The sequence below is a fragment of the Streptomyces sp. NPDC028991 genome (assembly GCF_055564775.1).
In genome coordinates, this window is the sequence record NZ_JBVHVP010000002.1 from 279064 (window position 1) to 331399 (window position 52336).

65 protein-coding genes and 1 pseudogene (2 of these 66 running past the window's edge) are annotated in these 52336 nt (G+C 70.1%); 51 read left to right on the forward strand and 15 right to left on the reverse strand.

Going from position 1 to position 52336, the window contains the following annotated elements; genetic code table 11:
* Positions 1-434 carry the 3' end of a hypothetical protein gene (locus tag ACZ4V1_RS05355; RefSeq protein ID WP_468329653.1) on the forward strand. 802 nt of this gene lie to the left of the window's left edge, so only the last 434 of its 1236 coding nucleotides appear in the window; its start codon lies beyond the left edge, outside the window; the stop codon is at positions 432-434.
* 224 nt (positions 435-658) lie between these two features.
* On the opposite strand, the gene ACZ4V1_RS05360 is transcribed toward ACZ4V1_RS05355, so the two are convergent.
* The 4 genes from ACZ4V1_RS05360 to ACZ4V1_RS05375 all read right to left on the reverse strand — a co-directional run bounded on the left by ACZ4V1_RS05360 (position 659) and on the right by ACZ4V1_RS05375 (position 5119).
* Positions 659-2038 carry a carbohydrate-binding protein gene (locus ACZ4V1_RS05360; protein ID WP_468329656.1) on the reverse strand — a complete coding sequence of 460 codons (1380 nt, stop codon included), beginning with the start codon at positions 2036-2038 and terminating at the stop codon, positions 659-661.
* 161 nt (positions 2039-2199) lie between these two features.
* Positions 2200-3147, reverse strand: coding sequence for a LysR family transcriptional regulator (locus tag ACZ4V1_RS05365; protein ID WP_468329659.1), 948 nt, complete (start codon positions 3145-3147; stop codon positions 2200-2202).
* Between the two features lie 389 nt (positions 3148-3536).
* Positions 3537-4445 (reverse strand): helix-turn-helix domain-containing protein, encoded by a 909-nt coding sequence (locus ACZ4V1_RS05370; protein ID WP_468329662.1) that lies wholly within the window; start codon positions 4443-4445, stop codon positions 3537-3539.
* 242 nt (positions 4446-4687) lie between these two features.
* Positions 4688-5119: an ATP-binding protein gene (locus tag ACZ4V1_RS05375; RefSeq protein ID WP_468329665.1), complete on the reverse strand. Its 432-nt coding sequence runs from the start codon at positions 5117-5119 to the stop codon at positions 4688-4690.
* Between the two features lie 158 nt (positions 5120-5277).
* On the opposite strand from ACZ4V1_RS05375, the gene ACZ4V1_RS05380 reads away from it, so the two are divergent.
* Positions 5278-6153, forward strand: coding sequence for a helix-turn-helix domain-containing protein (locus ACZ4V1_RS05380; RefSeq protein WP_468329668.1), 876 nt, complete (start codon positions 5278-5280; stop codon positions 6151-6153).
* Entirely contained in the window at positions 6150-6362 is a 213-nt protein-coding gene (locus tag ACZ4V1_RS05385) for a DUF397 domain-containing protein (RefSeq protein WP_468329671.1), read from the forward strand. The genes ACZ4V1_RS05380 and ACZ4V1_RS05385 overlap by 4 nt, the downstream gene beginning before the upstream one ends.
* On the opposite strand, the gene ACZ4V1_RS05390 is transcribed toward ACZ4V1_RS05385, so the two are convergent.
* Entirely contained in the window at positions 6313-7215 is a 903-nt protein-coding gene (locus ACZ4V1_RS05390; protein ID WP_468329674.1) for a helix-turn-helix transcriptional regulator, read from the reverse strand. The genes ACZ4V1_RS05385 and ACZ4V1_RS05390 overlap by 50 nt on opposite strands.
* A gap of 77 nt (positions 7216-7292) precedes the next feature.
* On the opposite strand from ACZ4V1_RS05390, the gene ACZ4V1_RS05395 reads away from it, so the two are divergent.
* From ACZ4V1_RS05395 to gdhA, 3 genes are all read left to right on the forward strand, one after another.
* On the forward strand, positions 7293-8063 hold the full coding sequence (locus ACZ4V1_RS05395) for an SDR family oxidoreductase (protein WP_468329677.1): 771 nt from the start codon (positions 7293-7295) through the stop codon (positions 8061-8063).
* 1 nt (position 8064) lies between these two features.
* Positions 8065-8274 carry a 4-oxalocrotonate tautomerase family protein gene (locus ACZ4V1_RS05400; protein ID WP_468329680.1) on the forward strand — a complete coding sequence of 70 codons (210 nt, stop codon included), beginning with the start codon at positions 8065-8067 and terminating at the stop codon, positions 8272-8274.
* A gap of 274 nt (positions 8275-8548) precedes the next feature.
* On the forward strand, positions 8549-9907 hold the full coding sequence (gdhA, locus tag ACZ4V1_RS05405; protein WP_468329682.1) for an NADP-specific glutamate dehydrogenase: 1359 nt from the start codon (positions 8549-8551) through the stop codon (positions 9905-9907).
* A gap of 184 nt (positions 9908-10091) precedes the next feature.
* Here the strand turns inward: gdhA and ACZ4V1_RS05410 are convergent, their stop codons facing one another.
* Entirely contained in the window at positions 10092-10511 is a 420-nt protein-coding gene (locus ACZ4V1_RS05410) for a MerR family transcriptional regulator (RefSeq protein ID WP_468329685.1), read from the reverse strand.
* Positions 10512-10915: 404 nt separating this feature from the next.
* Here ACZ4V1_RS05410 and ACZ4V1_RS05415 point away from each other — a divergent pair, with 404 nt between their 5' ends.
* A complete protein-coding gene (locus ACZ4V1_RS05415; RefSeq protein ID WP_468329688.1) occupies positions 10916-12421 on the forward strand; it encodes a SulP family inorganic anion transporter in 1506 nt (501 codons plus the stop codon).
* Positions 12422-12614: 193 nt separating this feature from the next.
* Here the strand turns inward: ACZ4V1_RS05415 and ACZ4V1_RS05420 are convergent, their stop codons facing one another.
* On the reverse strand, positions 12615-12992 hold the full coding sequence (locus ACZ4V1_RS05420; RefSeq protein WP_468329691.1) for a hypothetical protein: 378 nt from the start codon (positions 12990-12992) through the stop codon (positions 12615-12617).
* Positions 12993-13450: 458 nt separating this feature from the next.
* Here ACZ4V1_RS05420 and rpsJ point away from each other — a divergent pair, with 458 nt between their 5' ends.
* The 31 genes from rpsJ to truA all read left to right on the forward strand — a co-directional run bounded on the left by rpsJ (position 13451) and on the right by truA (position 30867).
* Positions 13451-13759 (forward strand): 30S ribosomal protein S10, encoded by a 309-nt coding sequence (gene rpsJ / locus ACZ4V1_RS05425; RefSeq protein ID WP_003948644.1) that lies wholly within the window; start codon positions 13451-13453, stop codon positions 13757-13759.
* A 17-nt stretch (positions 13760-13776) separates the two neighbouring features.
* Positions 13777-14421, forward strand: a complete 645-nt coding sequence (gene rplC, locus ACZ4V1_RS05430) for a 50S ribosomal protein L3 (RefSeq protein WP_055418369.1) — start codon at positions 13777-13779, stop codon at positions 14419-14421.
* Positions 14422-14429: 8 nt separating this feature from the next.
* Positions 14430-15089 (forward strand): 50S ribosomal protein L4, encoded by a 660-nt coding sequence (gene rplD / locus ACZ4V1_RS05435; RefSeq protein WP_310871732.1) that lies wholly within the window; start codon positions 14430-14432, stop codon positions 15087-15089.
* Positions 15089-15508: a 50S ribosomal protein L23 gene (rplW, locus tag ACZ4V1_RS05440; protein ID WP_003974265.1), complete on the forward strand. Its 420-nt coding sequence runs from the start codon at positions 15089-15091 to the stop codon at positions 15506-15508. Before rplD ends, rplW begins: the two co-directional genes overlap by 1 nt.
* A 40-nt stretch (positions 15509-15548) precedes the next feature.
* The gene (rplB, locus tag ACZ4V1_RS05445; RefSeq protein ID WP_019329639.1) at positions 15549-16385 is read left to right on the forward strand and encodes a 50S ribosomal protein L2; all 837 of its coding nucleotides are present in this window, start codon (positions 15549-15551) and stop codon (positions 16383-16385) included.
* 12 nt (positions 16386-16397) lie between these two features.
* Positions 16398-16679 (forward strand): 30S ribosomal protein S19, encoded by a 282-nt coding sequence (rpsS, locus tag ACZ4V1_RS05450; protein ID WP_055418366.1) that lies wholly within the window; start codon positions 16398-16400, stop codon positions 16677-16679.
* A 42-nt stretch (positions 16680-16721) separates the two neighbouring features.
* A complete protein-coding gene (gene rplV / locus ACZ4V1_RS05455; protein ID WP_003974262.1) occupies positions 16722-17069 on the forward strand; it encodes a 50S ribosomal protein L22 in 348 nt (115 codons plus the stop codon).
* Positions 17069-17908: a 30S ribosomal protein S3 gene (gene rpsC / locus ACZ4V1_RS05460; RefSeq protein ID WP_055418365.1), complete on the forward strand. Its 840-nt coding sequence runs from the start codon at positions 17069-17071 to the stop codon at positions 17906-17908. Before rplV ends, rpsC begins: the two co-directional genes overlap by 1 nt.
* 5 nt (positions 17909-17913) lie before the next feature.
* Positions 17914-18333 (forward strand): 50S ribosomal protein L16, encoded by a 420-nt coding sequence (gene rplP / locus ACZ4V1_RS05465; RefSeq protein WP_004927269.1) that lies wholly within the window; start codon positions 17914-17916, stop codon positions 18331-18333.
* Positions 18333-18557, forward strand: a complete 225-nt coding sequence (rpmC, locus tag ACZ4V1_RS05470) for a 50S ribosomal protein L29 (RefSeq protein WP_003998824.1) — start codon at positions 18333-18335, stop codon at positions 18555-18557. The genes rplP and rpmC overlap by 1 nt, the downstream gene beginning before the upstream one ends.
* Positions 18557-18844, forward strand: coding sequence for a 30S ribosomal protein S17 (gene rpsQ, locus ACZ4V1_RS05475; protein ID WP_055418364.1), 288 nt, complete (start codon positions 18557-18559; stop codon positions 18842-18844). Before rpmC ends, rpsQ begins: the two co-directional genes overlap by 1 nt.
* A gap of 105 nt (positions 18845-18949) precedes the next feature.
* Positions 18950-19318: a 50S ribosomal protein L14 gene (rplN, locus tag ACZ4V1_RS05480; protein WP_030831680.1), complete on the forward strand. Its 369-nt coding sequence runs from the start codon at positions 18950-18952 to the stop codon at positions 19316-19318.
* Positions 19319-19320: 2 nt separating this feature from the next.
* Positions 19321-19644 carry a 50S ribosomal protein L24 gene (gene rplX, locus ACZ4V1_RS05485; RefSeq protein ID WP_003974256.1) on the forward strand — a complete coding sequence of 108 codons (324 nt, stop codon included), beginning with the start codon at positions 19321-19323 and terminating at the stop codon, positions 19642-19644.
* Positions 19644-20201 (forward strand): 50S ribosomal protein L5, encoded by a 558-nt coding sequence (gene rplE / locus ACZ4V1_RS05490; protein ID WP_003974255.1) that lies wholly within the window; start codon positions 19644-19646, stop codon positions 20199-20201. Before rplX ends, rplE begins: the two co-directional genes overlap by 1 nt.
* A 5-nt stretch (positions 20202-20206) precedes the next feature.
* On the forward strand, positions 20207-20392 hold the full coding sequence (locus tag ACZ4V1_RS05495) for a type Z 30S ribosomal protein S14 (protein WP_003948630.1): 186 nt from the start codon (positions 20207-20209) through the stop codon (positions 20390-20392).
* Positions 20393-20601: 209 nt separating this feature from the next.
* On the forward strand, positions 20602-21000 hold the full coding sequence (gene rpsH / locus ACZ4V1_RS05500) for a 30S ribosomal protein S8 (protein WP_026248232.1): 399 nt from the start codon (positions 20602-20604) through the stop codon (positions 20998-21000).
* Positions 21001-21024: 24 nt separating this feature from the next.
* The gene (gene rplF, locus ACZ4V1_RS05505; protein ID WP_055418362.1) at positions 21025-21564 is read left to right on the forward strand and encodes a 50S ribosomal protein L6; all 540 of its coding nucleotides are present in this window, start codon (positions 21025-21027) and stop codon (positions 21562-21564) included.
* Between the two features lie 3 nt (positions 21565-21567).
* Positions 21568-21951 carry a 50S ribosomal protein L18 gene (gene rplR / locus ACZ4V1_RS05510; protein WP_055418361.1) on the forward strand — a complete coding sequence of 128 codons (384 nt, stop codon included), beginning with the start codon at positions 21568-21570 and terminating at the stop codon, positions 21949-21951.
* Positions 21952-21992: 41 nt separating this feature from the next.
* Positions 21993-22598 carry a 30S ribosomal protein S5 gene (rpsE, locus tag ACZ4V1_RS05515; RefSeq protein WP_055418360.1) on the forward strand — a complete coding sequence of 202 codons (606 nt, stop codon included), beginning with the start codon at positions 21993-21995 and terminating at the stop codon, positions 22596-22598.
* A 2-nt stretch (positions 22599-22600) separates the two neighbouring features.
* Complete coding sequence (rpmD, locus tag ACZ4V1_RS05520) at positions 22601-22783, forward strand: 50S ribosomal protein L30 (protein WP_055418359.1); 183 nt, start codon at positions 22601-22603, stop codon at positions 22781-22783.
* A gap of 2 nt (positions 22784-22785) precedes the next feature.
* Positions 22786-23241 carry a 50S ribosomal protein L15 gene (gene rplO / locus ACZ4V1_RS05525; RefSeq protein WP_003974249.1) on the forward strand — a complete coding sequence of 152 codons (456 nt, stop codon included), beginning with the start codon at positions 22786-22788 and terminating at the stop codon, positions 23239-23241.
* 242 nt (positions 23242-23483) lie between these two features.
* The gene (gene secY / locus ACZ4V1_RS05530) at positions 23484-24797 is read left to right on the forward strand and encodes a preprotein translocase subunit SecY (protein WP_468329702.1); all 1314 of its coding nucleotides are present in this window, start codon (positions 23484-23486) and stop codon (positions 24795-24797) included.
* Positions 24797-25450: an adenylate kinase gene (locus ACZ4V1_RS05535; protein WP_468329705.1), complete on the forward strand. Its 654-nt coding sequence runs from the start codon at positions 24797-24799 to the stop codon at positions 25448-25450. Before secY ends, ACZ4V1_RS05535 begins: the two co-directional genes overlap by 1 nt.
* Before the next feature lie 130 nt (positions 25451-25580).
* The gene (map, locus tag ACZ4V1_RS05540; protein ID WP_468329708.1) at positions 25581-26417 is read left to right on the forward strand and encodes a type I methionyl aminopeptidase; all 837 of its coding nucleotides are present in this window, start codon (positions 25581-25583) and stop codon (positions 26415-26417) included.
* Between the two features lie 182 nt (positions 26418-26599).
* Positions 26600-26821: a translation initiation factor IF-1 gene (gene infA / locus ACZ4V1_RS05545; protein WP_004927214.1), complete on the forward strand. Its 222-nt coding sequence runs from the start codon at positions 26600-26602 to the stop codon at positions 26819-26821.
* Positions 26822-26888: 67 nt separating this feature from the next.
* Positions 26889-27002, forward strand: a complete 114-nt coding sequence (gene rpmJ / locus ACZ4V1_RS05550) for a 50S ribosomal protein L36 (protein WP_003974245.1) — start codon at positions 26889-26891, stop codon at positions 27000-27002.
* Between the two features lie 188 nt (positions 27003-27190).
* Positions 27191-27571 (forward strand): 30S ribosomal protein S13, encoded by a 381-nt coding sequence (rpsM, locus tag ACZ4V1_RS05555; RefSeq protein ID WP_003974244.1) that lies wholly within the window; start codon positions 27191-27193, stop codon positions 27569-27571.
* Between the two features lie 66 nt (positions 27572-27637).
* Entirely contained in the window at positions 27638-28042 is a 405-nt protein-coding gene (gene rpsK, locus ACZ4V1_RS05560) for a 30S ribosomal protein S11 (protein ID WP_003948617.1), read from the forward strand.
* Between the two features lie 143 nt (positions 28043-28185).
* Positions 28186-29208 (forward strand): DNA-directed RNA polymerase subunit alpha, encoded by a 1023-nt coding sequence (locus tag ACZ4V1_RS05565; protein ID WP_003966937.1) that lies wholly within the window; start codon positions 28186-28188, stop codon positions 29206-29208.
* Positions 29209-29369: 161 nt separating this feature from the next.
* Positions 29370-29870: a 50S ribosomal protein L17 gene (rplQ, locus tag ACZ4V1_RS05570; protein ID WP_468329712.1), complete on the forward strand. Its 501-nt coding sequence runs from the start codon at positions 29370-29372 to the stop codon at positions 29868-29870.
* Between the two features lie 142 nt (positions 29871-30012).
* Complete coding sequence (gene truA, locus ACZ4V1_RS05575) at positions 30013-30867, forward strand: tRNA pseudouridine(38-40) synthase TruA (protein ID WP_468329715.1); 855 nt, start codon at positions 30013-30015, stop codon at positions 30865-30867.
* Positions 30868-30892: 25 nt separating this feature from the next.
* On the opposite strand, the gene ACZ4V1_RS05580 is transcribed toward truA, so the two are convergent.
* On the reverse strand, positions 30893-31876 hold the full coding sequence (locus ACZ4V1_RS05580) for a hypothetical protein (protein ID WP_468329718.1): 984 nt from the start codon (positions 31874-31876) through the stop codon (positions 30893-30895).
* 17 nt (positions 31877-31893) lie between these two features.
* On the opposite strand from ACZ4V1_RS05580, the gene ACZ4V1_RS05585 reads away from it, so the two are divergent.
* The 5 genes from ACZ4V1_RS05585 to ACZ4V1_RS05605 all read left to right on the forward strand — a co-directional run bounded on the left by ACZ4V1_RS05585 (position 31894) and on the right by ACZ4V1_RS05605 (position 38716).
* On the forward strand, positions 31894-33075 hold the full coding sequence (locus ACZ4V1_RS05585) for a CapA family protein (RefSeq protein ID WP_468330915.1): 1182 nt from the start codon (positions 31894-31896) through the stop codon (positions 33073-33075).
* A gap of 207 nt (positions 33076-33282) precedes the next feature.
* Positions 33283-35538 (forward strand): HAMP domain-containing protein, encoded by a 2256-nt coding sequence (locus ACZ4V1_RS05590; RefSeq protein ID WP_468329721.1) that lies wholly within the window; start codon positions 33283-33285, stop codon positions 35536-35538.
* 6 nt (positions 35539-35544) lie between these two features.
* Entirely contained in the window at positions 35545-37125 is a 1581-nt protein-coding gene (gene pgsB / locus ACZ4V1_RS05595; protein WP_468329724.1) for a poly-gamma-glutamate synthase PgsB, read from the forward strand.
* On the forward strand, positions 37122-37604 hold the full coding sequence (locus tag ACZ4V1_RS05600) for a poly-gamma-glutamate biosynthesis protein PgsC/CapC (RefSeq protein WP_184761006.1): 483 nt from the start codon (positions 37122-37124) through the stop codon (positions 37602-37604). Before pgsB ends, ACZ4V1_RS05600 begins: the two co-directional genes overlap by 4 nt.
* Before the next feature lie 20 nt (positions 37605-37624).
* A complete protein-coding gene (locus ACZ4V1_RS05605) occupies positions 37625-38716 on the forward strand; it encodes a C40 family peptidase (RefSeq protein WP_468329727.1) in 1092 nt (363 codons plus the stop codon).
* Positions 38717-38729: 13 nt separating this feature from the next.
* Here ACZ4V1_RS05605 and ACZ4V1_RS05610 read toward each other — a convergent pair whose 3' ends face one another.
* Positions 38730-39614, reverse strand: coding sequence for a hypothetical protein (locus ACZ4V1_RS05610; RefSeq protein WP_468329730.1), 885 nt, complete (start codon positions 39612-39614; stop codon positions 38730-38732).
* Positions 39615-39688: 74 nt separating this feature from the next.
* Between ACZ4V1_RS05610 and ACZ4V1_RS05615 the strand changes: the two genes are divergently transcribed.
* The 4 genes from ACZ4V1_RS05615 to glmM all read left to right on the forward strand — a co-directional run bounded on the left by ACZ4V1_RS05615 (position 39689) and on the right by glmM (position 43742).
* Positions 39689-40894, forward strand: a complete 1206-nt coding sequence (locus ACZ4V1_RS05615) for a glycosyltransferase 87 family protein (RefSeq protein ID WP_468329733.1) — start codon at positions 39689-39691, stop codon at positions 40892-40894.
* Between the two features lie 207 nt (positions 40895-41101).
* On the forward strand, positions 41102-41545 hold the full coding sequence (gene rplM, locus ACZ4V1_RS05620) for a 50S ribosomal protein L13 (protein WP_003974239.1): 444 nt from the start codon (positions 41102-41104) through the stop codon (positions 41543-41545).
* A 42-nt stretch (positions 41546-41587) separates the two neighbouring features.
* The gene (gene rpsI, locus ACZ4V1_RS05625) at positions 41588-42100 is read left to right on the forward strand and encodes a 30S ribosomal protein S9 (protein ID WP_210957924.1); all 513 of its coding nucleotides are present in this window, start codon (positions 41588-41590) and stop codon (positions 42098-42100) included.
* Positions 42101-42383: 283 nt separating this feature from the next.
* Positions 42384-43742, forward strand: coding sequence for a phosphoglucosamine mutase (gene glmM, locus ACZ4V1_RS05630; protein ID WP_468329738.1), 1359 nt, complete (start codon positions 42384-42386; stop codon positions 43740-43742).
* A gap of 7 nt (positions 43743-43749) precedes the next feature.
* On the opposite strand, the pseudogene ACZ4V1_RS05635 reads toward glmM, so the two are convergent.
* Together ACZ4V1_RS05635 and coaA are read right to left on the reverse strand one after the other, a co-directional pair.
* Positions 43750-43887 (reverse strand): annotated as a pseudogene (locus ACZ4V1_RS05635) (DUF389 domain-containing protein); the annotation flags it as partial.
* Positions 43888-43916: 29 nt separating this feature from the next.
* Positions 43917-44885 carry a type I pantothenate kinase gene (coaA, locus tag ACZ4V1_RS05640; RefSeq protein ID WP_468329741.1) on the reverse strand — a complete coding sequence of 323 codons (969 nt, stop codon included), beginning with the start codon at positions 44883-44885 and terminating at the stop codon, positions 43917-43919.
* Positions 44886-45101: 216 nt separating this feature from the next.
* Here coaA and ACZ4V1_RS05645 point away from each other — a divergent pair, with 216 nt between their 5' ends.
* Both ACZ4V1_RS05645 and glmS read left to right on the forward strand, forming a co-directional pair.
* Positions 45102-45890, forward strand: coding sequence for a hypothetical protein (locus tag ACZ4V1_RS05645; protein ID WP_468329744.1), 789 nt, complete (start codon positions 45102-45104; stop codon positions 45888-45890).
* Positions 45891-46008: 118 nt separating this feature from the next.
* Positions 46009-47856 carry a glutamine--fructose-6-phosphate transaminase (isomerizing) gene (glmS, locus tag ACZ4V1_RS05650; RefSeq protein WP_468329747.1) on the forward strand — a complete coding sequence of 616 codons (1848 nt, stop codon included), beginning with the start codon at positions 46009-46011 and terminating at the stop codon, positions 47854-47856.
* On the opposite strand, the gene ACZ4V1_RS05655 is transcribed toward glmS, so the two are convergent.
* The gene (locus ACZ4V1_RS05655) at positions 47817-48026 is read right to left on the reverse strand and encodes a DUF397 domain-containing protein (protein WP_468329750.1); all 210 of its coding nucleotides are present in this window, start codon (positions 48024-48026) and stop codon (positions 47817-47819) included. The two genes, glmS and ACZ4V1_RS05655, sit on opposite strands and share 40 nt — an antisense overlap.
* An 8-nt stretch (positions 48027-48034) precedes the next feature.
* Complete coding sequence (locus tag ACZ4V1_RS05660; protein WP_468329753.1) at positions 48035-48871, reverse strand: helix-turn-helix domain-containing protein; 837 nt, start codon at positions 48869-48871, stop codon at positions 48035-48037.
* 221 nt (positions 48872-49092) lie between these two features.
* On the opposite strand from ACZ4V1_RS05660, the gene ACZ4V1_RS05665 reads away from it, so the two are divergent.
* Entirely contained in the window at positions 49093-49515 is a 423-nt protein-coding gene (locus ACZ4V1_RS05665; protein ID WP_468329756.1) for an ATP-binding protein, read from the forward strand.
* An 86-nt stretch (positions 49516-49601) separates the two neighbouring features.
* Here ACZ4V1_RS05665 and ACZ4V1_RS05670 read toward each other — a convergent pair whose 3' ends face one another.
* Positions 49602-50063, reverse strand: coding sequence for an ASCH domain-containing protein (locus ACZ4V1_RS05670; RefSeq protein WP_468329759.1), 462 nt, complete (start codon positions 50061-50063; stop codon positions 49602-49604).
* Between the two features lie 41 nt (positions 50064-50104).
* Positions 50105-51592, reverse strand: a complete 1488-nt coding sequence (locus tag ACZ4V1_RS05675) for an NAD(P)H-hydrate dehydratase (protein ID WP_468329762.1) — start codon at positions 51590-51592, stop codon at positions 50105-50107.
* Between the two features lie 168 nt (positions 51593-51760).
* On the opposite strand from ACZ4V1_RS05675, the gene ACZ4V1_RS05680 reads away from it, so the two are divergent.
* Positions 51761-52336, forward strand: the 5' portion of a protein-coding gene (locus ACZ4V1_RS05680) for a hypothetical protein (RefSeq protein ID WP_468329765.1). 597 nt of this gene lie beyond the right edge of the window; 576 of the gene's 1173 nt are visible here — the first part of the coding sequence; it begins with the start codon at positions 51761-51763; its stop codon lies beyond the right edge, outside the window.

Here is a 52336-nt window from a genome sequence, read left to right on the forward strand (position 1 = left end):
GCCTCTTCAGCCGCTTCGCCCCGGATGACGTGCGGCTCGCGGGCGAGGTGGTCAAGGTGCGCGGGCACATGTCGTTCGCCGCCGGGGACCCGGGCGAGGTCGAGGTGCACGCGGATTACACCTTCGTGTACCCCCTCGTGCGGTCCGGCGGGGGCGATCACGTCGAGCGCACCATCGTGCGCCGTGACATCACGACGCTGCTGCTGGACCCCGACCGGTGGGTCGCGACCCGGGGCAAACTCGCCATCAAGACCTACAACGTCGAGACGTACAACAACGCGTGCGAGGTGTACGACGGCTATCTGCACCCCGTCTTCCCCGAAGCACGAGCCACGGGCGCCCCGGCCACGGGGCCGGCCGCCGACCCGTACGACCGCAGTCAGGCCGTGGGGAAGACGCGGCACGAGGGCTGCGGGACGGTCACCCGCACCTGACCGGCGTGACCGGCGTGACCGGCTGACCGATGTGGCCGGGGCGACCGGGGTGAGGGGCGACCGGGGTGGCAGGGGTGGCAGGGGTGCCGAGTCCGTGACCGGGGTGGCCGGTGACGGGCCCGGGTGCCCTCCCACTGCGCACCCGGGCCCGGCACCGTCGTCCCCCGTGGGCCGTCCCCCCGCGGGCCGTCCCCGGAGGCCGTCCCCGTGGGTCACTCAGCCGTTCAGACCCGCTGCCACAGCGCCGGAACGTTCGGCGGCTCCCAGCCCTGGTGGGCCTGGTGGCCCTGGAGACAGCGGTAGGTGGCGCCGCCGTACGTCACCGTGTCACCCGCCTGGTAGACGGTGCCGACCGCCCAGGTGCCGCCGGGCTCCCCGGGCTCGTCCGGGTCCTCGCCGCCGTCACCGTTCGTCTTCAGGGTGAGGCCGTAGTTCTGCAGGAGCGGGTTGATCGGCTGGAAGAACGTCGTGCCGCCGCTGCTGCAGTTGCCCGAGCCGCCCGAGGTGACGCCCTGCGCCTGGCTGCCGGAGATGTACGAGCCGCCCGAGTCGCCGGGCTCGGCGCACACCGTGGTGCGGGTGACGCCGCTGATGGTGCCCTCGGGGTAGGTCACGCTGGTGTTGTGCTGCTGGATCGTGCCGCAGTGCCAGCCGGTGGTGGAACCGGAACGGCACACGGAGGCGCCCACCGGAGCCTGGGTGGACCCGGTCACCTGGACGTTCTGGCCGCCGGCGCCTCTGACGTACGGAGTCGCCGTCCAGCTGGAGTTGGTGGCCACCCAAGCCATGTCACGGCCGGGGAAGACGGACCCCTGGAAGGTGCCCTGGGCCACCCGGTTGGCGCCGCTGGTGCTCGCCCCGGCCCGCCCGCAGTGACCGGCGGTGGCGTAGCCCTGCTGCGTCCCCTTGGTGACGGGGAAGCCGATCGAGCAGCGTCCGCTGTTGTTGATGTAGTACGCCTCGCCGCCGCGCAGGTCGTACAGCGGACGGGGCTTGTCGGCCGACTTCTCGATCCGGGCGAGTCCGGCGTCGACGCCGGCCGCGTCGAGGAGCGTGCGCGCCGCGGACGGGCGCACGGCCTGCACGGTGACGGTGTTCGTCCGGACGTCGACGTACCGGACCGGCGCGTCGGTGGTGTTCCGGTCGGCGGCGGCCCGGTCCAGCCGAGACTTGGCCGCGTCCAGGTCGGCGAGGGAGTGCCGTACGACCTTGGCCACGGCGCCCTGCGCCTCGATCACCGCGACGTCGTGCGCGTCGGTCGTCGCCACGGTCAGCGTGCCGGACTCGGCGCCCCGCACCCACGCGCCCGCGAAGTCGCCGCCGAGCGCGGCGCGCAGCCGGCCCGCGGTGGCGCCCGCCTCGGCCTCGTTGACGAGACGGCGTTCCGCCTGCTGCCGGTCGAGGCCGAGGTCGCGCCGCATGGCGTTGAGCAGGGCGGGAGGCGCGGCGTCGGTGCGGAGGGTCTCGGCCGCGGTGGGGGCGGGGGCGGAGGGTGCCGTCCCGGCGCTCGCGGAGCCGCTGAGCCCGGCCACGAGCAGGGCGGCCGTCGCGGCGACGGCGGCACCCATGGCTCTGGTGTGTCCGTGTCCGTGTCGGTGGGGCATGGGGGATCTCCTCGGTCTCGGTGGGGAGGTGCCGAAACCGTAGGGAGGGACGACCGGCCGCCATAAGACGTCGGTTGACCCCCTCCCCGGTGTTATGGAAGGCGTGCGAGGGAGTCACGGGTGGTCAGGAGACCCGGGGGCGGTCAGGAGACCCGGGGTGGTCAGGGGACCCGGTGCGCCGCCATCCACTCCGTGTAGCTGTCACTGCTCGCCGCCACGCCCGCGTGCGCCATGCGCGCCTGCGCGAGCACGGTCGCGGCGGTGTCCTGGCGCTGCGTCACCGCGTGCCAGCCGAGCAGGTGCCGCCAGGCCAGCGGGGTTCCGGTGAGCGGCCGGGTGACGATGCCGGGAGTGGTCGGGAACGTCGCCCGGCACAGCCCGACCGCCCGCCCCACCTGCACCAGATGCACCAGGGACGCGGTGTCGGTCTCGTACATGCGGCGCGGGGTGAACCCGGCACGGGCGCACGAGGCGGAGAAGCAGTCGCCGAAGCAGCCGTCGCCGGGTACGCAGGCCCACTCCTCGCCCGCCAGCTCGGTCAGGTCCACCTCCGGCCGATGGGCGAGCGGATGCCCGTCGGGCACCATCACGAACACCGGGTCGACGGCCACCTCCCACCAGACCAGGCCCTCGGCACCGGGCGGGGCGGCGGAGCCGCAGGTCCCGGCGAGCGCGAAGTCCAGCCTTCCCTCCGCGAGCTGATCCGCCAGGTCCCTCTCCGACCAGGAGGTGCAGGTCGTCATCCGGGCGTCCGGCGCGACGTCGGCCAGGCGGTCCACGAGGGCGCCCAGCAGGGGCCCGTGGGTGCCGCCCAGCCTGAGGTGCCGCGCGGTGCCCGGCGCCCGCGCGAACCTGGCCGCCTCCTGCTGCAACTCCGTGACCGCGGGCAGCACGATCCGGCTCCGCTCCAGCACCAGTTCGCCGAGCGCGGTGGCCCGTACGCCGTGCCGTCCGCGCACGAACAGCGCCCCGCCGAGCGCCCGCTCGATCCGCTTGAGCTGTGCGCTCAGCGCGGGCTGCGCGAGCCCGAGAGCCGTCGCCGCCCTGGTGAGGCTCCCGGCGTCGGCGATCGCCCGTACCGTCTTGAGATGCCGCAACTCCAGCTCCATGAGGGGAGCTTGCGACGAGGGAGGGGCGGGGGCAAGAGGTTGGTCCGGACCTGTGACGGTGAGGCCCCTTGGCAGGGGGCCTGCTCAACCACGTACTGCCTTCGACGCCTCGTCGCGCGGCCCTGGGCATGCCCCTGCATCTCCGGCAGGCGACCCGGGGCGACGGCGGCGAGCGCGGCCCTCAGAGCGTCCGGGGTCTGCTCGGAACCGCCAGGCGGGCTCACTCCTCTTCGAGGTTCTCTTCGGCCTTCGGCGCGGTGACGGCGCGGGCGAGCCAGTGGCGCAGGACCTCGGGGTCGTCGCAGTCCGTGACGCGCCTGCGGACATCGTCGGAGACGTCGAGGCCCCGCTGCTCCAGGACGAGCTGAGCATGTGGCTTCTTTCCGGGTTCAGGGATGTGTGGCGGCTGGTGCGCGGCAGTCGCGGCAGCGGTCGACGGTCTCAGGGGCGCGGAAGCCGCGGTCGCAGCCCTCGCAGTTCCGGAGCAGGTGCCGGAGTGGTGGGACAGCGGTCGGGGCGCGGAACGGGGCCGGCGGCGGCAGCCGGTCGGTGAGGCGGTGGGCCAGGAGGGCGGCTGGGCGGCGGAGCGGCTCGTCCGGCAGATCGGCGGTCAGGGCTTGGCGCATGGCGGGGGAGTGGATGTCCCGTTCCAGCCAGGCGGCGACGCCGGGGGCCAGGTGAGCGGTGTCGGCGACGGAGAGCAGTAGCCGCGAATCGTGTCGCCGCAGGCCGGCCAGGAGGTCGGTGGCCGTCTGGAGGAGCGAGGGTGCCTTGCTGCTGGGCTGCGGTACGGCGGGGAGTGCCTTGCGGGTGCGCGTGCCGTGCGGCGGTCGGGACTGGGACGTTCGCTCCACTGCCGGGCGGGGCTGCCGGGCCGGCTGGTCGGGACACCCGGGGTCGGCCGCCTCGCGCCGGTGCTTCGGCTGGTTGCAGGAGACGGTGCGGGTGACGATGCGGCCGGTGGGCGTGCGTACGAGTTCGCGGCGCAGGTAGCCGTAGGCCTCCAGCTCGCGCAGGGCGGCGGCGATCCGGGTCGGGCCCTCGGGGAAGCGGGCGGTGAGGGACTTGATGTCGGCGCCCGCGCCCGTGGGCAGCGACTGGAGGTGGCAGCCGAGGCCGATCGCCAGCAGCGACAGCTCCTTGTGCTGGACCAGGTGGTTGCCGATGACCACGAAGCGGGTGGTGTGGCGGGTGTTCTCGTGGATGATGCCGCCGCTGCCGTGCTGACGCGAACGGGTCCGATTGGCGGCAGGGACTGACTGGGCGCGCGAGGGCGCGCTAGGGTTTTGAGTATCCATCGGGAAGGTGCTTCTTCCTTGGTGGTCAGGCCCTCGCACTGGGATTGCCGTCCCGGCGGGGGCCGATGTCTTTCTTCGGTTGTTTGCGCTGAGCGTAGGGGAGTCGGGGGCTCGGAAATCCAGCCGAGCCGGTGATGTTCACCCGCCCGAGTGATGACGCGCCTCGGGCGGAAAGGTGGGGCTTGGTGGGGTTCTTTCTCCCCGAGTTCTTTCCTTGGTAAGGCGCCGACGGCACCGGAACCTCAGAAGGTGGGTTCCGGTGGTGTGCAGCTCAGTTCGGCCCACACGGTCTTGCGCGGGAAGCGGTCCTCGGTCACTCCCCAGCGGTCCGCCAACGCCTCGACGAGCAGCAGGCCACGGCCGGATTCCGCGTCGAGGGCGGGTGTCCGGACATCGGGGAGCCGCTCGCCCCGGGTGTCGGTGACCTCGATGCGGAGGGTGCCGCCGACGACGTAGAGCGTGAGCCGGAAATCGCGGCCGGGGACGCGTCCGTGCGCCGCCGCATTGCTCGCCAGCTCGGCGATGAGCTGGCGTGCCGGGTCCAGGGGCAGGCCCCAGGTGCGGAGCTGCTCGGTCGCGAGCAGTCGGGCGAGGCGGGCGCCGCGTGGCGTGGGGGAGAGCTGCACGCTGAAGTTGCGGACGGGCGTCGTGAGTTCGGCGGATTTCTGGTTCACGTCACTCAGCGTGTCGGTGCGTGCGTACGGTGAGAAGTGACTCAGCGGGTACGTACGGTGACTGTCCGGTTGTTGTCCGGTGTGTCCGGGGCTGTCACGACGGTCGGTACGGGTAGGGCGCTGGTGCATCTGGGGTGAGCACAACGGAGAGGCACGGCATGACAGTCGAGACGGACACGGGTCGGCTCAAGAGCGAGGCGGACGAGCCGGGTTGGGAGGTCGACCCGGACGACGAGTGGGGAATCGCCGTCATCACCACGGTGGGGCGGCAGTTGAAGCTGCGGCGCGAGGCGGCGGGGATGAGGGCCGCCGAGTTCGGGACGGTGGTCGGGTACGGCGAGGACATGGTCTACAAGATCGAGGGCGGCAAGCGGATTCCCCGGCAGGAGTACCTGGACCGGGCCGACGAGGTTCTGGACGCGGGTGGGCTGCTCTCGGCGGCCTGGGAGGACGTGAAGAAGGTCCGGTACCCGAAGAAGGTGCGGGAGCTGGGAAAGCTGGAGGCGAAGGCGGTCGAGATCGGTGTGTACGAGTGCAACATCATCGCTGGGCTGTTGCAGACGCCGGAGCACGCCCGTGTCCTGATGGAAGCCCGGCAGCCGCCGTACTCCCCTGACGACCTGGAACGCATGGTGGCCGCGCGGTTGGCCCGGCAGTCCGTCTTCGAGCGCGACCCGGCGCCCTCCATGCACTTCGTGCTGGAAGAGGCGCCACTGCGTCGGCAGGTTGGGGGCACAATGGTGTGGCGGCGGCAGCTCGAACGCCTGTTGGAGGTGGGGGGGTTGCACAACGTCACACTGCAAGTCATGCCGACGAACACCGATGCCCATCCAGGGCTGGACGGCAGGATCGAGTTGCTGAAGTTTCAGGACGGTACGGCGGTGGGGCGCTCCGATGGGGCGTTCAACGGACGGCCGATCACCGACCCGAAACAGCTGCGCATTGTTGAGCTGCGGTATGGCACGATCCGGGCGCAAGCTCTCTCCCCACGGGAGTCGCTGGCCTTCATCGAGAATCTGCTGGGAGAAACATGATCGCCAAGGTCTCTGATCGGCACGCGTCCGAACTGGCGTGGTTCAAGAGCAGCTACAGCGGTGGCACCGACGGTGAGTCCTGCGTCGAGCTGGCTCTCACCCCCGGCACCATCCACATCCGCGACTCCAAGCACGTAGACGGCGGCCCCCGCCTGGCACTCACCCCGACCGCGTGGACGAAGTTCCTCCCGTACGCCTCGGAGAGCTGACGACCTCCTGTGTCCCGACGACCGCCAGCAGATCCAGCAACCCCGCGCTCTCCGTCCCCACGGCCGGCGTGAACCAGAGCAACCGCTGCCGCCCGTCCTCGCTGAAGAGGTTGAGGCAGTTGACCTCGATGACGCCGAGCGTCGGGTGGACGATCCGCTTGCGGTCGTCCCGCCGGAAGGCCACGTCGTGGTCGGCCCACAGCGCGGCGAACTCGGGGGAGACGCCGAGTAGCGTACGGATCATGGACCCGGCCTCCGGGTCCTTGGCGTCCCTCCTGGCCGCCGCGGCCCGCAGATCCGCGACGAAGGCGCGGGACTGCCTCTCGTGGTCGGCCTCGGGATGCAGGCGCCGGGTATCGGGCTCGGTGAACCACCGGTGCACGAAGCTGGCCCGCGGCCCCCGCAGCCCGGACTGGTCCCCGACCAGTGCCACGGCCAGCGGATTCTGTACGAGGGTGACGTGCAGGTCGGTGATCACCTGCGCCGGGGTCGAGGTCATCCGCCCGAGCAGGTCGAGCATCCCGGGATGCACGTGCGAGGCGGCCCCGCCCTGCACGGGCACCGGCCGGTCCGCGAGCCGGTACAGATAGTCCCGCTCGTCGGCGGAGAGCCGCAGCGCCCTCGCCAGCGCGGCGATCATCTGCTCGGACGGCTGCGACCCGGCCCCGCGCTCCAGCTCGTTGTAGTAGTCCACCGACGCCCCGGCGAGCTGGGCGACCTCCTCGCGGCGCAGCCCCGGCACCCGGCGCCGGGGCCCGGCCGGAAGCCCGACGTCGGCCGGGCGGATCCGCTCCCGCCGCGACCGCAGGAACGCTCCCAGCTCGGCGTACTTCACAGCGCTCATGGCGTCCATTCTGCGCCGGGCCGGGCCGGTGACCCATGGGATGGCATCCCCTGGTTGCGCGGACGGGGCGGGCGCACTGTGGAGCCATGACCACGAACACGAACCATCAGCAAACTCCCGCGCCGGAGGCCGTACGCGTCGCCGTCGTCACCGGCGGATCACGCGGTATCGGCCGGGCGGTGTCCGAGAAGCTCGCCCGGGACGGCCTGGCCGTCGTCGTGAACTACGCCCGCGACGAGGCCTCCGCCATGGAGACGGTGGCGGCGATCACCGAGTCCGGCGGGCGGGCGGTCGCCGTACAGGCGGACGTGGCGGAGGAGAAGGAGATCGCCGCGCTGTTCGACCGCGCGGAGGAGGAGTACGGCGGGGTCGACGTGGTGGTGAACTCGGCCGGCCGGATGACGCTCTCGCCCATCGCCGACCTGGACCTGACCGCCCTGGACGCCATGCACCGCACCAACATCCGCGGCACCTTCGTGGTCGCCCGGGAGGCGGCCCGGCGGCTCCGGGCGGGAGGGAGCTTCGTAGGCTTCTCGACCTCCGTGGTCGGCACGCAGTTCCCGACCTACGGGGCGTACGCGGCGAGCAAGGGCGCCGTGGAGGCGATGACCCTGATCATGGCGCGTGAGCTGCGCGGACGGGACATCACCGTGAACACGGTCGCGCCCGGCCCCACGGCCACGGACCTGTTCCTCACGGGCAAGACCGCCGAGCAGATCGACCGGCTCGCGAAGACCCCGCCCCTGGAGCGGCTGGGCACCCCGGACGACATCGCCGCCGTGGTCGCCTTCCTCGGCAGCCCCGCCGGTCACTGGGTGAACGGCCAGATCCTGCGGGCCAACGGAGGGATGATCTGACATGCCCTTCGCCCACTTCAAGGTCCCCGAGGGCACCCTCACCCCGCAGGACAAGCAGAAGATCATCGAACGCACCACCGACCTCTACGCGGAGATCTACGGCGAGCGGGCCCGACCCACCACCGTCGTACTCGTCGACGAAGTCGCCGACGGCGGGTGGGGCGTCGCCGGGAACGTCCTCACGGCTGCGATGCTGAACGGCGACGCGTGACGCGTGACGCGTGACGCGTGACGGAGCAGCCCGGGCCATCCGGGCGACCTCCGTCTCATACGTCGTGAAAACCGCCGATATACGGAAGCGCGGTCTCACATAGTGGTCGCGCCCGGCGCCGAGTGCTGGCCAGGACGTTTACATGCGCGTAACACTGAAGTGTCCCGCGCGCGGCAACGGCGCCGAGCGCCCACCACCGGACCGATCGGACCGCGGCCTGCCCCCCGGGCCCGGCCCCGCGTCTCCGGTGTCAGCCGTGCCAGAAAGGGCCCCTGTGACGACCCGAACCGAGACCAGGACCGCGCTCGACGACCTGCTCACCGAGATCGAACACCGCAACCCGGCCCAGCCCGAGTTCCACCAGGCCGCGCACGAGGTCCTGGAAACGCTGGCGCCGGTGCTCGCGGCCCGGCCCGAGTACGCCGAGCCGGGTCTGGTCGAGCGGCTGGTCGAGCCGGAGCGGCAGGTCGTCTTCCGGGTGCCGTGGCAGGACGACAAGGGGCGGGTCCACGTCAACCGGGGCTTCCGCGTCGAGTTCAACAGCGCGCTGGGCCCGTACAAGGGCGGCCTGCGCTTCCACCCGTCCGTCAACCTGGGCGTCATCAAGTTCCTGGGCTTCGAGCAGATCTTCAAGAACGCGCTGACCGGCCTCGGCATCGGCGGCGGCAAGGGCGGCAGCGACTTCGACCCGCACGGGCGGAGCGACGCGGAGGTCATGCGGTTCTGCCAGTCGTTCATGACGGAGCTGTACCGGCACATCGGCGAGCACACGGACGTCCCGGCGGGCGACATCGGCGTCGGCGGCCGGGAGATCGGCTACCTCTTCGGCCAGTACCGCCGCATCACCAACCGCTGGGAGGCCGGCGTGCTCACCGGCAAGGGCGCGGGCTGGGGCGGCTCGCTGATCCGCCCCGAGGCGACCGGCTACGGCAACGTCCTCTTCGCGGCGGCGATGCTGCGCGAGCGCGGCGAGGACCTGGAGGGCCAGACGGCGGTCGTGTCCGGCTCCGGAAACGTCGCGATCTACACGATCGAGAAGCTGACCGCCCTGGGCGCGAACCCCGTCACCTGCTCGGACTCCTCCGGTTACGTCGTCGACGAGAAGGGCATCGACCTCGACCTGCTGAAGCAGATCAAGGAGGTCGAGCGCGGCCGCGTCGACACGTACGCCGAGCGCCGCGGCTCCTCGGCCCGCTTCGTGCCCGGCGGCAGCGTCTGGGAGGTCCCGGCCGACCTCGCCCTTCCGTCCGCCACCCAGAACGAGCTGGACGGGAACGCCGCCGCCGCTCTCGTCCGCAACGGCGTGAAGGCCGTCTCCGAGGGCGCGAACATGCCGACGACCCCCGAGGCCGTCCACCTCCTCCAGAAGGCCGGCGTCGCCTTCGGCCCCGGCAAGGCCGCCAACGCGGGCGGCGTCGCGGTCAGCGCCCTGGAGATGGCGCAGAACCACGCCCGTACGTCCTGGACGGCGGCGCGCGTCGAGGAGGAGCTGACCCGCATCATGAACGACATCCACACCACCTGCCACGAGACCGCCGCCCGCTACGACGCCCCCGGCGACTACGTCACCGGCGCGAACATCGCGGGCTTCGAGCGCGTGGCGGACGCGATGCTGGCGCAGGGCGTCATCTGACGGAGCCAGGGGTCCGATGGTCTCGAACGCGGGATGCCGGACGGGCCCGATCACGTCGGCGAGCAGCGTCTGATCAGTCCGGACGGGCTGACGTTCCGCGTCCGGGCCGCTGCCGCGTGAAGCCGCCGGGAAGGCGGCTGCCGGGAGACGGTGCCGGCGAGCGGCGCCGGCTGGTGGCCGGAGGTCAGGCCGAGGCACCCCGCACGGGGCGCGCGGCGTCCAGGCGGGTGCGGAGTGTGGCGGCGAAGTCTTCGGCGCGGGCCAGCTGGACGCGCAGCTCCTCGATCTTGCCGCCGGCGTCCCGTTCGTAGGCCCGCACCCGCTCCAGGAGTGCCTCGCGCTCGGCGTCATCGGCCGTGTCGGCATGGTCGAGGCGGTCGGTGGCGTCGAGGAGGTCGCGCATCTGGTCCAGGGTGAAGCCCAGCGGCTTCATGCGGCGGATGACCATGAGCCGCTGCACGTCGGGCTCCGTGTAGAGGCGGAATCCGCCCTGGGAGCGGGCGGAGGGGATGACCAGGCCGGTCTCCTCGTAGTGCCGGATGGTGCGCAGCGACAGCTCCGTCCGCGCGGCGACCTCGCCGATCTGCATGTGCTTGCCGTCCACGCCTGTGTCCCTGGCCCTTCTCGTCATGGCGGGCCGCGTCCCGTGCCGACCCACCAGTCTCCACTCTAACGTTAGGGTAGAGTTGACGATGGTGAGGGCGGCCCGGCTGCCCCCGCTGCCGCCGTTCCGGGGCCGAAGGCGCCCCCGGCGAAGTTTCGATTGTGGCAGGAGAGAGCGTGCGCGAGCCCATGACGCCGATCGCCGCCGCCTGCCCGCCGTGACCTATCGCCTCCGGATGTGAGCTGCCCGGCCGCCTGCGCGCGCCGCCCTGCCTCGCGTCCCCCTCGACTTCCGGCCCCGTCCAGTGGGTCGTCCGCGGGCTGCCGGTCCGGCCCCGCGGGTCCTTCCCGCACGCCTCCGGCCTGCCGCTGGGGTGTGCCCGAGCACGACAGGTACCCGTCTCCTTGTCTTCTGCTGCTGTGACTCCCGCCGCGCGGCTGCGCGACCTCAAGCCGGACTGGCTCAACAACCCGAAGGTCTGGCGCACCGAGGTCCTCGCCGGCCTGGTCGTCGCCCTGGCACTGATCCCCGAGGCGATCTCCTTCTCGATCATCGCCGGTGTCGACCCCGCGATCGGCCTGTTCGCCTCGTTCACCATGGCCGTGGTCATCTCGATCGTCGGCGGCCGACGCGCGATGATCTCCGCCGCCACCGGCGCCATCGCCCTCGTGATCGCCCCCCTGAACCACGAGTACGGCCTGGGCTACCTGGTCGCCGCCGTCATCCTCGCCGGCGTCATGCAAGTGATTCTGGGCGCGCTCGGGGTGGCGAAGCTGATGCGCTTCGTGCCGCGCTCGGTGATGGTCGGCTTCGTCAACGCCCTGGCGATCCTGATCTTCATGGCCCAGGTGCCCGAGATGCACGACGTGCCCTGGGCCGTCTACCCGCTGATCATCGGCGGCCTCGCCCTCATGGTCTTCTTCCCGAGGGTCACCAAGGTGATCCCGGCCCCGCTCGTCTCCATCGTCATCCTCACCGTCATCACCGTCGCGGCCGGCATTGCGGTACCGGCCGTCGGCGACAAGGGCGCCCTGCCGTCCTCCCTGCCCGTTCCCGGCCTGCCGGACGTGCCGTTCACCCTGGACACCCTGACGACGATCGCCCCGTACGCCTTCGCGATGGCACTGGTCGGCCTGATGGAGTCCCTGATGACCGCCAAGCTGGTCGACGACATCACCGACACCCACTCCTCCAAGACCCGCGAGTCCATCGGCCAGGGCATCGCCAACATCGTCACCGGCTTCTTCGGCGGCATGGGCGGCTGCGCCATGATCGGCCAGACCATGATCAACGTGAAGGTGTCCGGCGCCCGCACCCGCCTGTCCACCTTCCTCGCCGGCAGCCTTCTGATGGTCCTGTGCATCGTCTTCGGCCCGGTCGTCTCCGACATCCCCATGGCCGCCCTGGTCGCCGTCATGATCATGGTGTCCTTCGCGACCTTCGACTGGCACTCCATCGCGCCCAAGACCCTCAAGCGGATGCCCGCCGGGGAGATCGCCGTGATGGTCATCACCGTGACCGCGGTGGTCGCCACCCACAACCTCGCCATCGGCGTCGTCATCGGCACGATCACCGCCATGGTCATCTTCGCCAAGCGCGTCGCCCACCTCGCCCACGTCACCGCCGTCACCGACCCCGACGGCGGCACGGTCGTCTACCGGGTCACCGGCGAGCTGTTCTTCGCCTCTTCCAACGACCTCGTCGGCCAGTTCGACTACGCGAACGACCCCGGGAAGGTCGTCATCGACCTCTCCTCCGCCCACGTCTGGGACGCGTCCTCCGTCGCCGCTCTCGACGCGATCGAGACGAAGTACGAGCAGCGCGGCAAGACGGTGGAGATCACCGGCCTGAACGACCCCAGCGCCGACCTCCACGGCAAGCTCACCGGCGAACTCGCCGGCAGCCACTGACCCCCGCGGCGCACCCGCACAGCAGGGGACCCCGGCCCGGCGGGCCGGGGTCCTCCCGTCTCGTCCCGGCGCTCTGCCCGGGCATGGACTCGGTCCGGCTCCGGGCACCCTTGCCGGACCGGGTCCTGAAGCGCCTCACCGGGAGGATCCGCTGACCGTCCCGGCACGACGGTGATCGAATCGCACCGGTGCCTCAGCGCTCCGTCCCGGGACCGGACGCCTTCGCCAGGCGGGACAGCAGCTTGGCGTAGACCGTCGTCGCCGCCGCGACCACGGTCGCGATGCTCGACAGGGCCAGGATGCCGAGCAGTGCCGGCCACTGGCGCAGTTCGCTGTCACAGAAGTAGCCGTCCCGTTGGAGCGGTGCGATCAGCGGGCCCTCGCAGCGCGGCACACCGTCGTGGGACTCGGGGCCATAAGAGGAGAGCATCAGGAACGCGAACCACATCCACAGCCCGACCGCCACGATGATCCACCCGACCGACCACTTGTCCGCGCGGCCGGCGTCCCGAAGCGCCTGGGGCTCCTCCCCAACGCCGGCCTTCGCCTCGCCCGAGTCGGTTGCCGTCACGTCTTCCCCCAGTTGTTCGACGGTCCCCTGCCGAACGACCCTACCGATCCCTAGTTTGATCTCCGCCGCCTCCGGGGTATTCTCCTCGCCCCGATTCGCCAGCCCCCCGCCCCGTATGGCAGACTAACGGGGTTGCTCGGTCGAGTGCCGATGCTGCGCGCCTCCCGCCGGGGGGACCGGAAGCGAGTCCCACAGTACTCGTCGTCCCTGATCAGGGACGGAAGTACGGGAATCTTCCGGGAAGCGTCAGCGGGGTGCAGGCCAGGCACCCGGTGGGCCTCTCGCCCCCGGCCTGCGGTTCCGGAAGGGCCCGCGACTCCCACTGCAGGGAAGTCCCGTAAGGGACATTCATGTCAGCGAGAGCGCGACACGCCCGACCGCGTGGGTCGGAGGGGGAGCGGAACAGCAAGGGACCACCGGGTCCAGAGCGTTACGAGAGACAGGACTACTGAGTAGCCATGGCGGGACAGAAGATCCGCATCCGGCTCAAGGCCTACGACCACGAGGTCATCGACTCTTCGGCGAAGAAGATCGTCGAGACGGTGACTCGCACTGGTGCGTCGGTCGCGGGCCCGGTGCCGCTGCCCACTGAGAAGAACGTGTACTGCGTCATCAAGTCGCCGCACAAGTACAAGGACTCGCGCGAGCACTTCGAGATGCGCACGCACAAGCGCCTGATCGACATCCTCGACCCGACCCCCAAGACCGTTGACTCTCTGATGCGACTCGACCTCCCGGCCGGTGTCGACATCGAGATCAAGCTCTGAAGGCCGGTGATCTGAGAATGGCTAAGCAGATCAAGGGCATCCTGGGCGAGAAGCTCGGCATGACGCAGGTGTGGGACGAGAACAACCGTGTTGTTCCGGTCACCGTCGTCAAGGCCGGCCCCAATGTCGTCACCCAGGTCCGCACGAACGACGTCGACGGCTACGAGTCCGTCCAGATCGCGTTCGGCGAGATCGACCCGCGCAAGGTGAACAAGCCCCTCAAGGGCCACTTCGCCAAGGCCGACGTCACCCCCCGCCGTCACCTCGTCGAGATCCGTACGGCCGACGCCGCCGAGTACACGCTCGGTCAGGAAGTCACCGCCGAGGTCTTCGAGTCCGGCATCAAGGTCGACGTCACCGGCAAGAGCAAGGGCAAGGGCTTCGCCGGTGTCATGAAGCGTCACAACTTCAAGGGCCTCGGCGCCGGACACGGCACCCAGCGCAAGCACCGCTCGCCCGGTTCCATCGGTGGCTGCGCCACCCCGGGCCGCGTGTTCAAGGGCCTCCGCATGGCCGGCCGCATGGGCAACGAGCGGGTCACCACCCAGAACCTGACCGTCCACGCCGTTGACGCGGAGAAGGGTCTGCTGCTCATCAAGGGCGCGGTTCCCGGTCCGAACGGCGGCCTCGTCCTGGTCCGCACCGCGGCCAAGGGGGCCTGAGGTAACCGATGAGCACTGTTGACATCCTTTCGCCTGCCGGCGAGAAGACCGGAAGCGTCGAGCTCCCCGCGGAGATCTTCGGCGTGGAGAAGATCAGCATCCCGCTGATCCACCAGGTCGTCGTCGCGCAGAACGCCGCTGCCCGCCAGGGCACGCACAAGACCAAGCGTCGCGGCGAGGTCCGTGGTGGCGGCAAGAAGCCGTACCGCCAGAAGGGCACCGGCCGCGCCCGCCAGGGTTCGACCCGTGCGCCGCAGTTCGCCGGCGGTGGCGTCGTCCACGGCCCGCAGCCGCGTGACTACTCGCAGCGGACCCCGAAGAAGATGAAGGCCGCGGCCCTGCGCCACGCCCTCACCGACCGGGCCCGCCACGACCGCATCCACGTCGTCACCGGCGTCATCGAGGGCGACAACCCGTCCACGAAGGCCGCCCGGACGCTGTTCGGCAAGATCTCGGAGCGCAAGAACCTGCTCCTGGTCGTCGACCGCGCCGACGAGGCCGCGTGGCTGTCCGCCCGCAACCTGCCCCAGATCCACATCCTGGAGCCGGGCCAGCTGAACACGTACGACGTTCTCGTCTCGGACGACGTGGTCTTCACCCAGGCCGCTTTCGAGTCCTTCGTGTCTGGCCCCAACAAGGCCGCTGACACCGAAGGGAGCGAAGCCTGATGGCTACGCGTCACCCGAGCATCGCCTCCAAGGCGGCCAAGGCCGCCAAGGCCGCGCGCGTCGCCAAGGCGCGCCGCCACGAGGCCGAGGGCAAGAACACCGTCGTCACGCCGGCCAGCAAGGCGTTCACGGACCCCCGTGACGTGCTGCTGAAGCCGGTCGTCTCCGAGAAGAGCTACGCGCTCCTCGACGAGAACAAGTACACGTTCGTCGTCGCCCCGGGTTCCAACAAGACCCAGATCAAGGAAGCCGTCCAGGCGGTCTTCTCGGTCAAGGTCACCGGGGTCAACACGATCAACCGCCAGGGCAAGCGCAAGCGGACCCGCACGGGCTTCGGCAAGCGTGCCGACAGCAAGCGCGCGATCGTGACCCTCGCCGAGGGCGACCGTATCGACATCTTCGGCGGTCCGACCTCCTGACGGAGGTCCGGATCGTCCGGAATCGGACGAGGACTGAGAAATGGGAATCCGCAAGTACAAGCCGACTACGCCGGGCCGTCGTGGCTCGAGCGTCGCCGACTTCGTCGAGGTCACGCGGTCCACGCCGGAGAAGTCGCTGGTCCGCCCGCTGCACAGCAAGGGCGGCCGTAACAACGCCGGTCGTGTGACCGTTCGCCACCAGGGTGGCGGACACAAGCGCGCCTACCGCGTGATCGACTTCCGTCGTCACGACAAGGACGGCGTGCCGGCGAAGGTCGCGCACATCGAGTACGACCCCAACCGCACCGCGCGCATCGCGCTGCTGCACTACGCCGACGGCGAGAAGCGCTACATCCTCGCCCCGCGCAACCTGCAGCAGGGTGACCGCGTCGAGAACGGTCCCGGGGCCGACATCAAGCCGGGCAACAACCTGGCCCTCCGCAACATCCCGGTCGGTACCACGATCCACGCGATCGAGCTCCGTCCCGGTGGCGGTGCCAAGTTCGCCCGCTCCGCCGGTGCCTCCGTGCAGCTGCTCGCGAAGGAGGGCCAGATGGCCCACCTGCGCATGCCGTCCGGAGAGATCCGCCTGGTCGACGTGCGCTGCCGCGCCACCGTCGGCGAGGTCGGCAACGCCGAGCAGAGCAACATCAACTGGGGCAAGGCGGGCCGTAAGCGCTGGCTGGGCGTTCGCCCGACCGTGCGTGGTGTGGTCATGAACCCGGTAGACCACCCGCACGGTGGTGGCGAAGGCCGTACCTCGGGTGGTCGCCACCCGGTGTCCCCCTGGGGCAAGAAGGAAGGCCGTACTCGTTCGCCCAAGAAGGCGTCGAACAAGTACATCGTCCGCCGCCGCAAGACGAACAAGAAGCGCTAAGGACGGGTTGAGATGCCTCGTAGCTTGAAGAAGGGACCCTTCGTCGACGACCACCTGATCAAGAAGGTGGACACGCAGAACGAAGCCGGTTCCAAGAACGTCATCAAGACCTGGTCCCGTCGCTCGATGATCGTCCCGGCGATGCTCGGCCACACGATCGCGGTGCACAACGGCAAGACCCACATCCCGGTGTTTGTCACCGAGTCCATGGTCGGCCACAAGCTCGGCGAGTTCTCGCCGACGCGCACCTTCCGGGGTCACGTCAAGGACGACCGGAAGTCGAAGCGCCGCTAGCAGCGGGGTGGAATGACCATGACAGACACTGGAAGGACAACCATGGAAGCCAGGGCCCAGGCGCGGTACATCCGCGTCACGCCCATGAAGGCCCGCCGCGTGGTGGACCTTATCCGTGGCATGGATGCCACGGAGGCTCAGGCGGTCCTGCGTTTCGCCCCGCAGGCCGCGAGCGTGCCGGTCGGCAAGGTGCTGGACAGCGCCATCGCCAACGCCGCGCACAACTACGACCACACCGACGCCGACAGCCTCTTCATTTCCGAGGCCTACGTCGACGAGGGCCCGACCCTGAAGCGGTTCCGGCCGCGCGCCCAGGGCCGCGCCTACCGGATCCGCAAGCGGACCAGCCACATCACCGTGGTCGTCAGCAGCAAGGAAGGAACCCGGTAATGGGCCAGAAGGTAAACCCGCACGGGTTCCGGCTCGGTGTCACGACCGACTTCAAGTCGCGTTGGTACGCCGACAAGCTGTACAAGGACTACGTCAAGGAAGACGTCGCCATCCGTCGGATGATGACGTCCGGCATGGAGCGCGCCGGCATCTCGAAGGTCGAGATCGAGCGCACCCGTGACCGCGTGCGGGTGGACATCCACACCGCTCGTCCCGGCATCGTCATCGGCCGCCGCGGCGCCGAGGCCGACCGCATCCGCGGTGACCTGGAGAAGCTGACCGGCAAGCAGGTCCAGCTGAACATCCTCGAGGTCAAGAGCCCGGAGACGGACGCTCAGCTGGTGGCCCAGGCCGTCGCCGAGCAGCTCTCCTCCCGCGTCTCCTTCCGTCGTGCCATGCGCAAGAGCATGCAGGGCACGATGAAGGCCGGCGCCAAGGGCATCAAGATCCAGTGCGGCGGCCGCCTCGGTGGCGCCGAGATGTCCCGCTCGGAGTTCTACCGCGAGGGCCGTGTGCCCCTGCACACGCTCCGCGCGAACGTGGACTACGGCTTCTTCGAGGCCAAGACGACCTTCGGCCGCATCGGTGTGAAGGTCTGGATCTACAAGGGCGACGTCAAGAACATCGCCGAGGTCCGCGCCGAGAACGCCGCTGCCCGCGCCGGCAACCGCCCGGCCCGTGGTGGCAACGACCGCCCGGCCCGTGGTGGCCGCGGTGGCGAGCGTGGCGGTCGCGGTCGCAAGCCGCAGCAGCAGTCCGCGCCGGCTGCCGAGGCCCCCAAGGCCGACGCTCCCGCCGCCGCTGCCGCTCCGGCTGAGAGCACCGGAACGGAGGCCTGACCGAAATGCTGATCCCCCGTAGGGTCAAGCACCGCAAGCAGCACCACCCGAAGCGCCGTGGTCAGGCCAAGGGCGGTACGACGGTTGCGTTCGGCGAGTACGGCATCCAGGCCCTCACGCCGGCGTACGTGACCAACCGCCAGATCGAGGCGGCCCGTATCGCGATGACCCGCCACATCAAGCGTGGCGGCAAGGTCTGGATCAACATCTACCCGGACCGCCCGCTCACGAAGAAGCCGGCCGAGACCCGCATGGGTTCCGGTAAGGGTTCGCCGGAGTGGTGGATCGCGAACGTGCACCCGGGCCGGGTCATGTTCGAGCTGTCCTACCCCAACGAGAAGATCGCCCGTGAGGCGCTGACTCGTGCGGCCCACAAGCTGCCGATGAAGTGCCGGATCGTCAAGCGCGAGGCAGGTGAAGCGTGATGTCGGCCGGTACCAAGGCGTCCGAGCTGCGCGAACTGGGTGACGAGGAGCTTCTCGCGAAGCTCCGCGAAGCCAAGGAAGAGCTGTTCAACCTCCGCTTCCAGGCGGCGACGGGTCAGCTCGAGAACCACGGTCGGCTCAAGGCCGTCCGCAAGGACATCGCGCGGATCTACACCCTGATGCGTGAGCGCGAGCTGGGCATCGAGACGGTGGAGAGCGCCTGATGAGCGAGAGCAACGTGACTGAAGAGACGAAGGCCGGCCGCGGCTTCCGCAAGACCCGTCAGGGTCTGGTCGTCAGCGACAAGATGGACAAGACCGTCGTCGTCGCCGTCGAGGACCGCGTGACGCACGCGCTGTACGGCAAGGTCATCCGCCGTACCAACAAGCTCAAGGCTCACGACGAGCAGAACGCCGCGGGTGTCGGCGACCGTGTCCTCCTCATGGAGACCCGGCCGCTGTCCGCGACGAAGCGCTGGCGCGTCGTCGAGGTCCTCGAGAAGGCCAAGTAATTCCTGCGGGCAAACCCGCAGGTCAGTTCCGCCAGGCTCGGCAGGGGCTTCTCCTCGTGAAGAGGCGGCCCCTGCCGGGAACCGGCAGACAATCAGGAGATAGACGTGATCCAGCAGGAGTCGCGGCTTCGTGTCGCCGACAACACGGGTGCGAAGGAAGTCCTCTGCATCCGTGTGCTCGGTGGCTCGGGCCGCCGCTACGCGGGTATCGGTGACGTCATCGTCGCCACCGTCAAGGACGCGATCCCCGGTGGCAACGTGAAGAAGGGTGACGTCGTCAAGGCGGTCATCGTTCGCACCGTCAAGGAGCGCCGCCGTCCGGACGGCTCGTACATCCGCTTCGACGAGAACGCCGCCGTCATTCTGAAGAACGACGGCGACCCTCGTGGCACCCGTATCTTCGGCCCCGTCGGCCGTGAGCTGCGCGAGAAGAAGTTCATGAAGATCATCTCCCTCGCGCCGGAGGTGCTGTGAGCATGAAGATCAAGAAGGGCGACCTGGTCCAGGTCATCACCGGTAAGGACAAGGGCAAGCAGGGCAAGGTCATCGCGGCCTTCCCCCGTGAGGACCGTGTCCTGGTCGAGGGTGTCAACCGGGTCAAGAAGCACACCAAGGCCGGGCCGACCGCTCGCGGTTCGCAGGCCGGCGGCATCGTGACCACCGAGGCCCCGATCCACGTCTCCAACGTCCAGCTGGTCGTGGAGAAGGACGGCAACAAGGTCGTCACGCGCGTCGGTTACCGCTTCGACGACGAGGGCAACAAGGTTCGCGTTGCCAAGCGGACGGGTGAGGACATCTGATGGCTACCACCACCACTCCGCGTCTGAAGACGAAGTACCGCGAGGAGATCGCGGGCAAGCTGCGTGAGGAGTTCTCCTACGAGAACGTCATGCAGATCCCCGGCCTCGTCAAGATCGTGGTCAACATGGGTGTGGGCGACGCCGCCCGCGACTCCAAGCTGATCGAGGGCGCCATCCGCGACCTCACCACGATCACCGGTCAGAAGCCGGCCGTCACCAAGGCCCGCAAGTCCATCGCGCAGTTCAAGCTGCGTGAGGGCCAGCCGATCGGTGCCCACGTCACGCTCCGTGGCGACCGCATGTGGGAGTTCCTGGACCGCACCCTGTCGCTCGCGCTGCCGCGCATCCGCGACTTCCGTGGTCTGTCCCCCAAGCAGTTCGACGGCCGTGGCAACTACACCTTCGGTCTCACCGAGCAGGTCATGTTCCACGAGATCGACCAGGACAAGATCGACCGCACCCGGGGTATGGACATCACCGTGGTGACCACGGCGACCAACGACGCTGAGGGCCGCGCGCTCCTTCGTCACCTCGGCTTCCCCTTCAAGGAGGCGTGAGCGAGATGGCGAAGAAGGCCCTGATTGCCAAGGCTGCTCGCAAGCCCAAGTTCGGTGTTCGTGGCTACACGCGCTGCCAGCGCTGCGGCCGCCCGCACTCCGTCTACCGCAAGTTCGGCCTGTGCCGCGTGTGCCTTCGTGAGATGGCTCACCGTGGCGAGCTGCCGGGCGTGACCAAGAGTTCCTGGTAATCCGGTAATTCCGGGTTATTCAGACTCTCGGTAAGCATCTGGGTCGGCAGGGGCCCGCCCGCACATGCCTTAGGCTTGTGTAGTTGGGCGTCTGCCGCCCGTACGACTTACTACGCCGTAGGTCCACCGCGCCGCACCCGTCCCGTCTCGGATCGGGGAGAGGGATGGCGCACCAGGAAACCCCGGCGAGAGAGGCCGAAGGCCAATTCATGACCATGACTGATCCGATCGCAGACATGCTTACGCGTCTGCGGAACGCGAACTCGGCGTACCACGACTCCGTGACGATGCCGGCGTCCAAGATCAAGTCTCACATCGCGGAGATCCTCCAGCAGGAGGGCTTCATCACGGGCTGGAAGACCGAGGACGCCGAGGTTGGCAAGAACCTCGTCCTCGAGCTGAAGTTCGGCCCGAACCGTGAGCGCTCCATCGCGGGCATCAAGCGGATCTCCAAGCCCGGTCTCCGGGTTTACGCGAAGTCCACCAACCTGCCCAAGGTGCTGGGCGGCCTCGGCGTGGCGATCATCTCCACGTCGCACGGGCTCCTCACCGACAAGCAGGCCGGCAAGAAGGGCGTAGGCGGGGAAGTCCTCGCCTACGTCTGGTAGCGGAAGGGAACGGAGGAAACAGCTATGTCGCGCATCGGCAAGCTCCCCATCGCGGTTCCCGCCGGCGTGGACGTCACCATCGACGGCCGTACGGTCTCGGTCAAGGGCCCCAAGGGTTCGCTGACTCACACCGTCGTGGCACCGATCGACATCGCCAAGGGTGAGGACGGCGTTCTGAACGTCACCCGCCCCAACGAAGAGCGTCAGAGCAAGGCCCTGCACGGCCTGTCCCGCACGCTGGTGGCGAACATGATCACCGGCGTGACCCAGGGTTACGTGAAGAAGCTCGAGATCAGCGGTGTCGGTTACCGCGTGCTCGCCAAGGGTTCGAACCTGGAGTTCTCCCTCGGTTACAGCCACCCGATCCTGGTCGAGGCCCCCGAGGGCATTACCTTCAAGGTGGAGTCGCCGACCCGTTTCTCGGTCGAGGGCATCGACAAGCAGAAGGTCGGCGAGGTTGCGGCCAACATCCGCAAGCTGCGCAAGCCCGACCCGTACAAGGCCAAGGGCGTCAAGTACGAGGGCGAAGTCATCCGCCGCAAGGTCGGAAAGGCGGGTAAGTAAGCCATGGCATACGGACAGAAGATCCTCAAGGGCGACGCCTACAAGCGCGCCGCGATCAAGCGCCGTCACATCCGGATTCGCAAGAATCTCTCGGGTACGGCGGAGCGTCCCCGTCTGGTCGTTACCCGCTCGAACCGCCACATCGTGGCCCAGGTGATCGACGACCTCAAGGGTCACACCCTTGCGTCGGCGTCCACCCTGGACACCTCGATCCGTGGTGGCGAGGCCGACAAGTCGGCGCAGGCCAAGCAGGTCGGCGCCCTGGTCGCCGAGCGCGCCAAGGCCGCGGGTGTCGAGACCGTCGTGTTCGACCGCGGTGGCAACCAGTACGCCGGGCGCATCGCCGCTCTGGCGGACGCCGCCCGCGAAGCCGGACTGAAGTTCTGAGCCGGTTCCGTAGCTAGCGGAAACAGAGAGAGGTAATTCCAATGGCTGGACCCCAGCGCCGCGGTGGCGGTGCCGGTGGCGGCGAGCGGCGGGACCGGAAGGGTCGCGACGGTGGCAACGCCGCCGCCGAGAAGACCGCGTACGTTGAGCGCGTCGTCGCGATCAACCGCGTCGCCAAGGTTGTGAAGGGTGGTCGTCGCTTCAGCTTCACTGCGCTCGTCGTAGTGGGCGATGGTGACGGCACCGTGGGTGTCGGTTACGGCAAGGCCAAGGAGGTGCCGGCCGCCATCGCCAAGGGTGTTGAGGAGGCCAAGAAGCACTTCTTCAAGGTCCCCCGTATCCAGGGCACCATCCCGCACCCCATCCAGGGTGAGAAGGCTGCCGGCGTCGTGCTGCTCAAGCCCGCGTCCCCGGGTACCGGTGTTATCGCCGGTGGTCCGGTGCGCGCCGTGCTCGAGTGCGCCGGTATCCACGACGTGCTGTCGAAGTCCCTGGGCTCCGACAACCAGATCAACATCGTGCACGCGACCGTGGAGGCCCTCAAGGGCCTGCAGCGTCCCGAGGAGATCGCGGCCCGCCGTGGTCTGCCGCTCGAGGACGTCGCCCCCGCGGCTCTTCTCCGTGCACGTGCCGGGGCGGGTGCGTAATCATGGCGCAGCTCAAGATTACGCAGGTCAAGTCCTACATCGGCAGCAAGCAGAACCACCGTGACACCCTGCGTTCCCTTGGTCTCAAGGGGATCAACACGCAGGTCGTCAAGGAGGACCGCCCCGAGTTCCGCGGCATGGTGCAGACCGTCCGCCACCTCGTGACGGTCGAGGAGGTCGACTGATCATGGCGGAGAACAACCCGCTCAAGATCCACAACCTCCGTCCCGCCCCGGGCGCCAAGACCGCGAAGACCCGTGTCGGTCGCGGTGAGGCGTCGAAGGGTAAGACGGCCGGTCGTGGTACCAAGGGTACGAAGGCCCGTTACCAGGTTCCGGAGCGCTTCGAGGGTGGCCAGATGCCCCTCCACATGCGTCTTCCGAAGCTGAAGGGCTTCAAGAACCCGTTCAAGACCGAGTTCCAGGTCGTGAACCTCGACAAGCTGGCCGCGCTCTACCCCGAGGGTGGCGAGGTCACCGTCGAGGGCCTGGTGGCCAAGGGTGCCGTTCGCAAGAACAGCCTCGTCAAGGTCCTCGGCCAGGGCGAGATCTCCGTGGCGCTGCAGGTGACGGTCGACGCCGTCTCCGGCTCCGCCAAGGAGAAGATCACCGCCGCCGGCGGCACCGTCACCGAGCTCGTCTGAACCCTTCAGGCGTCTCGATGACTTGAGCGATCCCAACCGGGGATGCCCCACAAATGGGGTATCCCCGGTTGGTCGTTTCAAGGGAAGTGCTCCCGCCGGTAAGGTGGCCTGCGCTGCCCTCTTTCACGGGTGCGTCACATGGGGCACCCTGGGCGGCAGTTGACCGTTACTTACTAAGTCGTCAGTCGAATCCTCAAGACCGTCACCCTTGACGCAGTAGCGCGGGGGTCGCAGGAGGCACCGTGCTCACCGCGTTCGCCCGGGCGTTCAAGACGCCCGACCTGCGCAAGAAGCTGCTCTTCACGCTCGGCATGATCGTGGTCTACCGGCTCGGTACCCACATCCCCATCCCAGGCGTCGATTACAAGAACGTCCAGGAGTGTGTGGACCAGGCGTCCGGCAACCAGGGCCTCTTCGGTCTGGTGAACATGTTCAGCGGCGGCGCCCTGCTGCAGATCACGGTCTTCGCGCTCGGCATCATGCCGTACATCACGGCGAGCATCATTCTGCAGCTGCTGACCGTGGTGATCCCGCGCCTGGAGGCCCTGAAGAAGGAGGGCCAGGCGGGTACGGCGAAGATCACGCAGTACACCCGCTACCTGACCATCGCGCTCGCGATCCTCCAGGGCACCGGCCTGGTGGCCACCGCCCGCAGCGGCGCCCTCTTCTCCGGCTGCACCGTCGCCGGACAGATCGTCCCCGACCAGGCGATCTTCACCACCATCGTCATGGTGGTCACCATGACCGCCGGTACGGCCGTCGTCATGTGGCTCGGTGAGCTGATCACCGACCGCGGCATCGGCAACGGCATGTCGATCCTGATGTTCATCTCGATCGCCGCGACCTTCCCGTCCGCTCTGTGGGCCATCAAGAAGGAGGGCAACCTGGCGGGCGGCTGGATCGAGTTCGGCATCGTCATCGCCGTCGGTCTCGTCATGGTCGGCCTGGTCGTCTTCGTGGAGCAGGCACAGCGCCGTATCCCGGTGCAGTACGCGAAGCGCATGATCGGCCGCCGCTCCTACGGTGGTACCTCGACCTACATCCCGCTCAAGGTGAACCAGGCGGGCATCATCCCCGTCATCTTCGCCTCGTCGCTGCTCTACATCCCGGCGCTGATCGTCCAGTTCTCCGGCTCGCAGGCGGGCTGGGCCGTCTGGATCCAGAAGAACCTGGCCGATCCCGAGGCCGCGTCGCACATCGCCCTGTACTTCCTCCTGATCGTCTTCTTCGCCTTCTTCTACGTGGCCATCTCGTTCAACCCCGAGGAAGTCGCGGACAACATGAAGAAGTATGGTGGCTTCATCCCGGGCATCCGGGCTGGCCGACCGACCGCTGAGTATCTGAGCTACGTACTCAACCGGATCACCTGGCCGGGTTCGCTGTACTTGGGTCTGATCGCTCTCGTCCCGACAATGGCGTTGGCTGGTTTCGGGGCAAACCAGAACTTCCCGTTCGGTGGTACCAGCATCCTGATCATCGTGGGTGTCGGTCTCGAGACGGTGAAGCAGATCGAGAGCCAGCTCCAGCAGCGCAATTACGAAGGGTTCCTCCGCTGATGCGAATCGTCCTCGTCGGGCCGCCGGGCGCCGGAAAGGGAACGCAGGCCACCCGCCTTGCCGAGACGCTGCACATTCCGCACATCTCCACGGGCGACCTGTTCCGCGCGAACATCAGCCGGCAGACCGAGCTGGGCAAGCTCGCCAAGTCCTACATGGACGCCGGAAACCTGGTGCCGGACGAGGTCACCATCGCCATGGCGAAGGACCGCATGGAGCAGCCCGACGCCGAGGGCGGCTTCCTGCTGGACGGATTCCCGCGCAACGTCTCCCAGGCCGAGGCGCTGGACGAGCTCCTCGAGACCGAGGAGATGAACCTCGACGCGGTGCTGGACCTGGAGGCTCCGGAGGACGAGGTCGTCAAGCGGATCGCCGGCCGCCGCCTGTGCCGCAAGGAGCCGTCGCACGTCTTCCACGTGACGTACTCGCCGCCGGCGAAGGAGGGCGTCTGCGACGTCTGCGGCGGCGAGCTGTACCAGCGGGACGACGACTCCGAGGAGACGGTCCGCAAGCGGCTGGAGGTCTACCACACGCAGACCGAGCCGATCATCGACTACTACAAGGCGCAGGGCCTGGTCGTCACCATCGCGGCGACGGGACCGGTGGCCGAGGTCACGGGTCGTGCGCTGGAGGCGCTCAAGCGCGACAAGTAGTCCTGTCAGTCCGCCGCAGCCGCGGTCCCTCGCTCAGGGGCCGCGGCTGTGCTGTGGGGTGGGGTGGCCCCGCCCCGTATCGTTGGAAGCGTTTCCCCGTACCCTCCGGTCCAGAAAGGCCGCAGTCCCCATGGTGCAGATCAAGAGCCCCGAGCAGATCGCCAAGATGCGTGAGGCGGGCCTGGTCGTCGCCGCCATCCACGCGGCCACGCGCGAGGCCGCCGTGCCCGGCGCCACGACCAAGGACCTGGACCAGGTCGCCCGCAAGGTGCTCACGGAGCACGACGCCAAGCCGAACTTCCTGGGCTACGGCGGCTTCCCGGCGACCATCTGCACCTCCGTGAACGAGGTCGTCGTCCACGGCATCCCGTCTGAGGACGTCGTCCTCAAGGACGGCGACGTCATCTCCATCGACTGCGGCGCGATCATCGACGGCTGGCACGGCGACGCCGCGTACACCGCCTTCGTCGGCTCCGGTCACTCACCGGAGCTGGTGGAGCTCTCCCGGGTGACCGAGGAGTCGATGTGGGCGGGCATCGCGGCCATGAAGCAGGGCAACCGGCTGGTCGACGTCTCCCGCGCCATCGAGACGTACATCCGCCGCCAGCCCAAGCCCGGCGGAGGCAAGTACGGGATCATCGAGGACTACGGCGGCCACGGCATCGGCACCGAGATGCACATGGATCCGCACCTGCTGAACTACGTCGAGCGCCGGCGCGGCAAGGGCCCGAAGCTGGTCCCCGGCTTCTGTCTGGCCATCGAGCCGATGGTGTCCCTCGGCACACCCCGCACGGAGGTCCTGGAGGACGACTGGACGGTCGTCACGACGGACGGCACCTGGTCCTCCCACTGGGAGCACTCGGTGGCCCTCACGGAGCAGGGGCCGCTGGTGCTGACGGCTCCCGACGGCGGCAAGGCGAAGCTGGCGGAGCTGGGCGTCACGGCGGCGCCGGACCCGCTCGCGTGAGCGCTCTGTGCCGGGGTGGTTTCCGTCGCATAACGATCACCCCGGTGGGGCAGGCTACCTCGTTTCGCCTTTCCGGGTGTGCTGACGTAGACTGACTCGTCGGCTCTCGTGCACCCGCATGCCTGCATGCATTCGCACTCCGCAGGGGAGTCGATCAAGGTAGTCGATTCGAAGGGCGAAGCGTGGCCAAGAAGCAAGGTGCCATCGAGATCGAGGGCACTGTCGTCGAGTCTCTTCCGAACGCCATGTTCAGGGTCGAGCTCCAGAACGGCCACCAGGTCCTGGCACATATCAGCGGCAAGATGCGTATGCACTACATCCGCATCCTCCCTGACGACCGGGTCGTGGTGGAGCTGTCTCCGTACGACCTGACGCGTGGCCGGATCGTCTACCGGTACAAGTAGATCTTGCCCACGTCCCGCGTGCTTGCGCGCGGGCCCGCCGGCAACTGACCCGGAGAACCTCACACCCATGAAGGTCAAGCCGAGCGTCAAGAAGATCTGCGACAAGTGCAGGGTGATCCGCCGTCACGGTCGGGTCATGGTCATCTGCGACAACCCGCGCCACAAGCAGCGCCAGGGCTGACGCACGACCGTTCCCTGCGCGATTCGCAAGACTTCGCGCGACGCGAGCTGAACATGTTCATACGCAGGACCCGGGCGCCCAGGCGCCCGACACCCCCGGTTCGGAGGCCGGGGACCCGATCCGTACCTGATACGGCGGCCGGGGACCGGTCCTGTGGAAGACCTCCGAAGATCAACTGGAGCCATTGAATGGCACGCGTTTCCGGTGTTGACATCCCGCGCGAAAAGCGCGTGGAGATCGCCCTCACCTACGTGTTCGGCATCGGCCGGACTCTCTCGCAGCAGACGCTCGCTGCCACCGGCGTGGACCCGAACACCCGTGTTCGCGACCTCTCCGAGGAGCAGCTCGTCGCGATCCGCGAGTACGTCGACAACAACATCAAGACCGAGGGTGACCTCCGTCGCGAGGTCCAGGCCGACATCCGCCGCAAGGTCGAGATCGGTACCTACCAGGGTCTCCGTCACCGTCGCGGTCTGCCCGTCCGCGGTCAGCGCACCAGCACGAACGCCCGTACCCGCAAGGGCCCGCGTCGCGCCATCGCCGGCAAGAAGAAGCCGGGCAAGAAGTAGTCCGCAGCGGACTCGCCGTCCAGCGGTCTTCGCTGTAGGACCGACCACCTCCCGTAGGAGATATAGATGCCCCCCAAGGGACGTCAGGGCGCTGCCAAGAAGGTGCGCCGCAAGGAAAAGAAGAACGTCGCTCACGGCCACGCGCACATCAAGAGCACGTTCAACAACACGATCGTGTCCATCACGGACCCGACCGGCAACGTGATCTCCTGGGCCTCCGCCGGCCACGTCGGCTTCAAGGGCTCCCGGAAGTCCACGCCGTTCGCCGCGCAGATGGCCGCCGAGTCGGCTGCCCGCCGCGCTCAGGAGCACGGCATGCGCAAGGTCGACGTCTTCGTCAAGGGCCCGGGTTCCGGTCGTGAGACCGCCATCCGTTCCCTGCAGGCGACCGGCCTCGAGGTCGGCTCGATCCAGGACGTCACCCCGACGCCGCACAACGGCTGCCGTCCGCCGAAGCGCCGTCGCGTCTGATCCGTCGCGTCCGGCCGGACGCGTCTGATCTCGCTACACCAGGGTTTTCCGGGCGGTACGGCTCTTTCGGGTCGTGCCGCCCGTACCCTTGCAGTACTAGTCGGGCGTCAAATAGCGGGCGCCCCTGACTTAAGGATCACCACATGCTGATCGCTCAGCGTCCCTCGTTGACCGAAGAGGTCGTCGACGAGTTCCGCTCCCGGTTCGTCATCGAGCCGCTGGAGCCGGGCTTCGGCTACACCCTCGGCAACTCCCTGCGCCGTACGCTCCTCTCCTCGATCCCGGGTGCGGCGGTCACGTCCATCCGCATCGACGGTGTCCTGCACGAGTTCACCACCGTGCCGGGCGTCAAGGAGGACGTCACCGACCTGATCCTCAACATCAAGCAGCTGGTCGTCTCCTCGGAGCACGACGAGCCGGTCGTGATGTACCTGCGCAAGCAGGGCCCGGGTCTGGTCACCGCCGCCGACATCGCGCCCCCGGCCGGTGTCGAGGTGCACAACCCCGACCTCGTCCTCGCCACGCTCAACGGCAAGGGCAAGCTGGAGATGGAGCTGACCGTCGAGCGCGGTCGCGGCTACGTCTCCGCCGTGCAGAACAAGCAGGTGGGCCAGGAGATCGGCCGTATCCCGGTCGACTCGATCTACTCGCCGGTTCTCAAGGTCACGTACAAGGTCGAGGCCACGCGTGTCGAGCAGCGCACCGACTTCGACAAGCTGATCGTCGACGTCGAGACCAAGCAGGCCATGCGTCCGCGCGACGCCATGGCGTCGGCCGGCAAGACCCTGGTCGAGCTGTTCGGTCTCGCCCGCGAGCTGAACATCGACGCCGAGGGCATCGACATGGGCCCGTCCCCGACGGACGCCGCGCTCGCCGCCGATCTGGCGCTGCCGATCGAGGAGCTGGAGCTCACCGTTCGGTCGTACAACTGCCTCAAGCGCGAGGGCATCCACTCCGTGGGTGAGCTCGTCGCTCGCTCCGAGGCGGACCTGCTCGACATCCGCAACTTCGGTGCGAAGTCGATCGACGAGGTCAAGGCCAAGCTCGCGGGTATGGGGCTTGCGCTGAAGGACTCGCCTCCCGGGTTCGACCCGACCGCCGCCGCGGACGCGTTCGGCGCGGACGACGACGCGGACGCGGGCTTCGTCGAGACCGAGCAGTACTGAGAGCTCGGTTCGACGGTTCGTTCACGGCCGCCGGCCGGCCGTGGCCGGCCGCGCAGTTCCCCGCGCCCTTCGGGGCGCGGGTCTCCGACGGGCAAACCCGCCCGCTCGGATACTGACCCCGGTACCTGATACGGCCGGGGCAGACACCTAGGAGAAACACCATGCCGAAGCCCACCAAGGGTGCCCGTCTGGGCGGCAGCGCCGCGCACGAGAAGCTGCTCCTCGCGAACCTCGCGAAGTCGCTCTTCGAGCACGGCAAGATCAAGACCACCGAGGCCAAGGCGCGCAAGCTGCGTCCGTACGCCGAGCGTCTGGTCACCAAGGCGAAGAAGGGCGACCTTCACAACCGCCGTCAGGTGCTCCAGGTGATCACGGACAAGAGCGTCGTGCACACGCTCTTCACCGAGATCGGCCCGCGCTACGAGAACCGTCCCGGTGGCTACACCCGGATCACCAAGGTCGGCAACCGCCGCGGCGACAACGCGCCCATGGCGGTCATCGAGCTGGTCGAGGCGCTGACCGTGGCGCAGGAGGCGACCGGCGAGGCCGAGGCCGCCACCAAGCGCGCCGCCAAGGACGCCGAGGTCGCCGAGGCCCCCGAGGCCAAGGTCGACACGACCAAGGCCGACGAGGCTTCCGCCGAGGAGTCGAAGGACGCGTAAGCGTTCCGCCGGGCGCTGTGCGTCGGCGGCCGCGGCTTCGTCGTGGTTGCTCGCGCAGTTCCCCGCGCCCCTTCAGGGCGTTGACGGGCCCGTCCCTTTCGCAGGGGCGGGCCCGCCTTTGCGTGGGTGAGAGGATCCAGGAGTGAGTGACGAAGCGGAGCCCGGGTTCGTACGGGTGCGGCTGGACCTGTCGTACGACGGGAGCGAGTTCTCCGGCTGGGCCAAGCAGGCCGGCGGGCGGCGGACCGTGCAGGGCGAGATCGAGGACGCCCTGCGGACGGTCACGCGGTCCGGTCGGACGTACGAGCTGACGGTGGCGGGGCGGACCGACGCCGGGGTGCACGCCCGGGGCCAGGTCGCCCATGTCGACCTGCCGCGCGAGGTCTGGGCCGAGCACCACGTGAAGCTGCTCAAGCGGCTCGCGGGGCGGCTGCCCAGGGACGTGCGGGTGTGGGCCCTCCGGGAGGCGCCCGGTGGATTCAACGCCCGGTTCTCCGCGGTCTGGCGGCGCTACGCCTACCGGGTCACCGACAATCCCGGCGGCGTCGACCCGCTGCTGCGCGGCCACGTCCTGTGGCACGACTGGCCCCTCGACGTGGACGCCATGAACGAGGCCGCCCGCGGCCTGCTGGGTGAGCACGACTTCGCCGCCTACTGCAAGAAGCGGGAGGGGGCGACGACCATCCGGACCCTCCAGGAGCTGAGCCTGGTGCGCGGCGACGACGGCATCGTCACGGCCACCGTGCGGGCCGACGCCTTCTGCCACAACATGGTGCGCTCCCTGATCGGGGCCCTGCTGTTCGTCGGCGACGGGCACCGAGGGCCCGACTGGCCGGGGAAGGTGCTCGCGGCCGGCGTACGGGACTCGGCCGTGCACGTCGTACGGCCGCACGGGCTGACGCTGGAGGAGGTCGGCTATCCGGCCGACGAGCTGCTGGCGGCCCGCAACAGGGAGGCGCGGAACAAGCGGTCCCTGCCCGGAGCCGGCTGCTGCTGAGCCGGCCCGCGGCCACGAGTGTCGGTCAGTCGTTCGCCCAGGTGCTCAGCAGACCGGCCAGCGCGTCCGCGGCCTCGTCGGCGTCACGGCCGTCGCCGCGGGCGTCGGGGGCCAGTTCCAGGTGGACGAAGGTCGCGTGCTGCCGCTGGGCCGCCCGGCCCTGGACGTTGGTCGTGCCCTCCAGGGGGCAGCGCGCCGACCAGCCCCGGCAGACCCGCAGCCCCTCCGATTCCATCCGGTCGGCCAGGGCGGACACCTCGCCGGGGGCGCTCTCGGCGGCGCCGGTGGACAGCACCGCGTCGTAGCGGTCCGTGGTGGACTCGGCGAAGCCGTGCAGCTGGACGCCGGGCACACCGCGTTCCTGCAGCTCCAGGACGATGCCGTGGAAGGCGCTGTCCTCGCGGTGGGCCACGTCCGCGGCGTCGCCGCGTCCGGCCCGGCGGTGGGCGCCGGCCAGGACGAGCGCGCCGCCCGGGGTGTCCTCCAGCAGGCGCACGCCCAGCTCCTCGGTGTCCCGGTCGGCGACGGGGTGCGGTACCTGCGCGCTCCACCGGACGCGGGAGTCGGCGTTCAGGTACAGCCGGCCCCACCGGGCGCTCTCGCCCGAGCCGGTGGCCGCGACCTCGTCGTAGCGACGGCCGGACTCGGTGTCGGTGAGCCGCGTGACGCCGAGACCGACCGGGGCGAGCAGCCGCTCGGCCTCGCGCGCGTCCCCCTCCAGCAGGCTTCCGACGCCGCGGACCAGCCGGGCCCGCTGCTCCTCGCCGGGCGGCGAGTAGGGGCCGTCGGGGTCCAGGCCCTCCGTGTACGACAGGATGCGGCTGCGCAGGTCGACCAGCTCCCGGGCCTTCGGCTCCGAGGTCTCCGTGGAGGAGTCGGAGGACGCCTGACACCCGGTCAGCGCCAGGATGGCACCGATCAGACCGAAAACGCACACAAAGCGTGACTGTCTTGTAATGGCAAAGACAGGGTGAGTTGTGGCGCCCATGTGAACATGATTCGGTGACATTCCGTAAGTCTCTCCGTATGGGCCGCTCCGTGGCGACCCTGGTGGCAGCCGCCCTCGTGGCCACGGCGTGCGGCTCCGAGTCCGTGCGTCCGCAGGCGAAGCCGGGTGGACGCTCGTTCACCGTGGCCGCCGCGGGCGACGTACTCATCCACCCCGAGTTGGTCGAGCAGGCGGCCAAGGACGCCGAGAAGACCGGCGAGGGCGAGGCCGGGCTGGACTTCGGTCCGCTGCTCGCCGGGGTGAAGCCGGTCATCAGCGAGGCGGACCTGGCGATCTGTCACATGGAGACACCCGTCGGCAAGCCCAAGGGCCCCTTCCAGGGGTACCCGGAGTTCCTGGTGCCGCCGCAGATCCTGACGGCTCTGAAGGACGTGGGGTACGACACCTGCTCCACGGCCTCCAACCACACCTTCGACCACGGCCTCAAGGCCGTACGGCGGACGCTGGACGCCATGGACGAGGTGGGCCTCGGGCACGCCGGGTCGGCGCGTACGTCCGAGGAAGCAGAGCAGATCAACATCCGGGACGTCAACGGCGTCAAGGTCGCGCATCTCGCGTACTCCTGGGAGTCCTTCCTCAACCCCACGCCCGAGAAGCAGAGCTGGGCCTTCAACCGGAGCAGCACCGAGGAGATCAAGAAGGACGAGAGCCGGGCCCGGAAGGCGGGGGCCGAGGCGGTGGTCCTCTCGGTCCACTGGGGCATGGAGCACTACAACGAGCCGAGCGTGCCGCAGTTGGAGCTGGCCCGGCGGATCACCGAGGAGACCGGCATCGACCTGGTGATCGGACACCACGCCCACGTGGTCCAGCCGATCCAGAAGGTGAACGGCACCTGGGTCGCCTACGGCCTCGGCAACCAGGTGGCCCGGCACTCGTCCCCGACCGGGCTGACCGAGGAGGGGGCCATCGGCTGGTTCGAGTTCCGGGAGACGACCGAGGGCGGCTGGGACGTCACCGCCCGCCACCGCACCACGCTGGTGGACATCCCGCCCGAGGCGGAGCCCGGTGAGGAACTGCCCGACGGCGCCGTCGAGGACCACCGGCTGGTGGACGTGCAGCACCAGCTCGACCATCCGGACGGCCTGTCCGAGGAGCGGCTCGCCCGTTACCGGCTGGCCGCCGACCGCACGCGCGGCTTCCTCTACAACCGGGGCGCTCCCGGCGGCGACGGTCTGGAGTCGCTGTCCCTGGAGGAGTGAGCAGCGCCACACCGCGTTCCGCGTCGAGGCCACAACCTTGACGACATTTATCAGTCTTTGTAGTGACGGCGTCGCACGACCGCGGCAGCGGTGCGTCCAGCGCGCGCTGGGCATCCCCGTAGCAACCAAGGAAGAAGACCGGTGACATCGAGTCGTGCCGCGAACTCCGGGCGGAAAGGGCGGCGACGCAGCCGCAGGCGGGCGGACATGCCCCTCCTGGGCGGCATCCGTCCCCCGATCGCGGTGCTGTGTCTGCTGATCGTCGCCCTGGCGGCGCTCACGGCGAAGGTGCTCGGTCCCGGCGACGACACCGTGGTGCCCAAGGCCGTGCTGTCCTCGCAGCAGCATTTCGCGGAGGACGGCGCGATCGCGCTGCGCGCCTCGATCGACGAGCGGGTCACGGACCTGGAGCGCACCGCCGCCGCGCTGAACGCCAAGAAGCCCGAGGAGCCGGAGCGCGTCCTGTCCGACCTGGGCCGGACCTACCAGAAGTGGACCGGCACCACCGTGGTCGACCTGGAGAGCGGCAAGGTCCTCGCCGCGCGCGGCGAAAGGATTCCTCTCGCCTGGCTCGACAAGGACGTCCTCACCGGCGAGCACGCCCTCACGCCCCGCATGGTGCGGCTGGAGACCGGTGACGTCCGGCTGATGACGATGGCGCTCCTCGACGCGAAGGACCGGCCGCAGCAGCTGCTGATCGCCTCCAACAGCCTGTCCGTGCCCGCCATCAACCTGGGCCCGTTCCGCAGCATGGCGGTCGTCGCCCGGAACGGTGAGGTCCTCGCGACCGAGGGGTTCGAACAGTCCGAGGCCCTCAACTCCGACCAGGAGCGCAAGGAACTCGTCTTCCTCCAGAAGCAGATGTCCGGCCTCTCCGGCCAGGCCGCCGAACGCACCGAGGAGCACCCCGTCACCGCCAGGGAGCCCGGCTCCCGGGGGTACCCCGGCGTCAGCGGGACCCTGCTCGGCGACGACTACAACGGCCGGGTCACCACCGCCGGGTACGCCTCCCTCGCCTCCTCCGACCCGGAGGAGAAGGACAGCGTCGCCGCGGGCCTCGGGCTCACCGTGGTGGCGATGCTGCCCGTGATCCAGCAGCAGGGTGCCGCCGAGACGGGCCGGGAACTGTACGGGCTGGTCGCGGCCGGGGCGCTGGTCGTGCTCGGGCTGCTGGCGGCGGCCGTGCTGTGGGCGGCCGTGCAGCGCCCGCTGCTGCGGCTGTTCCTGGAGTCCCGGCGGCTCGCCCGCGGCGATCTGACCCGGCCCGTCGCCGTGCCCCGCTGGGGCGAGGCCGCCCGGATCGGCGCCGCGCTGGAACGCCTGCGGACCCAGCTCCACGGCACCGGCGAAGGCCCCGACCAAGGCCCCGGCGGCAAGAGCGGCAAGGCCCGCCTCGGCATGCGCGTGCCGCTCGGGGTGACCGCCGTTCTGCTGCTGCTCTGGTGCGTGCCGGTCGGCCTGCTGCTGAACCGCACCGACGGCTCGGTCAGCGTGCCCGCCACCATCGTCAACGACCAGCGGGACCGCACCGACCTGATCGCCGACCGCGTCCGCCGGGCGCTCAACGAGGCCCAGGCGGACCTCGTCTCCACCTCCCGGCTGATCGACGCGGACGACCCCGACGCCGCCGAGACCCTGCTGACGGACGCCCTGGAGGAGCACACCCGCTACCAGGCCCTGTACGTCGTGGACGCCGACGGCGAGGTCGTCGCCCGTGCCGGGGGAGACCCGCACGACTGGAGCGACGACGAGGACCTTCCGCTGGTCCGGGTCTCCGGCAAGGGGGACAAGAAGCCGGTGATCCAGGCCGGTGCCCCCGTACCGGAGCACAAGGGCACCACCCTGGTCGGCGAGGTACGGGTGGAGTTCCTCAACTCGCTGCTGAAGCGGCCCGGCCTCGGCGAGGTCCGTGTGGTGAACGCCGAGGCGCGGACCGTCGCCGGCAGCGACGGCTTCCTGGCCTTCGAGAAGCTGCCCGGTGACGCCCTGACCGACCTGGTCCGCGCGGGCAACGTACGGGTCGGTGCCGGCCCCGTCGAGAACGGCCTGCTCATCCGGGACGGCGGCGACGTCACCGTGGCCGCCGCGGCCCCCTTCTCCGGCGGCGGCATCGCCTCCGACATCGGGTGGACCGTGGTCAGCAGCCAGGACGCCGACCGCTTCGAGATCGCCGCCTACGAGCGCGAGGACCGCAGCGTGCTCGCCGGGATGCTCGGCCTCGCCGCGATCGTCGTCTGCCTGGGCTGGGTGTACCTGGTCGTGGCACGGCCGCTGCGGGCCCTGGCCGCCAGCGCCGAGAAGCTGGCCGACGGAGACCTCAAGACCGTGCACTACCCCCGCTACCAGGACGAGGTCGGGGCCGTCGTCCGCAGCCTCGAACTGCTCCGCCAGCAGTTGCAGGCCCGCCGACAGAACCAGGCCCGCCGGCCCGCCGAGCCCCGGCTCGGCGCCGGAGGAAGGTGATCCCGAGTGCTCTATCTGTACTTCGTCCTGCTGGCCGGCAGCCTGTTCCTGCTCGTCGCGGGCATCGTGGAGCAGCGCCGGCACTACGCGGCCCTGCACTCCATCCCCTCCCGCGTGCTCGTCAACGGCATCCGCGGCAAGTCCTCCATCACCCGGCTGTGCGCGGGCGCGCTGCGCGGCGGTGACCTGGTCACCGTGGCCAAGACGACCGGTACGGCCGCGCGCTTCATCCACCCCGACGCCACCGAGGAGCCGGTCTACCGCAAGTTCGGCATCGCCAACGTCGTCGAGCAGATCGGCATCGTCCGCCGGGCCGCCACCTACCGGCCCGACGCGCTGGTCATCGAGTGCATGGCGGTGATGCCGGCGCTCCAGGAGGTCAACCAGAGCAAGCTGATCCGCTCCACGATCGGCGTGCTGTGCAACGTCCGCGAGGACCACCTCGCCGAGATGGGCCCGACCCTGGACGACGTGGCGCGCTCGCTGTGCCGCTCGATGCCCGAGAACGGCATCTGCGTCACCGCCGAGCAGGAGCGCTTCCACATCCTCCAGGAGGAGGCCGACGCCCGGAACTGCCGGCTGGTCTACGCGGACCCGGAGATGGTCAGCGACGAGGAGCTGCGCGGCTTCAGCTGGTTCACCTTCAAGGAGAACGTCGCGATCGCCCTGGTCGTCGCCGAGCTGGTCGGCGTGGAACGGCAGGTCGCCCTCCAGGGCATGTACGACGCGCCGCCGGACCCGGGCGTGCTCTCCGTGGAGCGCTACGTGGCGCCCGAGGGCAAGCGCCTCGCCTTCGCCAACGTCTTCGCGGCCAACGATCCCGAGTCGACGCTGATGAACATCAACCAGCTGCTCGATCTCGGCGCCATCCGCCGTCCGCTCAACGTGGTGATCAACTGCCGTCCGGACCGCGTGGAGCGCAACGGGCAGATGGGCGAGATCATCCCCGACCTCCAGCCGGACAACGTCTTCGTGATCGGGCATCCGTCCAAGAGCGCCATCGACGCCATCCCCGCCCAGTGGCGGGAGCGGGCGGTGGACCTGGGCGGCGAGCGACGGTCGGCCGACGAGTTCATGCCGGCGCTGCTCGGCCGCATGTCCGACGACTCCTCCCTGGTCGCCATCGGCAACATCCACGGCCAGGGCGAGGAACTCCTGGAGTACCTGGCCGAGCTCCCGGCGGACGACAGCGACACCGGCGCCGCGGCGCCGAGCCCGGCCGCCGCGGCACCGGCCCAGGCGCCGCGCCTGGACCCGTTCGCCTCGTACCCGACGGCGTACGAGGAGCGCTACCAGGCTTCGCAGACCCAGGAGATCCCGGTGGTCCGCGTCCCGGCCCAGCCGACGGGCCCGTACGGGCAGCAGCAAGCCCGGTCAGAGCAGCGGTACGACGAGCAGTACGAGCGGCGGCAGCAGTACGGACAGCAGGAGTACGAGCAGCAGCAGGAGTACGAGCAGCAGCAGGAGTACGGACAGCGGCAGTACGGGCAGTACGCCCCCGCTCCGCAGAACTGGCCGCCCCACGACGAAGCGCACGACGACCCCTACGGCGACACCCCCCGCCCCTCTGCCCGGAGACCCCGTTGACCACCGCCGCACTCACCCCCGAGATGGCCGCCCTCGGCATCGCCATAGGCCTGTTCTTCTCGCTGCTGTGCTACCTCACCACCAATCTGTCCCCCGGTGGCATGATCACGCCGGGCTGGATCGCGCTGACCCTCATCGAGGACCTCCAGCGCGCGGCCATGATGGTGGGCGTCACCGCGCTGACCTACGCGGGCACCAAGATCATGCAGCGGCTGGTGATCCTCTACGGCAAGCGGCTGTTCGCCGCGGTGGTGCTGCTGGGCGTGCTGCTCCAGGCCACGGTGATGATCGTGCTCTCGATCGAGTTCCCGCTGCTGTACGGCAACCAGACCCTCGGCTTCATCGTGCCCGGCCTCGTCGCCTACCAGATGGTGCGCCAGCCCAAGGGCGCCACCCTGCTGGCCACCGGCACGGTCTCCCTCATGGCCTACATCGTCGTCGCCGCCGGCCTGCTGCTCGGCGTCATGCCCACCGTCTGAGAACCGAGGAGGAGCAGAACATGGCAGCCAAAGCCAAGAAGAAGTCGCGTCCGGTCGTCTCGGGCCTCGTGGTGCTGGCGCTCGTCGGCACCTCCGGCTACCTCACCCTGGAGCTGCGCAAGCAGGAGGACACGGGAGTCACGGAGGTCCGGAACGTCGGCGTCCTGGACGGGGCCCGCGGCTCCGGCGATGGTGGCACCTCGAAGGACGAGGGCGCGGAGAGCTGGTCCCGGCTGGAGAACCCGGCGCGCTCCGTACTGCGGGACGCGGACGGCCGGATCAGGGCCGTGCTCACGGACGGGGCGCGCACCGCCACCCTGACCGGACCGGCGCGCACCTTCGAGGAGCCCGCCTCGACCTCCTCCAAGGTCTCCACCACGGACTGGGTCCGGCTCATGCCCGAGCCCTGGGAGAAGGGTGCCGAGAAGAAGAAGTGGTTCGAGGAGTGGTACGCCGAGTACGAGGACAGCAAGGAGGACGACCTGTTCGCCTTCGCCTTCCAGTACGTGGCGGGAGCTCCGCAGAAGAAGGACGAGCAGGGCATCGCCTACGCCGGTGACGCGGACTTCGGCCCGCTGAACACCACCGGCGCCGAGGACGGCGACCTCCGCCTGGAGCAGTCCGACTTCTACGACTACCTCGGCGTCCGGTACCCGTTCCGCGACGGCTCCGTCGGCACGCCGGAGGCCATGCGCGCCAAGGCCCTGGACTGCTCGGGCTTCATCCGCATGGTGCTCGGCTACCGCGCCCGCTACCCGCTGATGTCCTCCGACACCTCCGGCGACGGCCTGCCGCGCACCGCCAACGGCATGGCCCGCTCCAAGGAGGGCGTCGACGTGCTCCCGCTGGCCGGGGTGTCGCCGGACGACCGGCCGTCCGCCATCGACCAGCTCCAGCCCGGCGACCTCGTCTTCTTCAAGCTCGACACGCGCACCAAGGAGCGGCTGGACCACGTGGGCATGGTGCTCGGCTACGACACCGAGGGGCACCTGATCTTCGTCTCCAGCCGGGAGGAGGTCAACGGACCGACCATCGGCGACATGGGCGGCGTCTCCCGGCTGGACGGCAACGGCTACTACGCCAAGACCCTGCGCAGCGCCAAGCGGCTCTGACGGCGGGCGGGGATCAGCCCTCGGCCGCCGCCGACGCCTGGGCCTCGCCGCGGCGGCGGATCTGCCGGAAGGCGAACTCGGCCAGGTCGTCGCCGGCCCGGAACACCGACGTGGACTTCTCCGTGACGTCCTTGCCGTCCGTGAAGCCGGCGACGGTGAAATAGGCGTAGCGGCCGTAGGAGTTGGTGGTGGAACGGCAGACGGCGCCGGTGCAGAAGGACTTGACGCCGCCGCCGGACAGGGAGCGCACGATGCTCTTCTTGTCGGCCTGCTTCTTGGCCTTGACGGCCTGCGCCTCGGTGCCGAAGACGGCCACGCCGACCGTCACCGCGGTGTCGCCCTTGGTGTAGGTGACGCGGATCAGCCGGGTGCAGTCATTGGCGTCCAGGACCTTGGGCAGGGTGCCCTGGGCGGCGGATCCGCAGGTGCGGGTGTCGGCCGTCGGGCCCTTCTTGTACACCGTGTCGCCCATGGTCAGCTGGGTGCCGGGGAAGAGCAGGTCGGGGCTGAGCGGGGCCTTGTCCTTCTTCGCGCTGGAGACGAAGTCCTTCGGGTCCAGCGGCGGCGGGGCGCTGGTCGGGGCGAACGACGGCTCGGTGGCCGTCGCGCTGGGTATGCCCGCCGTCGCGGGGAGCTGCGAGGAGGGCCCGTCGGACGCCTGGCCCGAGCCGTTCGCCGAGACCACGGCCACGGCGACGGCGCTGGCTATCGCCACGGTGGCCAGCGCTCCGCCACCGATGAAGAGCAGCCGGCGCCGCTTGGCGCGGGCCTCGGAGGCCTCGGCGAGCGCGGCCCAGTCCGGGGTGCCGTCCCCGTCGCCGCCGTTCCAGGGCTGCTGCTGCGATTGCGGTTTCCAGGGATCCCACTGCGACTGAGGTCCCCCCTGCCCAAAGCTCATGGGCCGCATCTTAGACGGGCCGAGTGGCGTGCTGGTGCGCCTCCAAGGGCTCCGCAGCACCTAGCGTTCCGGTCATGCGGACGGGCAAAAACGACATCTCCGGGTGGTTGGTACGGCCGGCGGGCGGGCCGGCCCGGGCGGTGCTGGTGGTGGTCCTGGCGGCGTCCGCGGCGCACGCGGGGCGGGTGACCTCGGACGGCGGGATGGACAACGCGATCGTCGTGCGGGCCGCCCGCACCTGGCTGGCCGGCGGCTCCCCGTACGACGATCCGCACTTCCTCTACTTCCCGAGCGCGGTGCTCGCCGCCGCCCCGCAGGCCCTGTTGCCCGCGGGCGTGCTGCGGGTGCTGGTGCCTTGCGTGGTGACGGCCCTGCTGGCGCTGGGCTGGGCCTGTGCGCTGCGGCTGCACCGCGTGCCGCTCGGCAGCCGGCTGGCGGTCCTCGGGCTGACCGGGCTCGCGATGGGCTGCGCGCCGTTCGGGCACCTGGTGCGCCTGGGCAACTGGACCGTGACGGCGGCGCTCGCCCTGCCGCTGGCTCTCCTGCTGGCCGGCCGGGGACGGTGGACGACGGCGGGCGCGGTCATCGGCGCCGCCGTGGCGCTCAAGCCGCTGCTCGCGCCGGTCCTCCTGCTCTTCCTGTTCGCCGGGCGGTGGCGGGCGCTGGCGGCGGCCGTCCTGGTGCCCGCGCTGGCCTGTGGCGCGGCGGCGCTGCTGATGCCCGACCCGGCCGGCTTCTTCACCCGCACCCTGCCGTTCCTGCTCCACGGCGACGACGGCTTCGTACGGCTCTACGAGGCTTCCCCGGCGGCCGTGCTGCCCCGGCTCGGGGTGCCGGGGGCGCTCGCCCAGGGGCTCGCGGTGGCCGCGGCCGGGACCGGGGTGCTGTGCGCGTACGTCCGCTGGCGCCGTGCCGACCCGGGGCCGTCGCGGCTCGCGGAGACCGGGGCGGGCCTGATGCTCTCGGCCTTCCTCGTCTCCCGGCCCTCCTACGACCACTACCTCCTGGTCGTCCTGCCGCTGCTGCTCGCCGGGCTGCCGTACGCCGGCTCGGTGGCCCGGGGGCCCTGGTTCTGGATCGCCCTGGTGCCCCAGGTGCCGGGGCTGACCTGGCCCTGGCTGGAGTCGGAGCGGCGGCGGGCCTTCAAGGACGCGTTCACGCTGTGCGTGCTGGCGGTGACGGTCGCGCGGCGGGCCCGGGCCGGCGCGGCGGCCCCCGGCGGCCACGCGCGCGCGAGGCCCGGGCCGGAGCGGGAGCCCGCTCCGGCGACTCCGTTTTGACCCGGCTATGGGGCCCCGGGTATTCTGCACAGTCGTATGTGTATTGGCTTGCTCATTCTCACGTGAGGGGCCCTTACACCGGTCCACCGGGACCGATGACCAGCGACCTGCACGCGGTTTGCGTCACCGCGGTGCGGTCAAGGCTGTCGTGATCGTCTTCGGTGACCATGTCAGGACCACTCACTGAAGAAGCGAAGGCTACGAACCGTGCGTACGTACAGCCCCAAGCCCGGCGATGTGACGCGCCAGTGGCACGTCATCGACGCTCAGGACGTCGTCCTGGGTCGTCTGGCCACCACTGCGGCCTCCATCCTGCGCGGCAAGCACAAGCCGATCTACGCGCCCCACGTCGACACCGGTGACTTCGTCATCATCATCAACGCCGACAAGGTGCACCTCTCCGGCAACAAGCGGACCCAGAAGATGGCGTACCGCCACTCCGGGTACCCGGGCGGCCTGCGCTCCGTGCGCTATGACGAGCTGCTGGACAAGAACCCCGAGAAGGCCGTCGAGAAGGCCATCAAGGGCATGCTCCCCAAGAACTCCCTTGGCCGTCAGATGCTCTCGAAGCTGAAGGTCTACAAGGGTGACCAGCACCCGCACGGCGCGCAGCAGCCGCAGCCGTTCGAGATCACCCAGGTCGCGCAGTAGTTCCGGCCACCCCCTAAGACTGAAGAGAATCTGAGGAGCATCGTGGCCGAGACCACTGCCGAGCAGCCGCTCGAAGAGATCGACATCGACAGCTACACCACCGAGTCCGAGGTGCCCGTCGAGGGCGAGTACACCTCGGAGTCCATGGCCTCCGCCTTCGGCGAGCCCCAGCCGGCCGCCGGCCTGGGCCGTCGCAAGAACGCCATCGCCCGTGTCCGGATCGTCCCGGGCACCGGCAAGTGGAAGGTCAACGGGCGCACGCTCGAGGACTACTTCCCGAACAAGGTGCACCAGCAGGAAGTCAACGAGCCCTTCAAGGTGCTCGAGCTGGACAACCGCTACGACGTCATCGCCCGCATCTCGGGCGGCGGTGTCTCCGGTCAGGCCGGTGCGCTCCGTCTCGGTGTCGCCCGCGCCCTGAACGAGGCCGACGTCGACAACAACCGCGGTGCGCTCAAGAAGGCCGGTTACCTCAAGCGCGACGACCGTGCGGTCGAGCGCAAGAAGGCCGGTCTGAAGAAGGCCCGCAAGGCTCCGCAGTACAGCAAGCGCTAGGCTTCGCTGCCTGCACGTACGTATTGCGGGCTGTCCGGCCCGCTCGAACGTACTCCGAACGCCCCGGCGGCACGCCACTGTGCTGCCGGGGCGTTCGTCTATCCCCGTCGTTGGGCGTATAACGGCACAAGACGTTCAGTAGCTCAGACGTTCAAAAGCTCAAGGGCTTGTGTGATCGGATGGCCGGACGGTGCGTTGCGACGCGTGTCCGTGACCACGGGAGCCGACTGCGTGGGCCGCACCGGCAGCCGCTTCCGGAATTGACGTTTCCTCAGGAGGACAAGTGGGACGACTCTTCGGCACGGACGGCGTGCGCGGTGTCGCCAACGCGGATCTGACGGCCGAGCTGGCGCTCGGCCTCTCCGTCGCCGCGGCGCACGTACTGGCCGAGGCGGGCACCTTCGCCGGGCACCGGGCGACCGCGGTGGTCGGACGGGACCCGCGCGCCTCCGGGGAGTTCCTGGAGGCCGCCGTGGTCGCGGGCCTGGCCAGCGCCGGGGTGGACGTGCTGCGGGTCGGCGTGCTGCCGACGCCCGCGGTGGCCCACCTCACCGGCGCCCTCGGCGCCGACCTCGGCGTGATGCTCTCCGCCAGCCACAACGCCATGCCCGACAACGGCATCAAGTTCTTCGCCCGCGGTGGTCACAAGCTCGCCGACGAGCTGGAGGACCGCATCGAGTCCGTGTACGCGGAGCACCGCACCGGCGCCCCCTGGGACCGCCCGACCGGCGCCGGCGTCGGCCGGGTGCGGGACTACGACGAGGGGCTCGACCAGTACGTCGCCCACCTCGTCGGCGTCCTCCCGAACCGTCTCGACGGACTGAAGATCGTCCTCGACGAGGCGCACGGCGCGGCCTCCCGGGTCTCGCCGGAGGCGTTCGCGCGGGCCGGCGCCGAGCTGGTCACCATCGGTGCGGTGCCGGACGGCCTCAACATCAACGACGGCTGCGGCTCCACCCACCTCGACCTGCTCAAGGCCGCCGTCGTCGAGCACGGCGCCGACCTGGGCATCGCCCACGACGGCGACGCCGACCGCTGCCTGGCCGTGGACCACACCGGCGCGGAGGTGGACGGCGACCAGATCCTCGCCGTGCTCGCGCTCGCGATGCGGGAGCGGGACGCGTTGCGGTCCGACACCGTCGTCGCGACCGTCATGTCCAACCTGGGCTTCAAGCTCGCCATGGAGCGCGAGGGCATCCGGTTCGCGCAGACCGGGGTCGGCGACCGGTACGTCCTGGAGGAGATGAAGGAGCACGGCTACGCCCTCGGCGGCGAGCAGTCCGGCCACGTCATCATCCTCGACCACGCCACCACCGGCGACGGCACACTGACCGGCCTGATGCTGGCGGCACGGGTCGCGCAGACCGGCCGTACGCTCCGGGACCTCGCGTCCGTCATGGAGCGGCTGCCGCAGGTGCTGATCAATGTGCCGGACGTGGACAAGTCCCGGGTGACGACCTCCGCGGAGCTGGCGACCGCCGTCGCGGAGGCCGAGCGGGAGCTGGGCAGCACCGGACGGGTGCTGCTTCGGTCCTCGGGGACCGAGCCGCTGGTGCGGGTGATGGTGGAAGCGGCGGACATCGAACAGGCTCGGTCCGTCGCGGGGCGGCTGGCCGATTCGGTGAAGTCCGCGCTGGGGTAGTTCTGCCGCACAGGACGACGTCGCCCTCGGGATCGCGTGCGCACCCCGGCAGGACGATCAGGTGGGTGGTGCCGACCGTCCGGCCGATCAGGCGGACCACCTCGTCGGTCCGGTCGGCCGGGGTGATCAGGCGCAGGTGCAGCATCCCGTCTTTCTACAGGCCGCCGGGCGGGATCACAGCTTGCGCAGGCTGAGCCGCTGCACCTTGTGGTCGGGCCCCTTGCGCAGGATCAGGGCGGCCCGCCCTCGGGTGGGGGCCACGTTCTCCACCAGGTTGGGCTTGTTGATGGTGCGCCAGGTGGTGCGGGCGTAGTCGAGGGCCTCCTCCTCCGACACCTGGGTGTACTTGCGGAAGTACGAGGACGGGTTCTGGAACGCGGTCGCGCGCAGCTTGCGGAAGCGGCTGAGGTACCAGCGCTCGATGTCCTCGATGCGGGCGTCGACGTACACGCTGAAGTCGAAGTAGTCGGCGAGGCCGACCCTGGTGCGGCCGTCCTTGCCGGGCAGCGCGGGCTGGAGCACGTTGAGGCCCTCGACGATCAGGATGTCGGGGCGGCGGACGACGAGCTTCTGGTCCGGGACGATGTCGTAGATGAGGTGGGAGTAGACCGGTGCGGTCACCTCGCCCTTGCCCGCCTTGATGTCGGCGACGAAGCGGGTCAGGGCCCGGCGGTCGTACGACTCGGGGAAGCCCTTGCGGGACATCAGGCCGCGGGCCTCCAGCTCCTTGGTGGGCAGCAGGAAGCCGTCGGTGGTGACCAGCTCGACGCGCGGGTGCTCGGGCCAGCGGGACAGCAGTGCCTGGAGCAGCCGGGCGACGGTGGACTTGCCGACCGCGACCGAGCCGGCGACCCCTATCACGAAGGGGGTGCCGGACTGCGAGCCCTGTTCACCGAGGAAGGTGTTCAGCGCGCCGCGCAGTCCGTCGGTGGCGCCGACGTAGAGGTTGAGGAGCCGGGACAGCGGGAGGTAGATGTCCCGCACCTCGTCGAGGTCGATGACGTCGCCGAGGCCGCGCAGCTTCTCGACCTCCTCGGCGGTCAGCGGCAGCGGCGTCTTGTCGCGCAGCGCGCTCCACTCGGGACGGGTGAGGTCGACGTAGGGAGTCGCCTCCGGCCGCTGCCGGTGGGCGCTCCGGGGCATCGAGGGGACCGGAGAGATCACAGTCCATTGTTAACGGAGTTCGAACGGGGCGGCAGGTGGGGTGTGTCACTCCGGCCCGCTCCCGGCGGCTGATGATCACGTCGGCGTCACGGTCGGGTACCGGGTGGCGCAAGTCTGATCATCTGTCAAGCGGCTGTGAATACAGTGATCGCACATACGTGCGGAACCTCCGCCGTCTGGAAGAGAGAGTCCAACGTGAGACTGACCGCCGTTCGCCGCACCGCCCTCGCGGCCTCCGCCGCCGCCCTCGCCCTCCTCGTCACCGCCTGCGGCGGCTCGTCCGACGACGGCGGGAAGGCCGGCGACGACAAGGCGAAGGGGGGTACGGCCGACTCGGCGGCCCCCGCGGCCGCCAAGGCGCTCACCGCCGCCGAGCTGGAGAAGGCCGCCCTGGCCCAGGCGGACGTCGACAACGGCAAGGTCACCAAGACGTCCGCGACGGACGACGTGAGCAAGGACAAGGTGAAGGGCGGGGACAAGGCCTGCGAGCCGCTCGCCTTCGCCGAGACCGGCGTCCCGCTGGGCGAGCCGGCGGCGACCGCGAAGCGGAGCTGGACGGAGGGCCCGAAGAAGCCGTCCGGCGACGAGGTCACCGAGGAGTCCATCGGTGCCGCCTTCGACCTGGACAAGGCCCTGGTGACGCTGGCCGCCTACGACGACGGCGGCGCGGAGGCCGTCCTGAAGGAGGTGAAGGAGGCCGCCGGCAAGTGCGCCGGAGGCTTCACCTTCACCGCGGTCGGTGAAACGGCCAAGATCGCCAAGGTGGCCGAGGACACGGCACCCGGCGGTGCCGACGAGGCCGTCGCGATGACGATGACGATGGTCGGCGACGAGGGTGACGAGTTCCCGGTCAAGGTGGTCGTCACCCGCAAGGGCTCCACCGTCGCCTCCTTCACCGTCCTCAACCTCGCCGCCGCCGGCACCGGCAAGGACTTCCCGTTCCCCACGGAGATCAGCGACGCGCAGCTCGCCAAGCTCGGCTGAGTGCGCCGTTCGTCATCCTCTGGAATTCCCACCGTGGCGTTCGTACCCCGGTGGGAATTTCCGATTTCGGGCACGGGAAGGCCGGTTCGCGACCGAATCTGATCGTAGGCTGCCCGTCATGTGCGGAATCGTGGGATACGTGGGGTCGCAGTCGGCACTCGATGTCGTGATGGCCGGGCTGAAGCGGCTCGAGTACCGGGGGTACGACTCGGCGGGCGTCGCCGTGCTCGCGGACGGCGGCCTCGCCGCCGCCAAGCGCGCCGGAAAGCTCGTCAACCTGGACAAGGAACTGGCCGAACGGCCGCTGCCGGCCGCCGTCACCGGCATCGGCCACACCCGCTGGGCCACACACGGCGGCCCGACCGACGCCAACGCCCACCCGCACCTCGACAACGCGGGCCGGGTGGCCGTCGTCCACAACGGCATCATCGAGAACTTCGCGCCCCTGCGGGCCGAGCTGGCGGAGCGCGGTCACGAGCTGACCTCCGAGACCGACACCGAGGTCGTCGCCCACCTGCTCGCCGAGGAGTTCTCCGCCTGCGCGGACCTCGCCGAGGCGATGCGGCTGGTGTGCCGGCGCCTGGAGGGCGCGTTCACGCTGGTCGCGGTGCACGCGGACGCGCCGGACGTCGTCGTGGGCGCGCGCCGCAACTCGCCGCTCGTGGTGGGCGTGGGGGAGGGCGAGTCCTTCCTCGCCTCGGACGTGGCGGCCTTCATCGCCCACACCCGGGACGCCATCGAGCTGGGCCAGGACCAGGTCGTCGAGCTGCGCCCGGGCGGCGTCACGGTCACCGGCTTCGACGGCAGCCCGGCCGACGTCCGCTCCTACCACGTCGACTGGGACGCCTCGGCCGCGGAGAAGGGCGGCTACGCCTCCTTCATGCTCAAGGAGATCGCCGAGCAGCCGAAGGCGATCGCCGACACCCTGCTGGGCCGCGTCGACGGCTCCGGGACGCTGAGCCTGGACGAGGTGCGCATTCCCACGGGGGTGCTCCGGGAGGTCGACAAGGTCGTCGTCATCGCGTGCGGTACGGCCTTCCACGCCGGGCTGATCGCCAAGTACGCCATCGAGCACTGGACGCGGGTCCCCTGCGAGGTGGAGCTGGCCAGCGAGTTCCGCTACCGGGACCCGATCCTCGACCAGCGGACCCTGGTCGTCGCGATCTCCCAGTCCGGCGAGACCATGGACACCCTCATGGCCCTGCGCCACGCCCGCGAGCAGGGCGCGAAGGTGCTCGCCATCTGCAACACCAACGGCTCGACGATCCCCCGCGAGTCCGACGCCGTGCTCTACACGCACGCCGGTCCCGAGGTCGCCGTCGCCTCCACCAAGGCCTTCCTGACCCAGCTGGTCGCCTGCTACCTCGTCGCCCTCTACCTCGGCCAGGCGCGCGGCACGAAGTACGGGGACGAGATCCGCGACGTCGTCCGCGACCTGTCACGCATCTCCGGCGCGGTCGAACAGGTCCTGGAGACCATGGAGCCCGTACGGGAACTGGCGCGCTCCCTCGCCCACAAGAACACGGTGCTGTTCCTGGGCCGGCACGTCGGCCACCCGGTCGCCCTCGAAGGCGCCCTCAAGCTCAAGGAGCTGGCCTACATGCACGCCGAGGGCTTCGCGGCGGGCGAGCTGAAGCACGGGCCGATCGCGCTGATCGAGGAGGACCTGCCGGTCGTCGTGGTCGTCCCGTCCCCGCGCGGGCGCTCGGTGCTGCACGACAAGATCGTGTCCAACATCCAGGAGATCCGGGCCCGCGGTGCCCGCACCGTCGTCATCGCCGAGGAGGGCGATGAGGCGGTCGTCCCCTACGCCGACCACCTCGTCCGCGTCCCGGCCACCCCGACGCTGCTCCAGCCCTTGGTGGCGACGGTCCCGCTCCAGGTCTTCGCCTGCGAGCTGGCGACGGCCCGGGGCAACGAGGTGGATCAGCCTCGGAACCTGGCGAAGTCGGTGACGGTGGAGTAGTTCTTCAGGCCCTGGAGGAACGCGGTGAAGGCACGAGCCGGGAAGACGAGGGTCGCTCGGGCCGGGGCCTTCGAGTCACGGACGGCCCTGTGCGTGCGGGAGTGCGCGACTTCGACGCACTCGTTGCCGTCACCCGGGCCCGAGTATGACGACTTCCGCCAGTTGTCCATGGGGTTCCTCACAACTCCTTCGCCAGCCTGTGGACGAACGCCCGCGACTGTTCGGGTTCGAGCGCTGCCGCTTCCACCTTACGGAAACTCGTTCGATAGGTGTTGAGCTGTGCTTCGGCATCGATGAGGGCCGAGCCGTGCAGCGCGTCGCGGACCACGGTGTCGAGTTTGGGCAGGGGGCCGCCCACGTATGTCATCGTGCTTGACGCGCGGGCGAAGCCGTCGAGGTCGAAGGGGATGACACGCACGGTGATGTGGTCGGCTTCGGAGAGTTCGAGAAGCCTGTTGAGCTGAGCCCTTGTGGTGGTGCGGTCGCTGACCCTGATGCGCAGCGCCGCCTCGTGGACCAGTGCCTCATACGGGATCGTGAACTGCTGGCGTGCTTTTCGGTGCTGGATGCGCAACTCGATCTCGTCCCGGGTCAGCTCCGGCAGCCTGGCCGAGAAGACGGCACGCGCGTACTCCTCCGTCTGCAAGAGGCCCGGTACGTAGAGGATCGCCACGTGACGCAGGAAGCGGGCGTGGTGCTCCAACTCGGACAGGTCCAGGAATGACGTGGGCAGCAGGCCCCGGTACTCCTCCCACCATCCTTGTGTCCTGTCAGTGGCCATCGCCACCAGCGCGTCGATGAACGCGTCGTCGGTGCAGGCGTAATGGGAGGCCAGTCGGCGGACCCGTTGCTCGCTCACACCCGCGAGCGCCGACTCGATATGTGTGATCTGGGCGGGGCTCACTCCGAGCAGCCCGGCGGCCTGACGGGAGTTCAGCCCCGTGGCCTCGCGAAGTCTGCGCAGCTCTGTCGCCAACCGCATCTGGCGTGCCGTCGGTTCACGCCTCTTCACCATCGCCCGGTCCCCCTAACGCGCCTGCGGGCGCGACTCGTTCGGAGTCAGATTACGCGATCGGCTTGTCGCGTCCCTATATTTAGATCTACCGTCGGTGATGCGAAGCGCACCCTCTGTATTGTCGGGGCGCCGGAAGCGCACCGCTCCGTCATGTCGTGACGGGCGCGGCAATGACACCGCCCCTTGCACCCAACCACCCACTGCCGACAAGGAGATGCCGCATGCCCGAAGACGACCCGTGGGAGTACTCCCTCTACATCCCGAACGACGCCCGCGCCGTCACCGTGTGCCGCCGCACCCTCCGTCTCATCCTCACGATGCACGGCCTGATCGGCATGGTCGACGTGGCGGAACTGCTCGCCACGGAGCTGGTGTCGAACGCCGTACGGCACACCAAGGGCCCGGCCGCCCTGCGGGTGCGCTGGTCGGGCAACGGCGTGCTGCGGATCGGCGCGTGGGACGCGGACCCGACGCCGCCTGAGCCGCCGCTGCCCTTCGGCCGGTGCCTGGACGCCGAGGAGGGGCGGGGCCTGGCCCTGGTGCGGGCCTGCGCCGACGTGTGGGGCTGGCAGCCGCTGGCCAGGGAGGGCAACCGAGGCAAGTACGTCTGGTGCGAACTGGGCACCGCCGCACGGGCGGCGTGAACGGTCTGGGAGGAGACGTACTACGAAGGCAGGGCCAAGGGGAAGGCTCAGGGTGTCCTGCGGGTGCTCGAAGTCCGTGGCCTGAGTCAGCCGTCGGCCGAGGGCACCACGGTGGCCAGGCGGAAGCGTTCCAGGACCGTCGGTGTCGTGTCGTCCACGGTGAAGTCCGGGTCGTTCAGCGCCGCACGCATCTCCTCGCTGTGCCAGAACCGTTCGTGGCCCGCCCGCCACTCGGCCACGCTCGTGTACCCCTCGCCCTCGTCCATCGCGTGGGCGCGGTCCACCTCGGCCAGCGGGACGACGCGCACGTCGGTCACCTCGATGACGGCGACCGGGCGGTCATGGGAGTCGACGACCACCTCGCGGCTCCCGACTTCCGGCAGTGGCTCGCCCTCGTGCTCGTAGTCGACGACGAGCCCGGTCGTCGAGGTCTTCGAGCCGTCGAGGATCGCCGAGACGAGCCGGTCGCGCAGGGGGCCGGGGAAGGCGAACTCGGCCCTGGGCAAGGAGGTGAGTTCCGTGGGCGGTGGGGCGGAGTCGGACGGCACGCGATCACCGTAACGACCCCGCGTCCCACGGAACACCCCGCTCACCCCGCCCGAGCCACATCCCGCCACGCCCGCGGAATCGCCTCCGCGACGTCGTGCGCTCCCGTCGGCGCCCCCTCCGCCGCGAATCGCCCCGCCAGCCCGTGCACGTACGCCCCCGCACTGCCCGCGTCCCGCGCCGACAGTCCCGCCGCCAGCAGCGACCCCGCCAGCCCGGACAGCACGTCCCCGCTCCCGGCCGTGGCGAGCCACGACGTCCCCGTCGCGTTGACCCGCACCGGTCCTCCCTCCGCCCCGGCCACCACCGTCGTCGACCCCTTCAGCAGCACCGTCGCCCCGTACCGCGCCGCCAGCTCCCGCGCCGAGGCCAGCCGCGCCCCCTCGACCTCCTCCCGGCCCACCCCGAGCAGCGCCGCCGCCTCCCCGGCGTGCGGCGTCATCAGCGTCGGCGCCGTACGCCCCCGCACCGCCGCGGCGTCGGCCAGCCGCAGCCCGTCCGCGTCGATCAGCACCGGCACCTCCGCGGCCAGCACTTCCGCCACCGTCCCGGCGTCGTCCCCGGCCCCCGGTCCGACGACCCACGCCTGCACCCGCCCCGCCCGCTTCGGGCCCTGGTCGGACACGAGTGTCTCCGGGTAGCGGGCGATCACCGTGTCCCCGGCCGGACCGACGTACCGCACCGCCCCGGCCCCGCCCCGCAGCGCCCCGGCGACGGCGAGCACGGCCGCGCCCGGATAGCGGGCCGACCCGGCGGCGATTCCGACGACCCCCCGCCGGTACTTGTCGCTCTCCGCGCCCGGCACCGGCAGCAGCCGCGCCACGTCCGCGTGCTGCAACGCCTCCAGCCCGGCCGCGTCGTTCGGCAGCGGCAGCCCGATGTCGACCAGCCGCACCGCCCCCGCGTACTCCCGCGCCGGATCGACCAGCAGCCCCGCCTTGTGCGCCCCGAACGTCACCGTCAGGTCGGCCCGTACGGCCGCCCCGCGCACCTGCCCGGTGTCCGCGTCCACGCCGCTCGGCAGGTCGACGGCGACGACGGCGGCCCGCGACCGGGCGACCGCGTCGGCGAGCGGCACCGCCTCCTCGCGCAGCCCGCCCTTGCCGCCGATCCCGACGATGCCGTCGACGACGAGATCGGCCCGCGCGATCAAATCCTCGGCGGCTCCGGCTCCGGCTCCGGCTCCGGCTCCGGCTCCGGCCCCGGACTCCACGGCGCGTCCTCCCGCCCGCCGCAACGCCGCCAGCCCTCCGCCGTGCGCGCGGTCCGGCGCGAGCAGCACCGCCGTCACGCCCGCCCCGCGCCGGGCCAGCCGGGCACCGGCGTACAGGGCGTCGCCGCCGTTGTCCCCGCTCCCGACCAGCAGCACCACCCGGCTCCCGTAGACCCGGCCGGCCGCCCGCCCGAGCACCTCGGCGCAGGCGGCGGCGAGCCCGGCCGCGGCCCGCTGCATCAACGCCCCTTCGGGGAGCCGCGCCATCAGCTCCCGTTCGGCGTTCCTGACCATCTCCACGCTGTACGCAGTCCGCATGCCGTCGAGTCTGCCCCGTAGAGCGTGAACGTTCACGGCCCCGGAAACCGCGCCCGGCCCATTGACGCTCCCGCGCCCCGTTGCCACACTCGCCAACCCCACCGGATGAATCGATTCAGTCGAACGCCGTATTCGACTTGATCGGCTCGACGAGAGGACGAACCCCCCATGGGACGCAGAACCGCTCTCCTCGCCACCGCGGGCGCCGTCGCCCTCCTCACCACGGCCGGCGCCCTCACCACCCCCGCCCCCGCCACCGCGGCGGCCGCCACCCCCGCCCGCACTGCCGCGGCTTGCGGCGAGGGCTCGTACCAGGCCGAGGCGGTCCGCAGCGGCGGCACCTGGACCGCCCGCCGCGGCGGCACCGTCGTGCACACCGGCACTGATATGCGGGCCGCCGTCCAGGCGGCCGTGAACAGCCTCACCTCCGGACGCACCGCCAAGGAAAGGGTCGTCGTCCGCGGCTCCGGCACCGTCTCCGCGGGGTCCCGGATCTCGCTGCCCAGCTACACGGTCCTCGACGTGTGCGGCACCATCGACGTCACCGGTAGCGGTTCCGGCGACCAGGCGCCGGTCTACTCCCGCGGCACCCGGGACGTGGAGGTCCAGCACCTGAACGTCACCGGCCGCCCCCTCTACGGCGTCTTCATGCGCAACGTGCAGAACGTGGTCCTCGGCCAGATCGACATGCGCCTGTCCTCCGGCCTCGGCGTACGCATCGACAACCGCGGCGACACCAGCCAG

Excerpts from the sequence above, each read along its gene's own strand:
- rplW (WP_003974265.1), top strand. The coding sequence starts at position 15,089 with ATGGCTACGCGTCACCCGAGCATCGCCTCCAAGGCGGCCAAGGCCGCC.
- map (WP_468329708.1), top strand. The coding sequence starts at position 25,581 with ATGGTGCAGATCAAGAGCCCCGAGCAGATCGCCAAGATGCGTGAGGCG.
- ACZ4V1_RS05605 (WP_468329727.1), top strand. The coding sequence starts at position 37,625 with ATGGCAGCCAAAGCCAAGAAGAAGTCGCGTCCGGTCGTCTCGGGCCTC.
- ACZ4V1_RS05660 (WP_468329753.1), bottom strand. The coding sequence starts at position 48,871 with ATGGTGAAGAGGCGTGAACCGACGGCACGCCAGATGCGGTTGGCGACA.
- ACZ4V1_RS05675 (WP_468329762.1), bottom strand. The coding sequence starts at position 51,592 with ATGCGGACTGCGTACAGCGTGGAGATGGTCAGGAACGCCGAACGGGAG.
- rpmC (WP_003998824.1), top strand. The coding sequence starts at position 18,333 with ATGTCGGCCGGTACCAAGGCGTCCGAGCTGCGCGAACTGGGTGACGAG.
- ACZ4V1_RS05590 (WP_468329721.1), top strand. The coding sequence starts at position 33,283 with ATGCCCCTCCTGGGCGGCATCCGTCCCCCGATCGCGGTGCTGTGTCTG.
- rpsK (WP_003948617.1), top strand. The coding sequence starts at position 27,638 with ATGCCCCCCAAGGGACGTCAGGGCGCTGCCAAGAAGGTGCGCCGCAAG.
- ACZ4V1_RS05365 (WP_468329659.1), bottom strand. The coding sequence starts at position 3,147 with ATGGAGCTGGAGTTGCGGCATCTCAAGACGGTACGGGCGATCGCCGAC.
- rpmD (WP_055418359.1), top strand. The coding sequence starts at position 22,601 with ATGGCGCAGCTCAAGATTACGCAGGTCAAGTCCTACATCGGCAGCAAG.
- rplF (WP_055418362.1), top strand. The coding sequence starts at position 21,025 with ATGTCGCGCATCGGCAAGCTCCCCATCGCGGTTCCCGCCGGCGTGGAC.
- rpsQ (WP_055418364.1), top strand. The coding sequence starts at position 18,557 with ATGAGCGAGAGCAACGTGACTGAAGAGACGAAGGCCGGCCGCGGCTTC.
- ACZ4V1_RS05610 (WP_468329730.1), bottom strand. The coding sequence starts at position 39,614 with ATGAGCTTTGGGCAGGGGGGACCTCAGTCGCAGTGGGATCCCTGGAAA.
- ACZ4V1_RS05380 (WP_468329668.1), top strand. The coding sequence starts at position 5,278 with ATGACAGTCGAGACGGACACGGGTCGGCTCAAGAGCGAGGCGGACGAG.
- rpsM (WP_003974244.1), top strand. The coding sequence starts at position 27,191 with ATGGCACGCGTTTCCGGTGTTGACATCCCGCGCGAAAAGCGCGTGGAG.
- rplQ (WP_468329712.1), top strand. The coding sequence starts at position 29,370 with ATGCCGAAGCCCACCAAGGGTGCCCGTCTGGGCGGCAGCGCCGCGCAC.
- ACZ4V1_RS05580 (WP_468329718.1), bottom strand. The coding sequence starts at position 31,876 with ATGTCACCGAATCATGTTCACATGGGCGCCACAACTCACCCTGTCTTT.
- rplO (WP_003974249.1), top strand. The coding sequence starts at position 22,786 with ATGGCGGAGAACAACCCGCTCAAGATCCACAACCTCCGTCCCGCCCCG.
- ACZ4V1_RS05615 (WP_468329733.1), top strand. The coding sequence starts at position 39,689 with ATGCGGACGGGCAAAAACGACATCTCCGGGTGGTTGGTACGGCCGGCG.
- ACZ4V1_RS05370 (WP_468329662.1), bottom strand. The coding sequence starts at position 4,445 with ATGGATACTCAAAACCCTAGCGCGCCCTCGCGCGCCCAGTCAGTCCCT.
- rpsS (WP_055418366.1), top strand. The coding sequence starts at position 16,398 with ATGCCTCGTAGCTTGAAGAAGGGACCCTTCGTCGACGACCACCTGATC.
- ACZ4V1_RS05565 (WP_003966937.1), top strand. The coding sequence starts at position 28,186 with ATGCTGATCGCTCAGCGTCCCTCGTTGACCGAAGAGGTCGTCGACGAG.
- rpsJ (WP_003948644.1), top strand. The coding sequence starts at position 13,451 with ATGGCGGGACAGAAGATCCGCATCCGGCTCAAGGCCTACGACCACGAG.
- ACZ4V1_RS05400 (WP_468329680.1), top strand. The coding sequence starts at position 8,065 with ATGCCCTTCGCCCACTTCAAGGTCCCCGAGGGCACCCTCACCCCGCAG.
- rplC (WP_055418369.1), top strand. The coding sequence starts at position 13,777 with ATGGCTAAGCAGATCAAGGGCATCCTGGGCGAGAAGCTCGGCATGACG.
- rpsH (WP_026248232.1), top strand. The coding sequence starts at position 20,602 with ATGACCATGACTGATCCGATCGCAGACATGCTTACGCGTCTGCGGAAC.
- ACZ4V1_RS05390 (WP_468329674.1), bottom strand. The coding sequence starts at position 7,215 with ATGGACGCCATGAGCGCTGTGAAGTACGCCGAGCTGGGAGCGTTCCTG.
- glmS (WP_468329747.1), top strand. The coding sequence starts at position 46,009 with ATGTGCGGAATCGTGGGATACGTGGGGTCGCAGTCGGCACTCGATGTC.
- rplB (WP_019329639.1), top strand. The coding sequence starts at position 15,549 with ATGGGAATCCGCAAGTACAAGCCGACTACGCCGGGCCGTCGTGGCTCG.
- rplE (WP_003974255.1), top strand. The coding sequence starts at position 19,644 with ATGGCTACCACCACCACTCCGCGTCTGAAGACGAAGTACCGCGAGGAG.
- ACZ4V1_RS05665 (WP_468329756.1), top strand. The coding sequence starts at position 49,093 with ATGCCCGAAGACGACCCGTGGGAGTACTCCCTCTACATCCCGAACGAC.
- rplD (WP_310871732.1), top strand. The coding sequence starts at position 14,430 with ATGAGCACTGTTGACATCCTTTCGCCTGCCGGCGAGAAGACCGGAAGC.
- ACZ4V1_RS05495 (WP_003948630.1), top strand. The coding sequence starts at position 20,207 with ATGGCGAAGAAGGCCCTGATTGCCAAGGCTGCTCGCAAGCCCAAGTTC.
- ACZ4V1_RS05655 (WP_468329750.1), bottom strand. The coding sequence starts at position 48,026 with ATGGACAACTGGCGGAAGTCGTCATACTCGGGCCCGGGTGACGGCAAC.
- rplR (WP_055418361.1), top strand. The coding sequence starts at position 21,568 with ATGGCATACGGACAGAAGATCCTCAAGGGCGACGCCTACAAGCGCGCC.
- ACZ4V1_RS05385 (WP_468329671.1), top strand. The coding sequence starts at position 6,150 with ATGATCGCCAAGGTCTCTGATCGGCACGCGTCCGAACTGGCGTGGTTC.
- rplV (WP_003974262.1), top strand. The coding sequence starts at position 16,722 with ATGGAAGCCAGGGCCCAGGCGCGGTACATCCGCGTCACGCCCATGAAG.
- rplP (WP_004927269.1), top strand. The coding sequence starts at position 17,914 with ATGCTGATCCCCCGTAGGGTCAAGCACCGCAAGCAGCACCACCCGAAG.
- coaA (WP_468329741.1), bottom strand. The coding sequence starts at position 44,885 with ATGCCCCGGAGCGCCCACCGGCAGCGGCCGGAGGCGACTCCCTACGTC.
- rpsC (WP_055418365.1), top strand. The coding sequence starts at position 17,069 with ATGGGCCAGAAGGTAAACCCGCACGGGTTCCGGCTCGGTGTCACGACC.
- ACZ4V1_RS05395 (WP_468329677.1), top strand. The coding sequence starts at position 7,293 with ATGACCACGAACACGAACCATCAGCAAACTCCCGCGCCGGAGGCCGTA.
- rpmJ (WP_003974245.1), top strand. The coding sequence starts at position 26,889 with ATGAAGGTCAAGCCGAGCGTCAAGAAGATCTGCGACAAGTGCAGGGTG.
- ACZ4V1_RS05360 (WP_468329656.1), bottom strand. The coding sequence starts at position 2,038 with ATGCCCCACCGACACGGACACGGACACACCAGAGCCATGGGTGCCGCC.
- rpsE (WP_055418360.1), top strand. The coding sequence starts at position 21,993 with ATGGCTGGACCCCAGCGCCGCGGTGGCGGTGCCGGTGGCGGCGAGCGG.
- ACZ4V1_RS05585 (WP_468330915.1), top strand. The coding sequence starts at position 31,894 with ATGGGCCGCTCCGTGGCGACCCTGGTGGCAGCCGCCCTCGTGGCCACG.
- rplX (WP_003974256.1), top strand. The coding sequence starts at position 19,321 with ATGAAGATCAAGAAGGGCGACCTGGTCCAGGTCATCACCGGTAAGGAC.
- ACZ4V1_RS05535 (WP_468329705.1), top strand. The coding sequence starts at position 24,797 with ATGCGAATCGTCCTCGTCGGGCCGCCGGGCGCCGGAAAGGGAACGCAG.